We start from the raw sequence: 57671 nt of genomic DNA on the forward strand, positions 1-57671 counted from the left end.
CCGGGGAGCCTCCTCGGCGCACTTGCGCCTGCGGGGTCTCCCCTGCCCCGTACTCCCGCAGGAGTCTTCGCCGCCTTCCGCTCCAATCAACATGCTAAAAATCAAATATAACCTTTACACAGCCAAAATAAAAAAAGGATGTCTACCGACATCCCGTTTAGCAATGAGCTTCAAATGCCCCCAATAGATTTTGCATGACTGCTTCCATCGGCATGCCTTCAATATCATGTCTAGGAATAAAATGTACCACTTGTTTATCTTTTAGTAATGCCATAGATGGTGATGAAGGTTCGATTCCCTCAAAGTACTCACGCATTTTAGCAGTTGCTTCTTTATCCTGTCCTGCAAAAACGGTAACTAAATGTTCTGGTTTTTTCTCGCTATTTAACACAGCTTGGGTTGCTGCAGGCCGAGCTAAGCCAGCGGCACAGCCGCATACAGAATTGACGACAACCAGTGTTGTACCGTTAGTATTTTCTATAAAACCTTCTACCTCTTCCGCTGTTTTTAATTCCTCAAAGCCTGCTCTCGTTAATTCTTCCCGCATAGGTAATACCATTTGTTTCATATATTCTTCATAAGCATTTGACATTTACATTCACTCCATTTCTTCTCCATATAGAATACTATAATCATGGCTAATTTACAAAATTACTGGTCTGACTTTCGTGCCTCCGTCATCTGTCTCCAGACAGAGCCTTTCGCTTCTTCTCCGCCCTCAATTCTTTCAATTGCCATTTTGATTTGCAAGCTGACTTCAAATTCTGGGTCATTTTCGGCTTTTTTTAGGGCGGGAAGAGAATTTTCATCTCCAGCCTCATAGAGAAACATGGCTGCTCTCCAACGCACAAGCTTGCTTTTATCTGTCAATGCGTTTGCCATTTCCTCAGCTGCCTCTGGGAATCCCAAATCGGATAAGCAATCACCTGCTGTTCTGCGCACGGTTACAGTTTTATCTTTTAATGCAGTATAGAGTAACGGCAGGACTTCCCGCTCCTTGATCATACCAAGATATACAGTTGCCAGTCTCCGTATGGAGGGTTTCTCATCTTGTAATGCTTTTTTTAGCATAGGTAAATCATCGAGTTCAGGGTCATCCATTTGTTCTAACAGCTGATAGCGTAACTGCCAGTCGGGATTGTTTAAATCCTCAATCGTTACCTTTCTACGGGTTTGCATTCCTTTCAAGCCAGTTGGTGCTTCGGCACTTTGCGCTTTGGAAACAAGTGCTTCTAATCGACTCTTTGGATAGGCGGCAATCAATTCCTCAACTACCTCTTGACCAATCTGATCAAAATCTCCATAACGGACGCCTTGATTTTGCCATTTACGCAAAAGAATATAATTATCTTCAGGCAGCTGCGCCCGTTCTCTTGCTTGTAAAAAATAATCTGGCATTCCAAATCTTCGTTCCGTCGAACTATCAGTCAATTTGACCTGAAGAGGAATGTCTTTAAACATTTGAATTTCTACCTTAATTTCTCCAAAATGTTCGTCCAGCTTATTTAAATTAACAGTCTCCGCTGTTTTTTCACCAAACGCCTGGCGGACTTGAGGTAATAAATCCTTCCAATCATATTTGGCATTACGCTCCACTGCCAGAAAATCAGCAACATGGTATACCCCTTTAATCCCCTCAATTTGGAGGATAGCTTGAATAATTAGGGGTGCCTCTGCCATTGTTTCTTTTTTATAATTATGGCTTTTGCCCATTGGAAGTTCTTGATCTAATATGATTTTCATTGTATTTGGACTTGGTGTTGGTTCAATCGCCTTAATATTCAATACAATCACCTAATTCCTCTGTTTTCTTTTTTCAAGTTTAACATAATGTCAATATTCTATTCATTTGATTTGCTTTCATAAAAAAGGAGTACGTCACCAAGACGTACCCTTCTACTCTTGTTCGGCTATTTCGGCCAAATACGACCAGCGTTCAATTAAATACTCAAGCTTTTCGTTTAATTCTTTTTCTTGTTTCATTAATTCCTGAGCTTTTGTGAAATCACTGCCTGTCTTAGCCATTTCAGCACCCACTTCTTCGAGTTTTGCCTCTGTATGGGCAATCACATCGTCAATTTCCTCCCATTCTTTTTTCTCCTTAAACGTTAACCGCTTCTTTTTTTCCTTTTCTGGAGCTTTAGAGGTAGGAATTGGCTTGGTTGCTGTTTTCTGTCCTTGAAGTGCATTTTCTTTTTCAAGATATTCGCTGTAATTTCCATAAAACGAGTCAATTTTCCCTTCCCCACGAAGAACGAGCAGCTGTTCTGCCACTTTGTCGAGAAAATAACGATCATGGGAAACTGTAATCACAACCCCTGGGAAATCTTCGAGATAGTCCTCTAGAACCGTTAGAGTTTGTGTATCTAAATCATTAGTAGGCTCGTCCAGCAAAAGGACATTAGGTGCCATCATTAATAGCTTTAACAGGTAAAGACGCCGTTTTTCTCCACCGGATAATTTCCGAATCGGAGTCCCGTGAGTAAAAGGAGGAAAAAGAAACCGTTCAAGCATTTGTGCAGCGGAAATGGTCTTACCATCTGAAGTCTCTACAACCTCAGCTGTCTCTTTAATATATTCTATCATCCGCTTATTTTCATCCATATCCTCGCTTTCCTGGGTATAATAGCTGAGCTTCACCGTTTGCCCGATAATAAAATCTCCCTCATCCAGCGGCAGCTTCTGAGCTAATATATTTAATAAGGTTGATTTACCGGCACCATTTTTACCAATGATACCAATCCGGTCTCCCGGCTTTACCAATAAATCAAAATGATTTAAAATGACTTTTTGCTCATAGCGCTTCGATGCATCCTTTAGCTCAAAAACCTGCTTGCCAAGACGGCTTCCATTTAATGATATATCCAATTTTTCACCAGAAGGCTTTCCGCTTGAAAGCTTATCATCAAGTTCTTCAAAACGCTGAATTCTTGCTTTTTGTTTTGTTGATCTCGCCTGAGCACCTCTTCTAATCCATTCCAACTCTCTGCGAAATAGGTTTTTATTTTTTTCATAGGTTGCTGCTTCGTTTTCCTCACGAATTGCTTTAGCTTCCAAAAAGGCAGCATAGTTACCTTTATAACTGTAGAGATTGCCGCCATCTAATTCAAACATTCGGTTGGCAACCCGGTCTAAAAAGTATCGGTCATGCGTAACAAGCAAGATCGAACCATTATACCTGCTTAAGTAATCTTCCAACCACTTAACAGAATCAAAATCCAAATGGTTAGTGGGTTCATCGAGAATTAATAAATCCGGCTCAGCAATTAATACTTGCGCAAGAGCGACACGTTTTTTTTGTCCTCCGGAAAGTTCGCCAATTTTCCTCGTAAAATCCTCAATTCCTAATTTCATTAAAATGGACTTAGCATTTGTGCTGGCATCCCAGGCATCTAATGCATCCATTTGCCTTTGTAATTGAAATAGCTCTTCTTGTACCTTTGGGTCATTTGGCAAGCTATTTAATTTTAATAGAGTTTGTTCGTATCCGCGCATCAATTTTAGGATCGGTGCATCGCCTCGGAAGACTTGTTCCAGTACTGTACTATCTGAATCTAATTCGGGTTGCTGGTCTAAAAATGAGATGGAATAATCTTTAGGAGAAACTAACTTTCCGTCGTCAGGTGCATCTAATCCTGCAATGATTTTTAATAAGGAGGATTTACCCGTCCCATTAATGCCAATTAATCCGACCCGCTCCTTCTCACTAATTGTAAAAGTAATATGGTCAAAGAGCTGTTTCTCTCCATATGTTTTTGAAACATTTTCTACTGTGAACATCTTCATAAATCTTGTCCATCCCATTCTTGATAAAATTGTTCTAAAAAGTTAAGCATCATTTGCTGACGCTTCTCTGCCATTTTTCTAGCTGTGTCTGTATTTAATAAATCCTTTAATTTCAATAATTTTTCATAAAAATGATGAATACTAGTGGATTTTCCTTTTCGATACTCTTCCAGGGTCATTTCTTCCCTTACTTTAACAGTTGGGTCATAGATGGACTGGCCTTTTTTACCTCCATAAGCGAATGCTCTCGCAATCCCAATCGCCCCGATGGCATCTAAACGGTCAGCATCTTGTACAATTTTTGCTTCCATTGTTTTAAGCTCCGTTTTCTGGCCTCCTTTATATGATATGGAGTTGATGATTTCTTCGATGTGACCTTTAGCTTCATCGGTAATCATTATTTTATTAAAAAAGGAATCCAGTTTAGCTCTGCCCAGTTCACTGGTTTTGTTTAATTTTTCGTCAGGTATATCATGGAGGAGCGCAGCCATTTCAATAATAAACGGGTCTCCTGTTTTTTCATGCTTGCAGATATGTAAGGCATTCCGCCGGACACGATCGACATGATACCAATCATGTCCAGTAGCATCTTCACCCAGTTCCTTTCGGACAAACATTTCCGCTTGTTCAATTAATAAGACCTTCAATATCAAGCACCTGCCTTCACCTTTGTTATTTTAACATGAATGGCAAACAAAAAATAACCCCGATGTTTCGAGGTTATTTTTTGTTTGCCTGACGGCCGCTTTTTTTCTGACTTTGTGATTTATTGTTGCCAATTTGAAACTCACTGCCTAATTCAACATCATTGCTAATATCCTGCTTTTCAATTTGTTCTCTTGTCTGGTTTGCATTTTGTCTTCCTTGCTTACTCAAGTGAACACCCCCTATCATGATGACTGACAATTATAGTATGTCCAATTTAGGGAGTCGTTATTTTAATCCATTAAACCAACTAATCCCAATGGTGTTTTCCCCAGCATGAACGCCAATGACAGCACCTAGTGGACAGCTAATAATCTTAACTTCCGGATAATCCGACTGAAGTTCAAGCTGCCAAGTTTTGGCTTGTTCGTCATGTAAACCATACAATAGGTATACCTCTTTAAACTGGTTTTGCTCATAAGCTAATCGAAAATAATCGAAAATTTTTTCTTTCGCCCTTTTCTCACCTCTCACTTTTTCTTTCACACGGAGTGCACCAGCTTCAATTGAAATAATCGGTTTAACCTGGAGCATGCTTCCTAGAAAAAATTGCAGTCCAGTCATTCTCCCGCCTCGGTGCAGCTGCTCTAAACTTCCTACAAGTACATAAGTCTCGCAGGTGTCTCGCAGGTGTTCAAGTTTTTCTATCATCGAGTCAATACTATGACCAGTCCCTATAAGTTCCATCCCCTTTTTGATTAACACGGACATTGGATAAGTAAGGATGTGCGAATCAAAAATAGTTACCGGAATATCGACAAGGGAGGCAGCCTGCTTACTCGAAGAGACCGTTCCGCTAAGCTTTCCCGAAACGAGAATGGTTACTATTTCATCATATTCATTTGATAATTGTTCATATAAGGATTGAAAAGAACCAATCGATGGTTGTGAGGTTAACGGTGGGCTTTTTAATTCCTTTAATCGGCCAAATAACTCGTTTGAGGTTAAGTCTACTCCATCAGAATATTCTACCCCATCCAATAAAACAGTTAATGGGATCGTATATAAATCTGGATGGTTTTGTAACTCATCATCTAAATAGGCTGTACTATCGGTTACCCATGCGGTCTTAACCAAAGTCATCTCCCCTTATGATTAGTATGAGGTCATAATATCACATTACTTTAACTGTACCTTTTAATCGGAATATTGTAAATATTATAACAGCAAAATAACCAGCTCCCGTATTGCTGGTTATTTTTATAATGAATGATCTAATTGTCAAATCGCATAAGTGTGGTAATCATAAAATTAATCATCTCAACTAAATCTTCCATATGGTCCTCGGTAATCAAACGTCCAAATTCCACTACAAGAATCGTTATTATTTTTTTGTCTCCGTCTAAAGGGTGAGATTGACTAATAAGTGATATGTCTCGAGATTCTCCCCATATATCGAGAAGGATGTTTTTTAGTAAAACATAATCAGGAGCTTGTTCATGTTCAAGTAAAAATTCAAGTCTAACATAGCATCCAGCATGTTCTTCGGTTTGAACGGAAGGTAAAAGCTCGGCTGCTAGATTGATCAATGGGGAGTTCAATTCCACTTTAGCCAAACTTATCCCATCCTGTAATCGAAAAGATAAATTAAAGAGGCGGGACATTTGGGCTAAATTGATTACATCATTTCGGTCAGTGATGATAAGGTCACCCTTTATGTCTAGATCATATAGGGCCCCTTCTATCACTACCTTCATATTATCAAAGGCTGTTGGGTCAAACATTTTGTTCTCGACTCCTTTAGAAAAGCCCTAGAGCATTCCCTTTATCATCCACATCCATATTTAATGCTGCGGGCTTTTTAGGAAGTCCCGGCATAGTCATGACATCACCAGTTAATGCCACGATAAAGCCTGCTCCAATAGAAGGCTTTAGTTCCCTTATTGTTACAATAAAATCAGTTGGCCTGCCGAGCTTGGAAGGATCATCCGAAAGTGAATATTGTGACTTAGCCATGCAAACAGGTAAATGGGCCCAGCCGAATCTTTCAAACTCAACTAATTGTTTTTTCGCTTTTGGTGAAAATTCTACGTCCTTCCCGCCGTAAACAGTTTTGACAATGGTTCTAATTTTTTGTTCGATTGAATCAGAAAGTTCATATAGCGGGTGAAAATGATTTTCTTCTTTTTCCATGACTTTTAAGAGTGTTTGTGCTAAGTCAACACCGCCTTCTCCGCCTTTTTCCCATACTTCAGTTAAGGCACAAGGCACATTATTCCCATCACACCAGTCAAGCAATGCTTGAACCTCTAAACTTGTATCCGTAATAAATTTATTGATGGCAACCACGAGCGGAAGACCAAAACTTTTAATTGTTTCGATGTGTTTCTGTAAATTTCCAAAGCCGCGCGTTAGGGCTGAGATATTTTCGCTTGCTAAATCTTTTTTTTCTACACCACCATGCATTTTCAAAGCACGAATAGTCGCTACTATCACAACCGCTTCAGGTTTAATTCTGGCACTCCTTGTTTTAATATGTAAAAATTTCTCTGCTCCTAAATCCGCCCCAAAGCCTCCTTCGGTGATAACATAATCTGCTAACTTTTGAGCTGCTTTTGTGGCAATAACACTATTGCACCCATGTGCGATATTGGCAAAGGGTCCCCCGTGAATAAGTGCTGGCGTATACTCAATGGTTTGGACAAGATTTGGTTTAACAGCGTCTTTTAACAATAACGCTAATGCCCCTTCAACAGCTAGATCTCCTACTGTAATAGGTTCTTTATTAACATTATAGGCAACAACCATTCGTGATAGCCGTAATTTCAAATCCTTTAAGTCCGCTGCTAAACATAGAACCGCCATAATTTCAGAGGCAACCGTAATATCGAAACCATCTTCGCGGGGAACGCCTTGCAGAGGTCCGCCAAGTCCAATAATCACTTTTCTTAAGGCGCGATCATTTAAGTCTAATGCCCGTTTCCAAACGATTCTGCGCTGATCTATATTTAACTGATTACCTTGCTGCAGATGGTTATCGATTAATGCAGCCAGTGCATTGTTTGCTGTCGTAATGGCGTGAATGTCTCCAGTAAAATGGAGATTAATGTCCTCCATCGGAAGAACTTGAGAATAACCGCCGCCAGTTGCCCCGCCTTTTATTCCCATCGTTGGTCCAAGCGAGGGCTCACGCATTGCAATCATTACCCTTTTACCAAGTCTAGTAAAGGCATCACCAAGACCGACTGTAACAGTAGATTTCCCTTCACCAGCCGGAGTTGGATTAATGGATGTGACAAGTATAATTTTTCCATCTTTATTTGTTTTGATTTTATTTAGTGCCTCATTAGAAATTTTTGCTTTATATTTCCCATAAAGCTCTAAATCATTTTCTATTAGCCCAATTTTCTCTCCAATCTCGACAATCGGTTTCATTTTGGATGCTTGTGCAATTTCAATGTCTGACTTCACTGAAGATTTCATCGTCACGTATATCCCCCGCATTAAGTATGTATTTTTCATTGCACTACCATTGTACCAAATAAGTTTTTTTTATTCCGATGATTATTATATCGAAATTAGTACCTTTCCTGAATTTATAATAATGTTTATAATGTAATTATCGAATTTTTTTAATATTCAAAGACTCTATCGGCGCAGGTTATTAATAAATATACCTTAAATATGTGTGGATTTTAGAAAGGGGACGGTCACTTGCCTATTAACATACCAAAGCAATTGCCTGCAAGAGAGATACTTGAGCAGGAAAATATTTTTATTATGGATGATGAGAGGGCAATCAGCCAAGATATCAGGCCTTTAAATATCTTAATATTAAATCTTATGCCTGAAAAAGAAAAAGCTGAAACGCAATTATTGAGATTATTAGGAAACTCACCTTTACAAGTGAATGTTAATTTTTTAAAAACCAATTCCTATGAATCAACTCATACTAGTAAACAGCATTTGCAGCAGTTTTACACCACTTTTCCAGAAATTAATAATTTAAAGTTTGACGGAATGATTATTACTGGAGCACCGGTAGAGTTATTAGAATTCGAACAAGTAAAATATTGGTCTGAACTAAAGGAGATCATGGATTGGGCCGATCAACATGTCACCTCTACCTTACACATTTGTTGGGGGGCACAGGCAGCACTTTACTATTATTATGGAATTGGTAAATTTGAGTTAGACCGCAAATGTTCCGGTATTTATCCTCATCAAATTTTTGAACAAAATGATATATTATTGAGAGGATTTGACGATCAATTTTATGCACCACATTCACGTTATACCGATGTTGCAATTGATTCGATTATGAAAAATCCGGAATTAAAATTATTGGCTGCATCAGAAGCTGCGGGGGCGTTATTGATTTCTTCGAGAAATCGTAAGCATGTCATGGTAACCGGTCATTTGGAATATGACTCCGATTCATTAGCACAGGAATATGAAAGGGACTTAAAGAAAGGCCTTGAGATTCATATGCCAGAAAATTATTTTCCTAACAATGACCCAACACAACCACCAATCAATCGCTGGCGATCACATGGTCACTTGTTCTTCTCTAATTGGCTGAATTATTATGTATACCAAGAAACTCCTTTTTCTTGGAGTTAAAAACACCGGCCACCCGGTGTTTTTTTTATCATTAATTAGGGTTTATAAATTAAGCCAATGACCAATAATACGTGGGAAAGGAGTGTTCCTATGGAAATTATTACTGCCGTCCATCGAAATCATTCAGGTGTGATTATTAATTTTGTTACTTCCGAAGGCCGTGTCATATCGTATCGAAAAGCCTTAATGGATGTAGAACAAGGTCTAATTCGAGGCATTCAGACATTTAAGGATACAAATGGAAGATTGTCTCTCATGCCGGAATTTGAACTATCCTTTGATCGTTACCCCAATTTATTTTGAAAGCACCTAGCTTGATATCGCTAGGTGCTTTCGATTTGCTTCTTAACATGATAAATCCATTCTATTCATGTTCATTTAGTTTCTGAATTTCCTTTAACGCCTCAATTCTATTCTCGTCATCTTCAAAGAACTGAACAAGATCACCAATACGATCAATAGAGTCCCAGCTTAAATGATGTTCGATCCCTTCAACATCATGATAAATGTTTTCATCCTTTACCCCAATAATTTTGAGGAATTGTTCAAGTAGTTCATGTCTAAAAACTAGGCGTTTACCAATCTTATTACCCTTGGGGGTTAAGCTAAGTCCTCTGTATTTTTCATAAACTAAATATTCATCTTTATCAAGCTTTTGCACCATTTTAGTAACTGAGGAGGGATGGACAGACAGCGCTTCGGCAATATCCGATACCCGAGCGTATCCTTTTTCTTCAATCAAAATATATATTTGTTCAATATAATCTTCCATACTAGGTGTTGGCATCCCTTAACCTCCAAAAAAATACTCTTCTAAAAGTTTACTATATTAAAAAATGAGTGACAAGGTTCTTTATAGCGGCAGTAATTATTTTACGGCAGTTTCCTCGAATAAAAATTTTATCCTTTTTTCCTGTTCATCAAGGAATAGCTTGGCATTAAAGGTTTTTTCTTTATTCGTAAATCCTTCGATTAGATCTGTTTTTTCACCGGACAGCAACAGTTTTACATTTTTCTGAGTAATATTTTTGCCAAGGATTTTTTTAGAAATCGTAAAATTACACTGATTTTTTTTATAATTACTGCAGCCATAAAAGGTGCCTTTATCTACGATATCTCCATCACATTTCTTACAAGGCCCTAATTTAGTTGCAGTTCTTCTTTTTCCTTTTTGTTTTCCCGGAGTGAAGTTTTGCGTGAGTTCATCAGAAAAAGCCCAGTTCGCTGATTGGTTCCTGCTAGATGAAATTAAATGGAGGACCATTTTTTTCGTTTGTTCCATAAAATGCTTTGGTACGGCAGATCCTTCCGATATTTCCTTTAGTTTTTGCTCCCACTTTGCTGTCATTTCTGGTGAAGCGAGAATTTCTTGACCAATCGCTTCGATTAATATTTTAGCTTTGGCAGTTGCATAAACTACATTCTTTTTCACTTCAATATATAAACGGTCCTTTAGCATGGTGATAATCCCGGCTCTTGTCGCTTCCGTCCCTAAGCCTTCCGTTTTCGTAAGGATTTTCTCAAGTTCTTTATCATCTATATGTTTTCCAGCAGTTTTCATCAAGGTAATGAGCTGACCTTCTGTATAACGTTTTGGCGGCTGTGTTTGACTTTCTTTAACATCCACCTTAACAGTTTTCCCCTGCTCCCCTGCAGTCAGCGCAGGCAATTCAGGCTCTTCATCTCGTTCCTTGTGGTTTAAAACTTTTCGCCACCCCTCTTCAAGCTGTACCTTTCCTTTAGAGATAAACGACGCCCTGCCATCGACAAGTGTGGTAACCGTAGTATATTCCGAAATAGACTTATTATAATGAGCAGCAATCAAACTTGTAACAATTAAATCATAAATTTTTCGTTCATCTGAACTAAGTCTATCTAAATATGGAATTTGTTCTGTCGGTATGATTGCATAGTGGTCGGTTACCTTTTTTTCATTTACATATCGTTTGTTATCTGCAATTGATGCAATCGGCAGAGGGAAATAACTTTGATAATCTTTTATATGACTTAATCGATTTAATATATCAGGGAAAGTATTTGCCTCTTCTTTCGTAACATATCGCGAATCGGAGCGTGGATAGGATACATACCCTTTTTGATAAAGTTTCTGCAGAATATCTAACGTGTTTTTTGGTGAGAATTTATACCGTTTATTGGCTTCAGCCTGTAAAGCTGAAAGATTATATAAGAGCGGTGGTAAAAATTCCTTTCTTTCGGAAAGTACTTCCGCGACTTCAGCTAGCTTGTCGCGGCAAAAGGCAGCTACTTTTTCTGCCATCTCCTTATTCTTCACGCGCGACTCCCCATCGTTCTGCCATTTCCCATTGTATTTCTTTCCATTTATAGAAAATTGAGCGATGACCTCCCAAAACGGCTCTGACTTAAAACTTTCAATCTCTATTTCTCGTTTCACAATAAGAGCTAAGGTTGGAGTTTGGACCCTGCCAACAGAAAATACATCTGAGAATCCTTTTTGCTGAAGCAGCAAGCTATAAAGCCTTGAGCCATTCATCCCGACAATCCAATCCGCACATGCACGAGTATAGGCCTCAAAGTATAAGCTTTTTGTCTCCTGTTCATCCAATAATTTATTAAACCCTTCTCTGATAGCATTTGCTGTTAATGAGGAGATCCAAAGTCGTTTCATTGGTTTTTTGCAGTTTGTCATGCGCAGGATATTTCGGATAATTAATTCACCTTCACGCCCGGCATCACCAGCATGAATAATCTCCGTTACATTTGGATCAGATACTAGTTTTTTTATAACCGCAAATTGCTTTGCCTTATCTTTTGTTACCTCATATTGAAATTGATCAGGTATGATCGGCAGCGTGTCCAAAGACCATTTTTTCCAACCAGGTTCATACTTCTCAGGGGCGACGAGTTGACATAGATGTCCAATTGCCCAGGTAACAAATGCACCATTAGGAAATGTTTCATTCGGAAATATTTCAATAAATCCGCTTTGTTTTTTATGTTTAAATATTGAGGCTAAGGTTGAACCTTGATCGGGTTTTTCAGCAATAATTAATTTCATCTTAATTTGCTCCTTTTTAAAGCATCCCTGATTCATTTTCCCACTACAAATCTATTTTTGTAAAGGTAAAAAATAAGGCTGAATTGAATCAGTCCCAAAAAAGCAAATTTTCTTTGTGTATTTATAAAAGTCTGAAAAATCAAAAAGAACCCGCCGAATCATGGCAGGTTTCATACAGTCGCTTCTAGTGTACTATTTAATTGGCTTAAAAGAATCCTGTTCTTGAACATACCAATTTTCTTCTGGAACTATATTAGAGACAGTTAAAATGAATGAGGGAATACGCTCCACATCAAAAACAATAGCTCCAATTTTCTTAGTAAACATGATAAAGGCACTCCCATGGGAAAATCCAGCTAAAGTCTTTCCAATATGCAGCAAAGACATGAGTATAGCTTGCTTTTCATCCGCTTCTATTAAAACTTGTGGTGAAAATCTTAAAATCCATTCTTCTCCATCAATAGAAAATCGGTACATGGGCTCCCCCTACCTCATATGACAAAGTTATTATTAAAACATATGAGGAAGAGCCTATGTTTTATTCATCAAAGAATTATATTCCTATTTATTAATAAATTATTCAGAACTTATACGTTTTTTAGGAAAAACCATTTGTCATTCCTTGACTGTCCATTTTCATTATTGTATATTTAAAGCATCATGTAAGCGAATATATTTCCTGGACATGATAATATTTAACTTGGTACCTAATAGGTACCACGATAGGCTTAGGAGGAAGAAGTACATGCAAAACGGTAAAGTAAAATGGTTTAACAATGAAAAAGGTTTTGGTTTTATCGAAGTTGAAGGCGGAGACGATGTATTCGTACATTTCAGTGCAATCCAAGGCGACGGCTTCAAATCATTAGAAGAAGGTCAAGAAGTTTCTTTCGAAATCGTTGAAGGAAACCGTGGACCACAAGCTGCTAACGTAGTAAAACTATAATCATTTCTACTAACAACCATTCAAAGGCTGACGATACCGTTAGCCTTTTTAATATGCTTAATTTAATTTCTTACCATACTCGCGAAGCTGCTCGCCAACTGTACATTGAGAAATACAAAAACGATGAGCGGCTCGCCGCCCGTCTGCCTTTTTGATAAATTTATGCAAAAAGCAGCCATTGCAATATTGATTCATCAAGCCTTCTACCTGGCTTAATAATTCCTTTCTCATTGAAGGCTTCATGATGGTTAGCCACCCTCCTTATAGTATTAATGTTTTAGCAAAAATCTCTTTACCCTCTAATGCTTGAGTAGCCAATTTATCAGCTTCCTTGTTTTCCTTTCGAGGAATGACCGTGAATTTCGGATGCATTCCTAATGTCTTCATCTTTTCTTCAATTCGGTCAAGCCAGCGGTTTAGGGTTTCTTCGTAACACGGCCAATCTCCTTCAAGCTGCTTTAATACACCTTGAGAATCACCCTTAAACTCACAGGATAAATGATGTACACCTAGGTCTTCTAAGATATTTAACGCAAAATAAAATGCAGCATATTCTGCCTCATTGTTAGATTCCATTTCGTCAAATCGTTGATTTGCACGAATACGATACTTCTTTTTTCCTTGCTTAAAAAAGATAACAGCTCCAAGTCCTCCCTGGTTACTTTCTTTTTGAAAACCGCCGTCAAAAAAGACTGTTATGTCATGAGGATCTTCCTCAATTTCCGTTAGCAGTTTTTTCATTTCCTTCAAAATCCAAGATGTTCCTGCTTCATCATAAAAGTATAACTCTGTTACTTTCCCGCTGGATTCAAGCTCCTCAGCAAATTGAACTGCCAATTCACCCGTTACCCAATCGGAAGAACATTGAACCTTTTCATTGCTTTTTACTTTATATAGCCACTCAAGCTTATATTTCATTTTTTTCAGCCTTTCATGATTGTTTTCTGCGTCTTATCATCTAGCTTATTCTGTCATGGTAAAAATATCGATATTTTTATTCTGCCCACTTCTATCAAGAAAAATATTTACCTGCATGACGATAGGAAAATATGTTAAACTTTTTAATACTAAGCTGTATCATTTAACATCCGAGGAGGAAGCAGTATTGATTGAAGTCTATATTGATGGAGCAAGTGCTGGTAATCCTGGACCAAGCGGAGCCGGGATCTTTATTAAGGGAAACGGTACATCAGAAAAATATGCGATTCCGCTTGGAAACATGTCAAATCATGAAGCAGAATTTCATGCTTTTATTGAAGCACTTAACATATGTATAAAAAAAGGATTTGGCCAATCTATTGTTTCTTTTCGAACAGATTCTGAGCTTGTAAATATGTCTGTGGAAAGAGAATTTACTAAAAATAAATTGTATGCCCCTCTACTTGAAAGGGCATTACAGCTAACCAAAGACTTTGAATTATTCTTTATGAAGTGGATCCCTAGTGCCGAAAACAAAGTGGCAGATCAACTTGCTAGATTGGCAATTCAAAAAAATTACAGTGAGGAGTAAAACTAGACATCATGAAACCATCATTAATTGCCGATTTAAGCCTGCTTTTTGTTACATTAATTTGGGGGACAACTTTTGTACTAGTTCAAAATGCGATTGATTTTCTCCCTCCCTTTGCTTTTAATGGTATTCGTTTTTCATTGGCAGCCCTTCTTTTATTTTTATGCCTGCTTTTTTTTGATTTTAAACAGTTAAAACAGTTAAACTTAAAGTTAGTAGGCTCAGGAGTATTTATCGGTTTATGGCTTTTTCTTGGCTATGTAACCCAGACCCTTGGTCTCTTGTATACCACAACATCGAAGGCAGGGTTTATCACTGGACTTAGTGTTGTTTTGGTCCCACTATTCTCCATGTTTTTATTTAAACAATATCCGAGTAAAAATGCCGTCTTTGGCGTTATTGCTGCTACAATGGGTCTATTTTTATTAACGCTGGCTGATGTGTCAGGCCTAAATATTGGTGATGGTTTTGTTTTTATCTGTGCGATTAGTTTTGGTATGCATATTATTATAACCGGCAAGGTCAGCAATAAATACCCTACTCTGCTTTTAACGATTATTCAAATTTCAACAGTAGCTTTCTTATCTACATTTTCTTCTTTCTTTTTCGAGAATTGGAGGAAGTCCGTAAGAATCGAGGTCTTTGTTTCCAAGGATGTTTTAGCTGCATTAATCGTTACAAGCGTTTTTGCGACAGCAATAGCTTTTTTTATTCAAACTAATTTTCAAAAGTATACATCTACAACTAGGGTTGCGTTAATTTTTGCCATGGAGCCGGTTTTTGCCGCTCTAACAGGTTTTTTCTGGGCTCACGAACGTTTATCCATTAGTGCTCTTTTGGGTTGTATTCTAATCTTTCTGGGAATGATTTTTGCTGAGCTTCCAGCAAGGAAGCTGCCATTGTTAAGAAAAAGTAAAAGTTTGGAAAGTTAACAAGCTCCCATCTATATCAGGGAGCTTTTCTAATTAATTAAATCGCAAATAATTCATTTTCCTTCACATATTTTAATGCAGCTTTTCTCGTATTGATATTATTTGCAGTTAACATCTCGAGCAAGGCTACATAGAAACTGCCGTCAAAACGTTTTTGCGCTTTTAAAGTTATTTCGATTGCGGTATTAATCATCTCATCAGTAGCATTTGTATAATGTTTGCCGAAGAAAATAAAACCAACCGCATCGTCTTGAAAGTGAAAACCCTTCCCTCTCAAGTAGTGCAAATAATCTTCAACTGTTAACAAGGTTTAGACCAATCCTCTCCCACACATATGAACAGTTAAAATCTTAACTTAAATTTAGACAATTTTCTATCTTTTTTTGTTAAAAGGTGTCCAATAACCCCAACTAACACTCCTAAAACTGCTCCACCTACTACTTCCTCTGGTTGATGACCTAACATTTCTTTCAACTTTTTTGGGGCTTCTTGTTTATATTCCAGACTTTCTTCTTTATGAATTTTTTCAATCAAATCATTCATTGAATTTACTTTTAGTGTAAGTTCTCCTGTCTGTCTTCTGACTCCTTGCGCATCATACATAACAATTAAGCCGTAGACAAGCGAAAGTGCAAAGTCAAAGGTTGGCAATCCCCTCTGCAGTGCAATATACGTAGTCAAAGTGGAAACACCAGCAGAATGGGAACTTGGCATTCCGCCTGTTCCAAAAAACAAGTCAGGCCGCCATTCTTTCTTTTTGAAAAAATGGATGGGAATCTTAACACCTTGGGCAAGACCAATGCTAAAAAGGGCTAAATAAACACCTTTGTTCATCATATCACCTCTACCCATTATTGTTTAGAAAGTGGTGTTTTATTATTCCTAGTGGAAATACTAAAAAAGTGGAGGTGAGTGTTTTGACTAAAAAAGGTAACGCTAGTCGTGGAGTAAAAGCTCCTGGCGTAAATCCGCAAGGATATGGGCAGGATGCAGAAATGACTGAGGATCCAAAAAGCCAGTTAGAAAATAGGGCTAAGAAAAGTAATACAAAAATATAATACATCCGTCAATTGTGGGTATGAGAAAAGGGTGTCCAAATAGTTGGAACACCCTTTATAGTTAGGAAATAATTGCCTCATCAAACGGAAGCAGCCGCTGTAAACCCCGGAGTTCCATTTCTTTCAATTTATTTAACGCTTTTTCCATAGGAATTTGCAGCCCAGCCTGATCGAGCTGGCAGGTAACTGGAACATCACATTTTATTTCCGCTAAGATTCGAGACAAATGGAGCATTTCTAAATCTTGCTCTATTTTTGATTTATGTGATTTTGATAAACGGTCAAGATTCGAAATAATTCCTTCTACATGTTCGAACTCTTTTAAAAGCTTTAGGGCTGTTTTTTCACCAATCCCTTTTACCCCTGGATAATTATCGCTTGGATCACCCATAAGTGCCTTTAAATCAATCATCTGTCTTGGCATGATTCCCTTTTCTTCATAAAAGGTTTGTGGTGTGTGAACAAGATAATTGCCATATCCTTTTTTGAGTAAAATAACCGAAATATCCTCATCAAGCAGTTGAAGAATATCCTGGTCACCCGTTAAAATCGACACATGGGCAGTATCCTTCATTTGCTGGGCAATCGTTCCTATACAATCATCTGCCTCATATCCAGTCAAGCCGATATTCGGAATATCAAAGGACTCAACCACCTCTTTGACCAAATCAAATTGTGGGATAAGCTCAATCGGTGCCTCGCCCCGATTACCTTTATAATCAGCAAATATTTCAGTTCGAAAGGTTTTACTTCCCATATCCCAGCAAACGACTAGATGTGTCGGTTTAAATTGAGATACAGCCGTAAATAAATGTTTAACGAAACCATGAATTCCATTAGTCGGAATTCCTTTTGAATTTATCATAAATTGGCCTGTTACTGCAGTAGCATAAAAAGCCCGGAATAACAGTGCCATACCATCTACGAGCATTAGTGAAGGCTTTTGATTTTCCAATTTCTCAGTCCCCCTTTTGGTATACTAAAAAACAGCACGTCTACCATTATACCATATGAAGACTAGGATGATAATTCAATTTTATTTTCATCATACGAAATCCAGTCACTAAAACTTCCAACATACAGCTTCACTTTTTCAAAACCGGCTTCCTTAAGTGCCAGAAAATTGGGGACAGCCGTTACCCCAGAACCACAATATACGATGATCGATTGATTGGGATCAAGCTCGGAAAATCGCTGTAATTGTTCAGAAATCGGCAAATAATGACCACCCCTTACTCCCTCCATCCACGGCTTATTAAGAGCGCCTGGAATATGGCCCGCTTTTTTATCTATGGGTTCTTCTATACCTAAATATCGTCTTTCTTCACGTGAATCAATTAAGACCTGGTTTTGGGTTTCAACAGCTTCCTTGACTTCTTCAAATGTTGCCAATAATTCGGGCCTTAGTTTTAATCGAAAATCAGCCTTTTCAAAAAGGGGAATTTCCACAGTTACAGGGAGATTCGCTTCGTGCCAGTTTTTAAACCCTCCATCAAGTACAAACACTTTGTCATGGCCTATGTATCGCATAAGCCACCAAAAACGAGCTGCAAATGGACCTTCTCCTTGATCATAAGCAATGACAATTTTATCATTATTGATCCCGGCATTTTCGATCTTCCTAATCAAGTCGTCAATATTTGGCAGTGGATGACGACCCCCATGCTCCCGGATGTTTCCTGATAAATCTTGTTCTAAATCAAAATGGACCGCTCCAGGAATATGACCTTGTAAATAGTCTTTTTTCCCTTGTAAATGGTCAGCCAATGAAAACCGGCAATCAATCACACTTACATGTTCATCATGCAAATTTTCCAATAACCATTCTCTGTCTTTTATAAACCGCATTCGGACGTCACCTCCATTATTCAGAAAGCTTTTGTTCAATATCTCTTAATCGTTCGACCGAAACACCACCATCTAATGCCGAAAGCAAACTTAAATAAAAATCATCAGCCTGGCCCTCCATTTGATGTAACAGAAGGGTAAAATTGTCACTTAATTCTTCAACATAATGGTCATTTAGTCTGAGCGCTTGTTCTTTTAGATAATGATCTGCCAACGGATTCAATATTTGGGACAGTTCATCACTCATGAACTTCTTTTCATTTTTCTCAAAAAAGGACTTAGGATTTTTAAAATAGGATAGTGCTTTACTGAAATGCTGTTGGCTTACATCCATAAAGGCAATTGGAAAATCAATTTGATTATTTTCCTTTTTATCAAATACAGAAAATGAGAGGTCACAGTTTATTTCATGAAAACTCCTCATGAGACGTTCTTGATAATCGATCATCAGCTGTTCAATAAATCGATCTAATCTAACGGTTGTTGCTCTAAGCTCTTGCGCGAAATCATATCCAAAACTTTCTAAAAATTCTTCAAGACCAGTTTGTAGTGCTCGTTTTAAATTACGGCCATCATCCCTCAAGGCAGCCGGATTAAAAGCCTCTTTAAAAAATTCACTAAACCGCAGGAAGACTCTTTGTTTAATATAAAAAACTAATTCTTCTGCTTCTTGTATCATTCGATTTTGAATGGTATCAACTTTTTGATTTTCTAATAAATCCTTAATCTTGGCTTTTTGGTTTTCTAATTCGGTTCGTTTTTGCGCTTTCATATTCTGGTCTTGTTGAGAATTGTGGATAAGTCTATTTACTAATTCACGTACCCTCAACAATTCCTTTTCTGCGGAGGCAATGGCCATTTCTGTTAGGTCATCGGAAATAAACTGATAAAAGGCCTGCTCAAATCCGTTCATTCCGGAGGAAGTATCCGAATTTCCCGTTGTTTTCTCTTTTAATCCCAGAAGACTAGATAAGGAATAAAGATGCGGATGTCTGATCCCAAACTTCATTAAGTTTTCTTCTACATATTGGGAAACAAATTCCTTTTCTTCTTCATTTTCCGCAAGATCAATGGCATTGATGATGAAAAACATTTTATCCATTTGAAAGGATTCCTTTACACGTCCTAATTGTATTAGAAACTCGCGATCTGCCTTTGAGAAAGCATGATTATAATACGTGACGAAAAGGATAGCATCAGAATTTTTAATATAATCAAAGGCTACGCCCGTGTGTCTAGCATTAATGGAATCGGCTCCAGGGGTATCTACCAATGTAATTCCTTTCCTTGTTATCCCACAATCATAGTAAAGCTCAATCCACTCCACATAACAGGATTTTTCTTCTTGAGCCACAAACTCCTGGAATTCGGATAAGCCTGTTTCCTTTATCGTACCAAGTAATGGAACAAACAGGTTATATCCTTTTTTAAATGCATGTAAAAAGGCAAAATGAGTTTTTTCAAGAACCGTTTGACCTTGCTCAAATATAATCCGATCAATTAAGGTTACTGCCTCTGAAAATCCGGCTGCATGCAAATCAAAAACCTTTAAGGAACGATTTATATCTTCAAGCATTGTATTTGATTCCTTAAACTTTACTAGAACGGTCCCGTGTGAAAATTGTTCTGTTACAGGTTTGATTTTATTGATTGCTGCCGTGGTTGGATTCGGAGAGACAGGTAATACTTTTTCTCCTATTAAAGCGTTAGCAAATGAAGATTTTCCTGCACTAAAAGCACCAAATAAGGCAACCGTAAAACCCTTATTCTCTAAACGCTCTGCTTTCTCGGTTAATTCCAGCGAAATCTTGTGAAAACCAGGCAGGTCTTTGACAAGCTCCGACGTATATTTCAGCTTTGAAGTTATTTCCTTTAAGTGCTTCCCTTTTGATTCCTTTTCGCTTTTGTTGACTAACTGGTTCCTCTTTTTTTCCATTAAACCAGCAGACTGTGGATGTAATTTCTTGAAGTCCCCTAGGGAATGAACGACCTCGTATTCTTCTGATTCACTTGTGAAGAGATGATAACGATCTTCCTCCATCGCTGTTTGTGAAATCAGCAGTTCATTTATCATTTTTTCTCTATCTAAATAGGCGTGCTCATTCCTTTTAAGCTCTTCAAATGCGTTTACATACTTTTCCATTTTCCTGTATTCCTGTTCATATCTGTCCTGTAAACCAGCACTATGTTCTTTGAATGCCGCAAATAATATCGTTTTAAAGTCTGTTAACTGTATTCTTGCATTTCTTTTGATTTCATTAGCTACGTCCTCCGTGTAATGAAGTATATAATCACCGGTAACGCGCGCTCCAGGTTTAACTGTATTTCTTAATAAATCCACTGGAACAGGAATGGAATAGGATTGTGCTAAGCCATGCAATTCAGGAAAATCAAGCTCGGCTGTTTTCAACGTACGGAGTAAAAATTCCCGTAGATGCCATTCCAGTTGTGTTTTTGTTTTCTCGACAAGATCCTCATAGAAGCTTGTTAATCTTTTATTTTTCTCCTCTTCCGTTTTTTGTTTGGAAAACAAAATACCTACTTTAAATTCTGGCTGACAACTTTCTAAATATTTCTCAGCTAACTCTCTCGTTTGGAACGGCATGAGATAGGCGGTCTTCATGATTTGGGCAATTTCCGAATCAAACTCTCTTTCCTTTTTATCCGTTCCCTCTTTGACACTGTTCAGCTCAAATACTAGTTTTTGGTAGTTTGCTGATAGCTCTTGTTTTTCCTGCTCTGATAATTCATTGAGCACTTCTACTATAGGAGAAAGCGCTTCTTCTTCCTGCTTTTTTAATTGGCTTAAGTGGTCTAGCGCAATTTTCTTTAATGAGTGATAAATAGACGGAACTAATAGCTGATCTTTCCCTGCCAGTTTATCAGCAAGAAATTCCTGAAGCTGCTGAAACTGATTATAAGGATGATGTTTCTCTTTTAAAGAGGTATAAAAAATTCTTGCAGGTTTTACCCCCCATGATGCAAAGGAATCGATAACACTTGTTTGAAAGTCTTGAAATGTTAATTCCTCTTCTTTATGTTTATCAATTTGATTGATGACAAGATAGACCTCTTTTCCTGCCTCCGTTAACTCTTTTGTAAATAAAAAATTTAATTCGGCTTGCACATGGTTGTAGTCCATTACATAAAAAATCAAATCAGCTAAATGGATAGCGGATTCTGTGGCGATCCGGTGGGCATCATCAGCGGAATCAATTCCAGGAGTATCCATGATGGTCGTATTTTCCGGTAACATTGATTGACTGTGACTAATCTCAACTTCCTCTATTGTGTCCCCGTCTTTACAATAATTTTTAACTAGATCATAGTCGTATGGTGCCAAATATAGTCTTGGTTTTTCATTTTTGAAGAACACTTTAGCGTAATCCTCACCCGTTTTTACCTTAACAAGATTTGCACTTGTTGGAATGGGGCTAGCTGGCAGCAAATTCTCCCCAACTACCTGATTGATCATGGTCGATTTACCTGCTGAAAAATGGCCGCAAAAAGCGATTGAGTACTCCCGATTCTCTAATTTTTTGGCTAGCTGTTTCACTTTCTCAGCTTGGACTGGATCATTCTGATTTCTTAAATATTCATAAATCGAAACAATTTTTCCTTTAAGTGTTTGAAAAGTTTCTACCCGTTTGGCTGTTTGCACCATTAACTTATTCCCCTTAGCATCGTAGTAATAATTTTTATTTTATACGATAATTCAAACATTTCCTATTATGTAATTTCCTTTTGTAGTGAAAATTATTTAAATGATACTAAAAAAGCCAAGGATTTCTCCCTGGCTTTTCTTAAGATATTACGATTGAGTTACATTTTTTAAGACGTGCTTCATGACAAATGCATATATAATCACCGTTCCACCTACAAAAGCAAAAGCCATTTTCAACACCTTCCTCGTTTTCATCATCACTTGAGAATGATTTTCATTATTGTAACCATTTTAACATGAGTGATAATCATTTTCAATAACCAATACGAAGTGTCACATTTATTTAACAATCTTTGGTATAAATCGGTGACAGTTTCGGAAAGTTTCATCATACTCTGTTAGTGTATTAAGCGCCTTTTCTTCCAAAGGTATTCGTATTTTAAGCATTAATATATTTAAAACAGTGAAAAGTACAGCAGTAAAAAAAGAGTTGAACATTAATGGAATCGACATTAATTCAAGTGCAACGACCAAATAATTGGGATGTTTTAAATAACGATATGGTCCTTTTCTTATTACATTTGTATCCGCCAAAACGAGTATTTTTGTGTTCCAAAATCTTCCTAAAGATGTAATGACCCATACTCTTACGGCCTGTGCAAAACCAAACAAACATAAAAACACAGGCCATGCAGGAGATATTCCCCGTCGAAACATTAAGGTTTCAGCGGATAAAAAAATTAAAAAAAGCACATGTAAAAGAACCATATACTTATAGTGCCTTTGACCAAATTCAATGGCCCCCTGCTGTTTCATCCATTTCTCATTTCCTTTAGCAATATAAAGCTCGATGATCCGCTGGAGGACGATGAAAGATAGTAATAGAATGAATAAAAGTGATTTCTGCATTATTGCCACCTCAAAAGAAGTAATTCTGAGCTAAATCCAGGACCTAGTGCTGTTGCAAGCCCCCAATCATTTATAGCGATATCCTGGTCCATAAACCGCTTTAACACAAATAAAATGGTGGCTGAAGACATGTTTCCATAATTCTTAAGTACATGATGAGAGAAGTCATTCATCGAGGGTGGAATCTCCAATGATTTTATATAGGCATCTAATACTTTCTTACCTCCAGGATGGGCAATAAAGTGGTTGATTTGGCCGAGCTCTATTTGATGTTCAGATAAAAAACCAATCACATTTGGTTTTAACCATGCTTCAATAATATGTGGAATGTCTCGAGAGAAAATGACAAATAACCCAGTATTACGGATGTTCCAGCCCATCACATCTAATGAATTTGGCATGAGGGTTGATTGGGTAGCAACAATATACGGTATGGCAGTCTTCTTACTATATGCCTCTTTTCTAACTTCATCCCCTATCACCAATGCACAGGCAATGCCATCTGCAAATAGCGATGTACCAATCAAGTTACTTTTTGAAAGATCATTCTTTTGAAATGTTAAACTGCAGAGTTCAACTGAAAGGACAAGAACTTTTGACTTAGGAAAGGCAACACAGTATTCAAAGGCCCTTGATAAACCCGCGGCCCCCCCGGCACAGCCCAATCCCCAGATGGGGACCCGTTTTATATGAGGATTAAAAGATAATTGGTTAATGATTCTTGCATCAATACTCGGGGTCGAAATTCCAGTTGTTGAGATAAAGAAAATAGCGTCAATCTCTTCGTATGAAATAGGCTCACTTAAAAAGCTGTTACTATGTAAGCATTTCACAATTGCCTCTATACCGAATTTAACAGCACATTCAATATAGGCATTGTTCTTCTCCTCAAAGGAATGATCTTCTTTGAACCAATCCAAACTTTTTGCAAAGTATCTTTTTTCAATTTGGCCGTTCTGGAAAGCTTTTAGGAGTCTCTCTATATCCTTGAATGAGCCGGAAAAAAGGTCTCGAGCAAACACAGATGCCTGATCTTGATTGACTTGAAAAGGGGGCGTGATTTCTGAAACGGATAAAATGGAAGGCATGAATTAGTCTCCTTCTTTATAATTAAGGATATTTTTTCCGTTAAAGGTGAATTTATTCCAATGAAGTCAGCAAAAAAAAAGCCTCCCACTGCTGGGAAGCAAACGTTTTGAAGGTTGTTGCTGTGCAATTAAATTATATCGCGGTTTTGAAATTCCTTCATTAGATAAACTTTTCCAATTTCATATTTTTTCTACACTCATTCCCCTTTGCTTATTTTTCGGACTGCTTTTGAACTTCAATCTTAATTTTGTTACTAGCCAATACACCACATACCTTACAATACTCTTTTTTATCATATAAAAGTCGACAGTTCTCGCAATAATATTTCTCCAAAAAAAATCACTCACTTTCTAATAAAAAATGAACTATATGATTAGCTTATTTTTTTATTTCAAGAGTGTTACCTAGTTCAACATATAGGCAGCAAAGTGTTTGTGAAATAATATTCAATTACATTTATCACTTGTGAAACAGGCGTGTTCACAGTTTATTCATATTTAACAAACAGGTTAGTGATATTAATCACTGTTATATCAAGTTTTTATCATTAACATAGTTATTAAGTAAGGAATGAACAATTTGTGAACTTCGCAAATTCATATTTTTCTTTCGTAATTGTTTTGTATTATGAAAGAGAGAAGTGATTTATTTATTGTTTAATTTTCTGAAGGGAGTGCAAGGGGGATGGCGAAAGCGGAATTGAAAACAAAACAAAAAACAGAAGTGGAAGATAGCTCTTCTCTTAAAGGGACATTAGCGTCTGTTTTCTTTTTGGGGGCATTTATTATTGTGTCTTGGGTAAGTGTCTATTACCTATTCGTCGAACGTTTTTAACTGATTGAAAAGGGGGTAAGTTGTTATGCACATGCATAAATTCGAAAAAATTTGGCTGACATTCGGTATTGGATGCCTTGTCGTTTTTCTATCAGTGGTGGGTGTCAGCGCTTTCTACCTAGGCAACAAGCCGGCTAGTTGTTTAACTACTATTAATTCTGCAAAAGTTGATCAGACAAAGCCTTTTGATAAACCCGGTTTACATAAGGTGGAAGGAAAAGAATGGGATTATGAGTTAGTTTTTGTAGCATCCACATTCTCCTATAATCCTGCACAAGTTAAAGTACCGCTCGGTGCAAAGGTGAAGGTTATAGCTACTACAAAAGATGTTATACATGGTTTTGAAATGGCGGGTACCAATATTAATATGATGCTTGAGCCGGGGTATGTCAGTGAATATACGACTACGTTTGACAAGGCTGGCGAATATTTGGTGGTTTGTAATGAATACTGTGGTACAGGACACCACTTAATGAGTGCAAAAATTGAGGTGGTTAAATAATGGCTAAGGAAACTGCAAAAATAAAAGTAGACCCTCGTGATGCAAAGCTATCAATGGCACACTTTTTCGTTGCCTTTTCAGCACTTGCTCTGGGTGGTTTAATGGGACTTCTGCAAACCCTTGTACGTTCTGGGAAATGGGAACTTCCTTGGGGAATTGATTATTATCAAATTTTAACTGTTCATGGTGTTCTAATGGGTCTTGTATTAACAACCTTCTTTATTATGGGATTCCAATATGCAGCAGTAAGCAGAACAACTGGCGGTCATTCGAACGCTGCCAGACGTTTGGGCTGGATTGGTTTTTGGGTAATGTTAATTGGTACCCTAATGGCGGCAACCATGGTATTACTAAAGCAAGCTTCCGTCCTTTATACATTTTATGCACCACTTAAAGCTCATTGGATCTTTTATTTAGGCTTAACCTTTGTTGTGGTTGGAAGTTGGGTTGACGGTGCAGCGCAAATTATGACTTATGCAAGATGGCGGAGAAATAATCCTGGGAAACCAAGTCCATTATTAAGCTTTATGGCTGTCATTAACACCGTACTTTGGATTGTCGCTACTCTTGGGGTAGCTGCTACCGTTTTATTCCAACTACTTCCTTGGTCACTTGGATTAGTTGACACTGTTGATGTTCTTGTCAGCCGTACCTTATTCTGGTATTTTGGACACCCATTAGTTTACTTCTGGCTCCTGCCAGCCTATATGTGCTGGTATGCTATAATTCCAAAAGTAATCGGAGGGAAAATCTTTTCTGATTCACTTGCAAGACTCTCGTTTATTTTATTCCTGCTGTTCTCCATCCCGGTTGGATTTCATCACCAATTAACAGAACCTGGTATTGACCCGGCATGGAAATTTTTACAAGTTATTTTAACATTTATGGTTATTATTCCTTCCTTAATGACTGCTTTTTCGTTATTTGCAACTTTTGAAAGGTTTGGCCGCTCGAAAGGGGCAACTGGTCTTTTTGGCTGGTTTAAAGTATTGCCATGGAATGATGCTCGCTTTACGGTTCCATTTATTGGAATGGCTTCATTCATTCCAGCCGGTGCTGGCGGGATTATTAATGCCTCAAACCAAATGGATGAAGTAGTTCATAATACCATATGGGTAACAGGTCATTTCCATTTAACAGCCGCAACATCTGTTGTATTAACATTCTTTGGTATCTCTTATTGGCTGGTACCACATTTAACTGGACGTAAATTAACGAAAGCGATGAACAAACTGGGCATAATCCAGGCATGGATCTGGTTTATCGGCATGGTATTCATGTCAGGAGCAATGCACATTGAAGGTCTGCTTGGCGGACCAAGACGTTCTGCATTTTCAACCTATGGCGGAGCAAAGCAGGCGGCCGAGTGGATTCCTTATCAAATTGCTCAGGCAGTAGGCGGCTCGATTTTATTCTTAGGGATTATCTTAGTCCTTATTATCTTTGTCAATCTTGCTTTCTTTGCTCCTAAGGGCGAAGAAGAATTTCCTGTGGCTGAAGCTGAGAGTACTGAACAACAGGCCCCAATGGTATTTGAAAATTGGAAACTGTGGCTTGGTATCACTGCAGCACTCATTTTATTTGCTTACACGATTCCGTTTATTGATATTATCCAGAATGCTCCTCCGGGTTCAAAGGGTTTTCAAACTTGGGGTAAATGGTAATGTTTTTTGACCAAAAAAGGCTTCAATCATCGAGATTGAAGCCTTTTTTATCGTCACTTTAGTTTGTATACATCTGTATATTTTTTATATAGATAATCAATTAAGTAATTAGGATTCAACCCTTCGCCCGTGACGCCCTTCAAAATCTCTAGTGGTTTTTTCAACTTACCGTATTGATGAATCTTTTCAGTCAGCCATGATTTTATTGGTAAGAGATCTCCCTTTTCCACCAAACGATCAAACTCGGGAATCTCTTCTAGCAATTTATGCTTAAATTGTGCCGCATACATATAACCTAATGCATAAGATGGAAAATAACCAAAACTGCCGCCTGCCCAGTGAACATCCTGCAGGACTCCAACTGCATCATTTTTCGGGCGGATACCAAAATACTTTTCATATTTACCATTCCAAATTTCTGGCAGATCCCTGACTTCGTATTCACCATCAAATAGCCCTTTTTCAATTTCATAGCGGATAATGATATGAAGCGGGTAGGTTAATTCATCTGCCTCGATTCTAATAAAGGAAGGCTTTGACTCATTGATGGCTCGATAGAAATCATCCAGTTTAACACAATTAAATTGGCCATCTGCGGCATATTGTTTCAAAAGTTCAAAATTGTTTTTCCAAAAAGAATAGCTTCGACCTAAAATATTTTCATAAAAAAGGGATTGGGACTCATGTATCCCCATCGAAGTTCCAGTACAAAGCGGTGTACCAATTAATTCCTTGGAAATGTTTTGTTCGTATAAAGCGTGCCCCCCTTCGTGAATGGTGCCAAAAATGGCGGTTCGAAAATCACTTTCATTGTAATTTGTGGTAACACGAACATCACCAGGGTTAAGTCCGGTAGCAAAAGGATGGACGGTTTCATCTAGTCTACCAGCCTGAAAGTTGTATCCCATTTTTTCTAATATTTTTAAACTAAAATCTCGTTGTTGCTCTTTCGGAAACTTTTCAAATAGAAATTCCGTTTTGGGCTTATAAGGAGATTCCGAAACAGCTTTAACTAAAGGGACTATCTTGTCTCTCAACTCTAGAAATACTTGATCAAGTACACTTACTGTCATTCCAGGTTCGTACATATCTAATAGGACATCATACTTATTTTGTTGGTATCCCCAATAGCTGATAAATCTTTTTGTCATGGTTACTAGCTTTTCTAGGTAAGGACAAAACATTGCAAAATTAGCTGTTTCTTTTGCTTCTTCCCAAACACTCTCCGCCTTGGATTGGAGGATGACGTATTCTCTGTACTCTTCTTCCGGTATTTTTTTATTTCGTTCATACTCCCGTTTGCATTCTTGCAAAATCTTGCTTGTCTTTTCTGACAGTGATTGTTTTGTTAAATTAGCTATGTATGCAGCCATTTCCTCGGAAGTGGACATTTTAAATACTTCAGAGGAAAGCATTCCAATTACTTCCGACCTCTGTTCTATTCCTTGTTTTGGAGCCCCGGTCCGTAAATCCCAATAAATTAGTCCAATTGCCTCATTATAAGCGGAGATTTTTTTTACAAAGTCTAAGAATTCTTTTTCTAATTGTTTAATATTCATACCAAGACCTCCCTGCATAATTAGTTAAATTTTAACATACTATTCTAAATCGCTGACTTAAAGAGTTCAAAAAAAAAACAACAGGAGACCTGTTGTTAGAAAAAAGAGAAGTTCTTAGGAAAAAAAATATTAAAGTTTAAAACGGTTGAGAGAGTTTTTAAACCACTAATCAATTGTTGCCTGATTAGAACCATCTACAGTTTATAACTTTTGCACCTCCTATAGTTTGTTTACTTCCTTTTTATTATAGATGAATAAACATAAATCCCATTGTGCTACTTATCACACCTATGGCATAATTTTATTAATAATTTGTGAAAAAAGGCGGAATAACATGATCGAACTCGTTGGCTGTTGCTGTAAGTGCCGGAAAGAGGTTTATTGCTTAGATGGGTTTTTAAATGGTGTCCACCGCGACAAAAAAGAGATCTTTTGTTTCGATTGCTTTGAGAGATTTGTTAACGAAACGGAAAATCCGCAAAGCTAGCTTTGCGGATTTTTCTCCTCTTATTCTTCATCCAGCGCTAAATCTTTAACAGGAAGCTGTTCTCCCTCTTTATGCGTTGGTTTACGTAAATGAAACAGTGCCTTCATGCAGAAAATCAATAATACTACTACACCAATAAGGAATATGGTGTCAGGCACCGCCCGCCAGGTTAAGAGTGTTTGGACAAGGTCCTTTTGCAGGAATGCTGCCGAACGGGATGCTGCATATCCATGATGGAAAGCTTCTTTTATTTGAATGAACCCAACAGGAAGTAAGGATAAGAAGACCATACCTGCCAAGCCGACATTGAGCATAATACAGCTAAATTTAATCCATTTATCGTTCCAAAACTCGGGTTGGACAATATTACGCAATGAGTACAGAAGTACTGCCACTGCAAACATTCCGTAAACCCCCATCATAGAACCATGACCATGTGCCGGCGTTAGGAATTGCCCATGTTCAAAATAACTTACTGCCGGAAGATTGATCAAAAACCCTAGAACACCTGCACCTACTAAGTTCCAAATGGCAACTGAGATTAAGAACCAAAATGTTCCTTTATAAGGGAAATCAATTCCGCCTTCACGCATCATTTTATATTGTTCATATGCCTCAAGAATTAACAATGTCAATGGGATCACTTCTAAGGCTGAGAATACTGCACCAAGACCCAGCCAAACTTCGGCCGACCCATTGTAATAATAATGGTGACCAATACCAATCACACCGCTGCCTAATAATAGTATTAATTGGAAATATAGCTGTCTGACCGTAGATTTTTTTGTGACAAGCCCTAATTGAACCATCAAGAAACCGATAACCACGACGGCAAATACTTCAAAGATTCCTTCAACCCAGAGATGGATAATCCACCAGCGCCAATAGTCTGCAAATGTGAAACTAGTTCCAGGATTAATAAATAGTGCAAAGATATAAAACGCTGGTACCGCAATGGCTGAATAGAATAACAAATGAATTAGTCCACCCTTATCAGACTCTCTTTTTAAGCCTGCCCGAATTCCACGGTAAACGATAAACAGCCAAATAAGCATACCGACAATAAGAATAAGCTGCCAAATCCGTCCTAACTCAATATATTCCCAGCCATTGTTTCCAAGCAGGAACCAATTATTTCCTAAATATCCTTTCGCCCCCAGCCACTCTCCTGCCATACTGCCGCCTACAAGGACAACCAGAGCCCAGAATAAGATATCGACTAGAAGTCCTTGTTTCTTAGGTTCATATCCACCCACTAGCGGTGCAACATAAATACCCATTCCTAGCCAGGATGTTGCGATCCAGAAAATAGCCAGTTGCAGATGGAACCCTTTGGTAATATTAAATGGCAGTATATCATGAATCCACTTAATACCAAAGAAACTATCAGGTTCAATATAGTAGTGGGCCAGTAAAGCACCAAACATACACTGAACAAAAAATAACACAGAAACAATAACAAAATATTTTCCACTCTTTACTTGTGAACTTGTTACAGGTATTTTTCGTAAATCGATTTTAGGGAATTGCCCCTCTTTGTATGCTTCCTTCATGCCAAACTGATAACGGTAAAACACAAATAGGATAACCCCTACCATTAATACAAATAATGTAATACTGGCACCGCTCCACCATACCGCAGAAAAGGAAAGGTGGTTTCCGGCATCTTCGTAATAAGGCCAGTTATTCGTATATGTGATGGTATCACCTTTTCGGACTGTACTTGATAACCAGGCAGTCCAAAAGAAGAAATCAGATATCTGTGTAATTTGATCACCTTTCGCCACGTATGCCCGGTTCTTTTCCGGCATATCGGTTTCTTTAATCAGATTGGCCTTTAACCCCCAACCGTCTCCTTTTGTAAACACGTCTTGATAATGTTCTCTTACCTTTTCAAGACCAAAAGCTTGGGCGTTTGTTAATTTCATTGAATCTTTAGCAATGTCGTATCGATTTTTACGCATTTCTTTAATCACATTATTTTTAATAATCGTTTTTTCATCACCATTAAGGGAGGTAAAACTTTTATTGTATTTTTCCTTTGCCTTAAATTCTTGCATTCCTTGCGTATAGATTTTAAGGGCTTCAGCCGTATAATCTGGCCCCATATAAGAACCATGTCCTAACACTGTTCCATAATCCATTAAACCATACTTCTGAAAAACAGCTTGCCCTCCCATAATTGACTCCTTTGTAAAAAGAACCTCCCCCTTCTCATTTGTTACCTGCAATGGTCTTGGAGCCTGTTCTTTAAATATCCAATAACCCCCGGCAAGTAAGACAGTAAAACTTAGTAAAATAGTAATTATTAAAACTGACTTTAACAAACCATTTCGGTTTGTATTCATCACTTTTTTCAATGTTTTCCCCCGTTTTAGTTCCATCCAAATTCATCCTTTCTAATTTGTTCACATTTACTATTGTAATGTTGAAGGATAACTTATAGAGTGAAGTCCCTCATCGTATCCCTGTGATTTTTCCCACACCATTGAAAATGAGTTTCAAAAAAGATAACTACTATGACGGGGGTCACTTATTTACAAGGTAAACACTGCTAAAATATAACTTATTGAGGATGAATGACTTACAGGGGTGAAATTTTAATGAAATATGAGGATATTGTTAAAAGGTTATCAGTAGTGCCGATTTTCAAAGAGTTATCAGCTAAAGAACTTGATCCGATTGTCAAAATTGCCCAGGCGCGTTTTTATAAAGATAAAATGTACGTTTTTATGCAGGAGGACCCTCTTGATCGGGTGTTTTTTATTCACTCAGGGAAAATTAAAATCTATAAATCCGATTTAGCGGGGAAAGAACAATTAATCTCTGTGTTAGGACCCGGGGAAATGTTCCCCCATGCTGGTTTTTTTAGGAAGGGGAAATTCCCAGCATACGCGGAGGTTTTGGAGGATGCCGTGCTTATCATCATTCCTATTGATAGGTTTGAAAAGATATTAATATCCTACCCAGAATTATGTATTAAGCTGTTTAAGGTATTAGGTGAAAAGATTGTGGACTTACAAGGAAGGCTGGAAGCACAAGTACTTCATAATACGTACGAACAAATTATTTTACTACTAATTAGGCTATGTAAATCTAATGGGGAAAAAGTTGGCGGACTTTATAAATTAACGACTCAGTTCACTAATCGTGAATTAGCGAATATGATTGGAACCTCAAGAGAATCTGTCAGCAGAACGATTAACCAGGTTAAAAAGAAATCATTGGTTTCCCAAGATGAGAATGGATTTTACTTAATCAACCATGAGGCTCTCGAACAGGAATTATTTTATTAAAGGCTGTTTTACTCTTGAATGTTGATTTCCGCTCCAGATGGCTTCGCTCCAATCAAAAAGCTAAAAAGCAACGATACCTTTAAGACAGTCTTATAAAAAAAAGCGGAAGCAACTTAACTTCCGCTGACACTTTAATTAATTTTCGATTGGCTCTGTCGGCAGGACAGCTTTTATTTCTTGCAGCAAAGTTAAATCCAGTTCATCATCAAGAAGGATATGGACGCTTCCTTCATCCTTTTCAGTCCTAATTAACCTGCCAATTCCTTGGCGAAGCCGGAGAAGCATATAGGGTAAGTCTACTTCTAGGAAGGGATTGGTAAGCCCATTCTTTTTAGCTGTAAAAACCGGATCATTAGGCGGAAACGGAAGGGAAAAAATTATGACATTTTCCAACGACCTTCCTGGGATATCAAGCCCTTCCCACAAATGAATCGAGCAGAGTACAGAATGTTCTTCATTTTGAAATTTTGAAACCAACGTGCTAATCTCCTCATCTCCTTCAAAATAAACAGGGTAAGGAAAGGCACCTGGTAACTGCTTCTTGAGAACTGCTAATTCTTCATTATTATTAAGGAGAATTAATGCTCGCCCTTCAGACTGAGTAATTTGCTTTATTAAATATTGAACCTTCATATCTACCACATCTTTCGGAAAACGAGGAAGATATACTTTCATTTTTTCATCATAATCAAACGGCGATGCCACTGAAAAAGATACGTATTCGTTAACACCAAGACTATTAGCCATATAATCAAAAGATTTATGATTTGAAAGTGTGGCTGAGGAAAAAATAAACGGCTTCTTCTGTGAAAATACTTCCTCACGCATTACTTCCTCGACCATTTTAGGCATGATCACAAGGGTTCTTTCTCCACCCTTTTCTTCGAACCAGGTAATCCCGTTCAGTTCTTGAAGAAATAATGATAGTGAATAAGTAATTTGTTCTAAATATTCCTCGACGATTTTCAAATCATATTCATTAATCACATATAACTCACTTTCAAATACCAATTCTTCTTCAAGTGCCTGCAAGGTTGACAGCAGCCTTCGACAGGTTTTCATCACTAACGGATGCTTGGTAATGACTTGTTTTTCAGATCCTTGGGATTGGGAAGAGAATTGAGAAATAGCATCAAAAAATGCCTCGTTTGCTAAAAGCGCCTCCTCAATCGTATATAACGTCTTTTCACGGACTTCGTTTTCCATTAACCTAGTGAGTAAGGTGTCTAATGTAAAATCCGTAAAACGATAGCTTAATGCTTTCTGTGCAGCATATTCCAACAAATGTCCCTCATCAAACACGATAGAGGAATGCTCGGGTAGTAGTGGAAGCTGCCCTTCCCGTTTTCGTGATTCCTTAGTCCAAATATGCTCCATGTAAAAATCATGAGAACAAATGATTAAATCGGCCGCATGTCGATAATATTCCCGGTGCAGAGTTAAACCGCAGCGATGACGTTTATCACAAGAGAAGCAATCCTGCAGTGCATCCCAATTCACATTACTCCATACCTCATCCGAAAGAGATGGGTAATCCCTCCTGTCGCCATATCTTTCAAAAGTCTGCATGGATCCAACGGAATGGACAAAATCAGGCAGTTCCTGATACACCTCTGAAATCTCATCGGAAAAATTATTGTTTTTTACCTGGTCAAGCTTTTTCAAACAAAGATATTGATCCCTAGACTTTGCCAGACGTACATCTATCTGCAAATCTAAAATCTTTTCAAGTTTTGCAATATCTCCTTCTTTTTTAACCAGTTGTTCAATTAATGTCTCGTCAGCACAGGCAATCACTGCAGGTCTATTCGTATAACGCGCATACATGATAGCATACAGGAGATAACAAATCGTTTTCCCTGTTCCTACTCCTGCCTCGGCAAACATAACTTTTTTTTCTTTAAAGGCTTTTTCTAATTGAAAAGCCATATAAATTTGTTCGTCTCTTAGTTCAAAACCTGCTTCCGGTAATACATCATAAAATAGGTCGCCAATCCATTCCCCTAACTTGTCATAAAAAGACTCCGTTTTTGAAATCTCAAACGGCATTCGGTTGTGCATGAAAACTCCTCCCCCATAAATATTCTTTCCTACTCGTTCCGCGGGGGTCTCTTGCCCCAATATTGATAAAGGTCCGTCCGGATGAATCCATTAAACAGCTTCCGCTTCTTTGTTGCCGGTTTTCCGTATAATTGCTCAAAATCTTCATTCGAAGTCATAATGTAAATCGACCAGGTATCGAGTTTACTAAAAGCCTGTCCCATTTCCCTGTACATTTGCTCCACTGCCTTTTTATCTCCAAGCCGCTCCCCGTATGGAGGGTTACCTACAATAACCCCATAGTCTTTACTTGTCGATATATCCCGAACCTGCATTTGTTTAAATTTAATTAAATCACCAAACCCAGCTTCTACAGCATTACCTTCCGCTATTCTAACCATACGATGGTCTATGTCTGTGCCAGCGATGTCTAATGGCTGGTCGTACTTTGCCAAATCCTCGGCTTCCATCCGGGCTTCCTCCCAGACCTTTTCGGGCATCCACTTCCATGCTTCAGAAACAAACTCCCGATTAAATCCCGGTGCAATATTCTGCCCAATCATTGCTGCTTCAATTGGAATGGTACCTGATCCACAAAAAGGATCAATAAAAGGCCGATCAGCCTGCCAATTTGTTAACATTACAAGTGCAGCTGCCAATGTTTCCTTTAGCGGTGCCTCACCTTGATCAATCCGATATCCTCGTTTATGGAGTCCACTGCCACTGGCATCAATTGTTATTGTCGCAACGTCTTTTAACAAAGCAACTTCAATACGGTATAGAGCACCACTTTCTTCGAACCAGGTATTTCGCTTATAATGTTTTTTCATACGTTCAACCACTGCTTTTTTCACAATGGCTTGACAGTCTGAAACACTGAATAACTTTGATTTAACCGACTTCCCTATAACAGGGAATTCAGCATCTTCAGGCAAAAAATGTTCCCAGGGAAGTGCCTTTGTCTTTTCAAACAGTTCATCAAACGTAAAGGCCTTAAATTCTCCAACTTTAATTTTAATGCGGTCTGCCGTTCGCAGCCATAAATTACTTCGTGCAATAGCTGACTCATCCCCAGAATAGGTAACCCTGCTATTTTCCACTTCACAATTATAACCAAGTGATCGTACTTCTTTAGCAACTAAGGCTTCTAACCCCATCGCTGCAGTTGCAATGATTTGATATTTTCCCATGTTTTCACCCTTAAATAAATTCAAATGTATGTATTTTTTACGCTTATCGTTAAACTTGTCGCTTACATTATTGACAAAATGCAGAAAACGAATGCAGTTGTTTGCAATAAAAAAGCTCCCCATATTAGGAGAGCCCTTAATATCCAGCATTTTTAACATTAATAACGTTCTGTAAGCCATGTTCTGTACCATTGTACTGCAAACGACCTTTTGGGTCTCGTACACAGGTGGTAATCATCTATCTACAGATTCAAGTTGAATCTGTCTTTCTCCTCGTTCAATTCCTCAGAGAAAACGCCCCTACCATAATTTGGGTTTCTCGCTCGTGGGGTTTACCCGTTCCACCCTTTCTGTTTCCAGAAAGACTACGTCACTGTGGCACTTTTATAGGTATTCATACCATATCCACTGGGGACTTAGGTATTTTCCCGGCCGTCAACTGAATGCTAGACTCAGCTGCCCTAGCTTATGAATTCACTAGGCACGAACACTACGAGCATCGCAGCTCGTGCGAGCATGGACTTTCCTCAACGATTCGCTTATAAAAGCTTCTCGCAGCGATTACCCGAACGTCATTAATGATACTTTCTTATTATATGTATTTCTTGTTGAATATACAATGGTTTTTATTAGGAAACTGCGGTACAAAATGTTAATCGTAAAGTTTATTACCAAAAACATGCTTTTCTAGATTAGACAATCTTTTTAAAATATCAAAATTAGTCGTTCCGGCTGGCTGTGCCACCGGCTGCCTTTTTGATGTATCTTCAAGCTGTTTACGAAGCCTAAGGTTCTCTTGCTGGAGATCCTCAATTTCTTGATGAAACGTTTCATAGTCTTTAATAATTAAATCTAAAAATTTATCCACATCTTCTTGTTTATAACCACGAACACCAGTTTTAAACTCTTTTTCTAAAATATCCTTAGCTGTTAATTTGACCTTATCAGCCAACATACAAATCACCTCAAGTTTAGCCAATCATTACCTATTATTTTTCCAAAAATAAGTCCTTTTGTCAATTTTCTTTTACATTCAGGGTTTGTGCCATCATTTCATTTATATGTGGTACCCACTAATCCAATATTTTAAAAGTCAGATTGCTTAAACTGTTCTTCCTCTACAATCATTTGCAAATCATAAAACGTAATTAATTCAATTCGATAATCGTGCTGTTTTTGATAGTCTAATGCTAATTCGTACAAATATTTAGGGCTTCCCTCTTTTTCATGGTCATAGAGCAGCAGCAAACCTTCGCTTTTTTCCAGAAAGAATTGATTTTTCAAACGAAATTGCCACGGTTTTTCATACCCTTTTTTCGTAATAGAATCAACGAAATCCGCTTGCATTAAAATAGTTGAATACCACTCCTTATTAGTTTCATTCCAGTTCGATTCCTGTTCTAAAAATGGAGTAATCACTGCAAGTTTTAACTCGGGATATTCACTTTGTAAGTCAAAGACCACTTCAGCAGTCCAAAGTTCTACACCTAGTTGACCACTAATTAAAATCCATTCTAATTCTTCTTCAATCATTGGCAGTAAAGCCTTTTTCATGGCTGCCTTAATAAATTGTACGGATGGATGGTCCTTATTAAATACCCCTAGCTCAAAAGGTTTATAACCCGAAACGGCTAATACTTTTACCAAACTCTTTCTCCTCTTTTAAAAATTTTTTAAAATTGGGACAAACATTTTATTACTAAGAACATAACATATAATAAATAGAAAATAAAAAACAAGGGCTAAATAGCCCTTGCAAGACAGTCCAATTACTATGGTCTGCGTCCTCTAAAAGATCCTGGTCCCGCCCCATAGCCCGGTCCAAATCCTGGTCCAAATCCCGGTCCGCCTGGTCCAAAGCCCGGACCGCCCATTCCACCAAAGCCTGGTGCATTTGGTACTGCATTTGGCATTGGTGCGATTGGCATTGGTGCTGGTGCACATGTGTTACAGCAGTCAATGTGCTGATTGCAGCACTCTTCTGCACATGATGCAGTGTGCGGACAATAATGTTTATGTTGAAACATGTGGTGGTTCACTGTGGTTGTATGAACCGGATGAATATGTGGCACCACCGTTGTTGAAAACGTATGGTTCACAATTTGTTGCGTCGGATGAATGACTGGAGGTAAAAAATTAGTTCCTAGATACATATGAAAATCTCCCTTCAAATATTCTGTTTACATTAACAGCCTATGTTAAAGGAGCGACTCTTGTACTAATGAAAATACCTATTTTTTTGATTTTAGCAAAGCTGTTTTTATAACATAGTATAAAAGCTGTCTTTTAGACTTGTTAACACAACGGCAGTCAAACAGACGACAATAAAAAATAAGAAAAGAATTGCTTTATACATACTACCAGCTCCATAAGTTTTATAGTCGTTTTTTTCTCAACTCAATTTTCAATTTTACCTTTTTCAACGCTGATAAACAATATGGGAATGCTGGTTTTCTTCATAAAAATTATTAAAATTTTGTGACACAAAATTAAACACTTTTCATATCGAAACAACTCGACAAAAACTGGTAAACATTCAAATATTTAGGGTAATTTATCGTATTTTTTTTCCAAGCGTGTAAGCCTTGTTTGAAGCTGATCTACTAATGGCTTTTTCCCATTTATTGGATCAGCAGATACAGAATGAATGGCTTCCTGGCAATATTTTATAGCCTTTGAAAGATCCTTAAGCCTATGCTCAAAAATTTTGGCCAGCTCGATACAGGCTTCTGCTCTAATTTGCAAATCCTTCGAATCGACAACCTCCAAAAATAAATCTCGTGCACTGCTCCAGTTACGTTCTTTTTTTTGCTGGTAGGCCAGGAGTAACTTTGCCTGTTTGGATGTTATATCCTGTTCCTTTGTTAGGGTGGCTAATACCTTTTTTGCTTGTTCCGTTTCTCCTAAGCTAGCAAACCAACGTCCAACTTCATACGTTTCAGGGCGTGTTTGATTCTGATCCATGCCCGAGAGTTGAAATGTCAGATGAGTATACAACGTAACAAGGGATAAGATATCGATTTCGTTATGTTTTAAAATACCAAGCATTCCATCAGGTTGTTTGCTTTCAATAAAATCAAAATAAATGATAGGTGCAAGATAGCCCGGTATATCATCCATTCGTTCTACTCCCAATACTTCTTTTTCAACAATGGACAGCTTCATTCTATCTAATTTATGTTTCCAGAGTCTTCTAGCCGCATGAAAAAGATCAAAGTGTCCAAAGGCAGGCAGTTTTGGAACATGTTCTCTGACTAGCGTATGTCGTGTTTTTACTTGTGGCCAATCAAACGATTTGCCATTGTAAGTGACAAGAGTACGATAATTCACTTTTTCCAAAAAGCTATGATATAGTGGAACCTCAGCACCTGGATTTGGCAAAATATGTTGTCTTAAAATAAGCTCCTCTCCAAAAACACTAGCATAACCAATGATAAAAATGGTATTTCCAACTCCGCCCCCAAGCCCGGTCGTTTCTGTGTCAAAAAAGAATAATTCTTCTACCCTATGCCCTTTAGCCGAAATTGGATGGTTGATTTCATTTCTATTCCAGCAATTAATGGCCGTTCGTAAATCTTTAAACTGATAGTGCCCATGCTGATAGGACAGAGGGTATCTTACTTCTCGAATTAAACAATAATTTTCATCTAAGAAATAGGGAGAGACATGTTCTTGTTCCCATTTATCACGATAAGGGATTTCAAAAACAGGACCTTCAGGAATGTGTTTTGTTTCCTTTTCAGAATGAGAACCAACCGACAGATGCGGTTTTAAACGATTCAATTTGTTTTTTAGTGACATGTTGCAACTTCCTCACCTAAACGTGGAGTTCGAAGAAACGTCTCAAGAATTTTAACAGTATCATTTTTTGCTGTTTCACTAACAGCATCCATGCCAATACAAGAAGGACATCCTGACTGACATTGACAACGGTGGATCATTTTTAAGGATTCATTAAAAACCTCGGACATTCCTGTATATAATTTTTCACTTAATCCAATACCACCCGGATAACGATCATAAAAGAAAATAGTCGGCTTTTCATTATGATCTGCCTTAACTTGCGGGATAACGTGGATATCCTGAGGATCAGCCATGACAAATAAGGGAGCTATATGATTAAGGGCATGCGCAGCGCCAATCAGCCCCTGCTCGAGACGCTCTTGTCCCATTTCTGCTAACGGTTTACTTAAAGAAATCCATGCAGCATTTGTATGAAGCTCCTCCTCTGGAAGATGAATCGGACCGGACCCAATGTTTTCATGTGTCTCAAACTTAATCTTTTTAAAAATAGTAGCCATCGCCCGGACACTGACATCGCCATACCCTATTTCTGCTTTAGCTAGCGTTTGAAGTTTATCAACCTCTAAAACCTTTAATTGAACTGCCAGGTTAGCATCTGTAAAATAGTCTACATCGACCTCACGAACAAATGCCTTCTTCTCATCCCAATCCAGCTTCTCTACCTGATATTGTGTCCCTTGATGCAGGTAAATGGCCTCATCATGGAGCAGTGTCATGGCTGAGAATCGATCCATTTCACCGATAACCTTCACATGTGCTATATCTGATTGATCGACGATTATTACATTTTCCTGTGAGGCTGATCGCAAACTAATGTTGTGAGCCGGGAATGAATCATTCATCCAGAAAAATTTTTCACCATTGCGATAGAGCACACGTTCCTCTGCTAAGTATTCAAGCAACTCGTCCGTTTCCACATTTCCAAACATATCACCCGTCTTAAACGGCAGTTCATAGGCAGCACATTTCATATGATCAATTAAAATAATAAGATTGTCTGGATTAATTCTTGCTGTCTCAGGACTTTTATTAAAAAAGTAATCAGGGTTTTGAATAATATATTGATCAAGCGGGCTCGAACTGGCCACCATTATAACCAAAGCCTCGCCATGTCTTCTGCCCGCTCTTCCTGCTTGCTGCCAAGCACTCGATATCGTCCCAGGATAGCCTGTCATAATACAAACCTGCAGCTGACCAATGTCCACGCCCAACTCAAGGGCATTCGTGCTGACAACCCCATAGATATCCCCTGAACGCAAGCCTTTTTCAATTTTCCTTCGTTCTGTTGGCAGGTATCCGCCGCGATACCCCATTATTGATTTTGCGCCCAACTCATTTTTAACTAATTCCTGCAAATAAGTCAGAATTATTTCCACTCTTACTCTGCTTCTAGCAAAGACAATAGTTTGAATCTTGTTTTTCAATAGTTCTCCTGCTAGTTTTCGAACCTCAAGCGTTGCACTTCTGCGAATATTTAATGGTTTATTCACTATCGGAGGGTTATAAAAGAGGAAATGCTTAGTTCCACTTGGCGCACCATTATTATTAATTAACGTCATTTTCTCTTCAGTTAACTTCTCCGCGAGTTCTAAAGGATTTGCGATCGTGGCAGAGGTACATATAAACACTGGACTGCTTCCGTAATAATGGCAAATCCGCTTTAATCTTCTAATCACATTGGCAACATGACTGCCAAACACACCACGGTATGTATGGAGCTCATCTATAACAACAAATTTAAGATTCTCGAATAAGGATACCCATTTTGTATGATGCGGCAGAATAGCGGAATGAAGCATATCCGGGTTGGTAATGACTACATGACCAGCTTTTCTTACCCTCTGGCGGATGTTAGCTGGGGTATCTCCGTCATACGTATAACTATTTATGTCAGCGCCGGACGCTTCAATTATTTCATTAATTTCACTTTTTTGATCTTGTGCGAGTGCTTTAGTTGGAAAAATGTAGAGAGCTCGTGCATTAGGATTAGCCAAAACGGTTTGTAACACCGGCAAATTATAGCAAAGTGTCTTTCCAGAGGCAGTCGGTGTAACAGCTACAATACTATGCCCGCTAATAATTTCATCATAGGCTGATTTTTGATGAGTATAGAGCTGGCCAATTCCCCTACTAGAAAGAGATTTCTTTAATACAGGATGAAGGTCCTCTGGCAAGTCGACAGATTGGGCTGGCTTATTAGCAATAGTATGCCATGTGACTATATTTTCTTTAAACTCGTGGTTTATTTTTAAATCTGCAAGGATTTCCTGCAGGTTTTTTTTTAGCTTCATGTTCTCACCTCATAACTCTTATTTTACCGAATAGACGTTCGTTATTAAAGGTATAAAACAAAATTTAATTCATTAACAGGATTGTAACCTTTTACCATTATGATAGAGTAAACGTTAAGACTATATTTTGTTACAATATAAAAAGAAAGAACTCGATTTGAAAGGTGATTATATGAAAATTGAAGATATTAAACGGGTACTAAGTGGTTTTACCCTTTTCCGTGAATTAGACCATTTTGAATTGACAAAAATAGCGAATATTTCGATCGCCAGGGAGTGGAAAAAAAATAGTCATGTCTTTCTCCAAGGCGATCCACTCGAAAACGTCTATTTTATCTTTGATGGAAAAATAAAAATCTATAAGAGTGATATAAGTGGTAAAGAGCAAATTGTGGCGATTGCAAAAAAAGGAGAAATGTTCCCCCATGTTGGATTTTTTAGAAAGGGCGATTATCCTGCCTATGCAGAAGTGCTAGAGCCTTCTACCCTTATTGCAGTTCCTATCTCCCAATTTGAGAAGGTATTAATCGAAAACCCAGAGCTCTGTATTAAAGTGTTTAAAGTGCTTGGAGAGAAAATTGTTGATTTACAAAATCGCTTAGAGGAACAGATTTTAAACAATACATATGAACAAATTATCAAGCTGCTTATTCGTCTAGCACAGAAACATGGAATTGAACAGACGGATGGTACGATTCAACTCAAATCAGAGTTTACGAATAGAGATCTTGCCAATATGATTGGAACCACAAGGGAAACCATTAGTCGGACATTGACTAAAATGAAAAAAGAGGAATTAATAGAACTAGACCATGAAGGAAACATGATTCTGGATATAACTGTGCTGATGCAGGAATTAAATCTACTATAAAAAAACACCGCAGCTTTTAGAGCTGGGGTGTTTCTTATGCTGATTACAGCTGAAGCATTTCTTCCATATCTTCTTTAGCTGTACCGATTAATTTTAGATTGAAAGTATCCTGAAGGACCTGAAGAACTCCTTCTGAAATAAATTCAGGCGGTTTAGGTCCAATTCTAATGTCCTTTATTCCCAAGCTGAATAGACCTAACAAGATCGCTACTGCTTTTTGTTCAAACCAAGATAAGACGATACTTACTGGTAATTCATTGACTTCACAGCCGAACGCGTCCGCTAATGCTAAGGCAATCTTCACGGTTGAACCGGAATTATTACATTGACCTAAATCAATATACCTAGGGATGTTTGTTCCAGGTACTACCCCATAATCCACATCATTAAAACGGAATTTACCGCAAGAAGTCGTTAAGATGACTGTTTCGGGAGGTAGGGATGTAGCAAGCTCGCGATAGTATTCCCCGCCTTTTCCTGGTGCGTCACATCCTGCAATAACAAAAAAGCGTTTAATTTTACCTGCTTTCACAGCATCAATGACCTCTGGCGCTAAACCTAAAACGGTTTCATGATGGAATCCCGTGAGTAATGTTTCTTCCGATTCAATCGCTGCTTCAGGAAGCTCCAATGCTCTGTTAATTAATGAAGTAAAATCATCATTCACAATTTTTTCAACATTTTCAAGTCCTGCAACTTCATAGGAGAACATCCGATCAGCATATGTACCCTTAATTGGCATTACACAGTTGGTAGTAGCAAGAATAGCTCCTGGGAACTTTTCAAATAGACGGCGCTGATCGTACCAAGCTTTACCTATATTACCTTTTAAATGTGCATATTTTTTCAAAGCAGGATAGCCGTGCGCAGGCAACATTTCAGAGTGGGTATAAATATTAATACCTTTTCCTTCAGTCTGCTTTAATAATCCCTCTAAGGCGAATAGGTTATGTCCCGTAACAACAATACACTTGCCTTCAATTTTATTTTGACTAACGCGTATTGGTTCTGGAATTCCCAAACGTTTCGTATGGGCCTCATCGAGCATTTCCATAACGCGGACAGCAGATTGGCCCACCTTCATAGCCATATCAATATGTTCCTGTACGTTAAAGTTTGAATTAGTTAATGTCATGTAAAGTGCTTCATGTGTTGTCGCATCCACAAATGGGTCCGTATACCCTAGTTGATTGGCATGTGTTCTGTAGGCTGCAATTCCTTTTAACCCAAAAATAATCGTATCTTGTAAGCTGGCGATGGTTTCATCTTTACCACAAACACCAATTACTTTACATCCGCCAGTTGGTGTTTGTTCACATTGATAACAGAACATGTAACTTCCCCTTTTCCATTATTTTTCTTTACTAGCGTACAAATTTTTTCACCCCTTAAGTGTGATTCAAATCACAACAATTGAGTTTGTAACAAAATATTCAATAATTTGTGACGAACATATGTCGGCACCTACCTATTTTTCTAAGCATATGATATGGAGATAAATAATGGAAAGAGAGGGAACAATGATGTCATCCATGCTTCCGAGTGATAAAAATAACCGTAAATCCCCGCTGTCAGAACCTTTCCGGGATTTAATCAAATCAATGAATGACTTATTCACTGATAAACCGATGCGGGGATTTTTACAAACTATTGATGAATTCTTTAAAACTCCTTTTCCTACAGCGGCTGGTTTCCATGTTGAAACAGTTGAAACAGGAAAGGAATATATTATTTCAGCCGAGCTGCCTGGAGTGAAAAAGGAGCAAATCCAATTAAATATTACAGGAAACTATTTAACTATCTCTGTTGAAAATAGCGAATTAGAAACAGAGGAAAACGAACTTACCCATGTATATCGACGTAAATACTTCCGTCAGCATGCTGCTAGGACGATCGCCCTGCCCCATGCAATCAATGAGAAATTGGTTCGTGCTTCGTATCGTGATGGATTATTGCAAATCCGCATTCCTCAGGAAAAAGGTAAAATAATCGATATAGAGGAATAACTTAGTACTTTCTGTTTCCTCCGTATAGGAAAAGACGGCTGCCAATAGCCGTCTTTTTTATACTCCGATATAATTTAAACTTTAAAGATACCCCCAAATCCTTTAACGAGTGAGGATACTTGATTTACTGCATTCATCATTTGCCCAGCCGTATTTACCATTTTATTAATATCCACTGATCCATCTTGTGATTTGAAGGAATTGATTAACGATTGCATTCCACCTGGTTGTTTTGGCATAAAACTGTTTTTGGGATAGGGATTCATTATTGGATAACCATTCATGGGCATATATGGCTGCTGAACCATTTCATCCTTGGGCTGCAAAGGGTTTTGAAATAGATACTGGTTATCCTTTTGCTTATATGGAGCTTGATGAGTCATATTTTGCTGTACAAAGCCCTGTTGATAGGTTTGGCCATATGTCTGCATCGGCTGCGGGTAATAAGGATTGGGCGGGTAATAGGGCAACATATTATAGTTCTGAGGTTGAGTCTGATATGGGTTCGGCGGCTGATTTCTGTTCAGATATGCTTGAGGGTTCATTTGTTGATTTGTCATTGGTCCTTGGTGCATCATTTGCCCCGAGTATCCATGATGAACGAAATGATTTGGTTTTGTTTTACCAAACATGGGCAAACATCTCCTCTTTATTATTCTCTATTACACATTATGAAGATTAGAAATGAATGGTGATTATAAGTGTAAGTTTGTCAATGTCAGATTCACAAGAATTTTGTCTAAAGTTTAAATATTTTAAAAACTAGGAATCCTATATTTTCATGATACGATTAACAAAAGGGTGAAGGAGGAGCTATTTATGCACATTCACGAATTAAAAAGCAAATTTATTCAAAGTCGGGATTACAACACAGATGACGTTAATGCCTTATTGGATTTTGCAAAGAAAGTGTATATTCAAAATGAAATTAGTATAAAAGAATATCGCATTCTTGTCCGCGAGCTTGAGAACCAAGGTGCGGTTATACCTGAAACTAATCATGAAGACTCCCTCATCGAACATTCATAAATAATGAGCAGCTATATACTCTAGCTCTATTCCTCTGCTGTTATTAATACCAGCAGATAGGAAAATTTAATTAAATTATCTTAAAAGAGATGCATTTTACCTGCATCTCTTTCTATTTTTCACCTCTTTTATTACTTCCGCTAGAACAAATTCTACCGATCGTTGTGTATTTAAAAACCTAGATTTACTTGTCTCTGGAAAAAAAGATTGAACAGAGATCTGCTCAATATGGGCAGAAGTTGTATCAATTTGTTTTAAATGAAGGTGTAAAGTATTAGCTGTGGGGAGCCATTTCTTCATTGCCCTATTCCACTTATCATTAATCTCCTTTACTTCATCTGCAAATGGTTTAATTTCATTATAAAAATCATGTGTTAGTTCGGTCTCTCTGCCTTCTCGATAAATCTTTAAGAATTGTTCATTATAATGTAAAAGTTTTTCCGTTAATTCAAGAATTTCATCTGACATGTTCTCTTTCTCCCTTTTAATTTACAAAATAAAAAAGTAGCAAGGGTAGTGATGCTACTTTTAACCATATTATTATTTTAGCGCTACTTAAAAACCTAATTCAAGCTTTAAAGGTGTAGGAACTGCACTAAGGTTAGTGTTGAGGATATCTTCATGAGACATAGGATTCATATTTGATGAACAACCCTCGATATCTGAAAGGCGGTGAAGTGTTACCGTTAATTTTTCTTGTTCCTCACTTGTTATCTGGAGGCGTTGGTCGGAGAAAGAGGCTTCTAGAACAGACTCCAATTCTTCTAATTGATCATATATTTCAGTTAGCATCGTAAGCATTTTTTCCTTTTCGGACATTGGTATAGTCATTTACAAATCCCTCCTCACGAGTATCTATTAGGTAATATTCTCCTTCCCCTTCCAGCCTCCTTCAAGCTTGACAAAACTAGAAGCAATTCGGCAAAGAAAGTGTAAAAACATCATAAATGATAATCTTTTTCGACATAATCATAAGTTCGCATGAAATACTGCTGAACCGCGCATGCTAGTAATGGAGGTGTTTTTAATGGCGAAAAAAAATAATCCAACAAGCAAGCAATCAAAAGCTGTCACAGAGCAAAAAACAGGCTATGGGGATAAAAAGCTTGAAGGACCAAATCGTCCTGCTGAGTAAAACCAAAAGCGGAAGCCCCTTGATCAGAGGCAACAGGCATAAGACAAGCCGGCGAGAAGGCTGTTCTTTGCCCTTCTTGACGCCTTGGCTTATGACGCCAAGGCGCTGGAGCCGGACGTCTCTAACTCGATTTAGTGATAAATCTGTAATTTACTACAAAAAAGCAAGGCGGCGTCCTTGCTTTTTTTATTTCCACTTTTTTAGCTTAAGTGTTTTTTGAAGAGAAAGTAATAAATGAAGCTGATTTGATTTATTTAAGTACCAGTCCGTAAGATGGATAGGATGATGATGTCGGACAGGCAAATGCAGCCAGGCCGGAGAAATGAGCCGTTGTTTACTCCAATCCTGATAATTCTGCTGGTGATGTTCAATAACTGGAAAAGTTGTTCTAAGTAAAGGTGTTTTCCTACCTGTCTTTATTTTAAAATATTGTTCATAATCGTATCTTGAACCCGAATGTGGATTCTTTTCGGCAAATTCAAAAAAATAAGGAAACAGCCGCGGATGAAAAAGAATACTAGCCAGCCTCTTCCCTAAATTAATTCGCTTAGATAGGGATTTAAAACCATTTACACTGGCCCCATACACCTCCCCGCCACAAGTAGGAAAAAGAACACAGCTGAAGTGAAGCCAATCTTGAAAAGAAAAAAGGAAGGAACGAAAGACCTTATTCTTATATACAGGATGTTCTATCACAGGTGTTTGAATCACATTTTGTTCATTAATAATTAAAGACGTTGTTAATCTTTCCTTATCGTTTTCCATCCAATAGCGTTCCCACTCTTTTTGAATAAATGCTGAAACATGAAAAAAGGGAAGTAAGTGAAACATAGGCCGATTTAATTTCGACGAATATTGGTACAGCAGAAGCTGGGGAAATACATCATGAAAAATAAGCCAATTGGCCCGCTCATAAGTCAAAAATAACTGTTTCCTCATTTTTGGTGCCAAAATTTCCGGGAAAATGTCACCTTCGAGATCACACATATTCCAACCGCCATTTCTTGAAACCATACTTGCAAGAAAAGACCAAATAATATCCGGATGTTGTTTAAAATAGGAAAAATAAGCATCTGTACGCGTAATATTATCAACGTTTCTTTTTTTTGTTTCACTTACAATTTGACGGATGATTGATTGTTCCTGTATCGTAAGATGATTCATATTCTTCTTCCTTATTTTTGATAGAGTTTTAATTTTGCGTTAAAATCTTTACTAAAATTGAATCATGTCTGAGTTTGGCATTCACAGTACAATTATTATTAGCGTACGTAAGCAAAATTATTTTATACACCCCAATATGTACAAAGATTTGATATGATAAGGATTAGCTTGTGAGGTGTAAAATGATGAATTTTAACTATCCAAATGGAAAAAAGTTTAAGCCAAAAGAACAGCCAAAAGACAATAAGGTGAAAAAAATAAAAAATGGATCTTATAGTAATCGGGGTATGACACTAGAGGAAGATTTAAATGAAACTAATCAGTATTACCGGGAAAGAAAAATTGCAGTGATACATAAAAAGCCTACTCCAGTTCAGATTGTTCAGGTGGATTATCCAAATAGAAGTGCTGCCGTGATAAAAGAGGCATACTTTAAACTAGCCTCAACAACGGATTATAATGGGGTATATAAAGGTAGATATATTGATTTTGAAGCAAAGGAAACGCAAAATCCCACCTCATTTCCTTTAAAGAATTTCCATCAACACCAAATAGAACATATGGAAGAAGTTATGGATCAAGGGGGAATTTGTTTTGTTATACTCCGGTTCACAAAATTTGAACAGGTTTACCTGCTCGAAGCCTTGCATTTACTACACTTTTGGGAGCGAATGATGAACGGAGGAAGAAAATCGATTACGAAAGAAGAGATTGAACAAAAGGGCTACCACATACCGCTTGGATTTCAACCAAGAATTGACTATATTAAGATAATAGAGCAACTATAGAAAACTTCAATTTTTTCATAGAGAGTAGAAAGGAAGGAAATCATTATGTCTGAACAATTCAAATCAAGAGAGGAGCGCAGAAAGCAACTCCAATCCAAAGGCAAGAAAAATAAGCAAAAAAAACCACGCGGACTATTTAAGAAGATTTTTCTAAGTCTTGTTGTCCTCGGAATAATTGGAATACTTGCCGGAGTGGGGACTTTCGCTTATTTCGTTAAGGATGCTCCCAAACTTGATCCAAAATTATTAAAAGATCCTATCCCTTCAAAAATTTTAGATAAAAATGATAAGTTGATTACTGAAGTTGGTGCTGTAAACCGGGAATATGTAAACTATAAAGACATTCCTAAAATACTTGAAGATGCTGTGTTAGCTACAGAAGACTATCGTTTCTATAAGCACCATGGTATTGATCCAATTCGTCTAGGCGGCGCCATTTTAGCCAACTTCCAGCATGGATTTGGTGCAGAAGGCGGAAGCACCATCACGCAACAAGTTGTTAAAAATGCTTTTTTAACGCAAGAAAAGACGTTAAAACGGAAGGTTCAAGAAGCATGGCTTGCCTATCAGCTAGAGCAGCAATATACAAAACACCAGATCTTTGAGATGTATGTAAATAAAGTTTATGTATCCGAAAACAGCCATGGTCTTGCTACTGCGGCCGAAATCTATTATGGCAAGGAATTAAAGGACCTTACTTTGGCTGAGGCGGCGCAAATAGCCGGGATGCCACAAAGTCCTAACAATTATAATCCGTTTAACCACCCGGATTTAGCAGAAAAAAGACGGAACATCGTTTTATCATTGATGTATCAGCATGGATTTATCTCTAAGCAAGAAATGCAAGAAGCTAGTAAGGTTTCTGTAGCTGATGATGTATTAAAGCAAGATCAACGTAAGGTGGATGATAAGCCTTATGAATCGTTTGTGGATGCTGTCATTGATGAGGTAAAGGCTACTACAGATTTTGATATTTTTACAGATGGTTTAACGATTTATACTACACTTGATAAAGATGCGCAATTACATGTTAATGAAATCCTAAATACAAAGGATTCCGATATCATCCCTTATCCTGATGATAAACTTCAAGCTGGTATTGTCCTTCTTGATACAAAGACAGGAGAAATTCGGGCAATCGGGGGCGGAAGAAACCAACAAGTTCAACGCGGTTTTAATTATGCAATTGATACAAGACGGCAGCCTGGCTCTACAATTAAACCAGTGCTAGATTACGGCCCTGCAATTGAATATTTAAACTGGGGCACCTATGAAATGATTAACGATAAGCCGATTACTTATTCATCTGGGAAGAAATTTGGCAACTGGGATCAGAAGTATAAGGGTCCAATGACGATGAGAACGGCCCTGCAGTTATCACGTAACAGTCCCGCTGTTCAAGCACTACAGCAAGTTGGACTTGATAAAGCAAAAGAATTTGCCGTTAATCTTGGTATTCCTTTAAAAGAAATTTACGAATCCTATGCCATCGGCGGCTTTGAAACTGGGGTTTCCCCGCTTCAAATGGCCGGAGCCTATGCTGCTTTTGGAAATAACGGATTCTATACTAAACCACATTCCGTTAAGAAAATTAAGCTGCGAGACGGAACCATGATTGATACAGCCCCTAAACCAAAAGTGGTAATGAAGGATTCGACTGCCTTTATGGTTACCGATATGTTGAAGAGTGTACTGATGTCTCCTGGAACAGGAACAAGGGCTAAAGTTCCAGGTCTTCCAATAGCAGGAAAAACAGGAACTACAAACTATACAGATCAAGAAATGGCTGAATGGAATATAAATAGCAGTTCCGTTCCGGATGCTTGGTTTACCGGCTATACGACCAATTATACTGCTTCCATTTGGACGGGATATGAAAGCCGGAAAACTCCAATTACGGCGGAAGGCAGCAATCAAAGAATTGCTCAGCTGCTATTTAAGAATTTAATGGCATATGTATCTAAGGACATTAACACTCCAGATTTTAAAATGCCGAATAGTGTCCAAAAGGTTAGAATTGAAAAAGGCACCATGCCTCCTGTATTGGCTAGCCAGTATACACCTAGTAGTCAGGTATCAATTGAATACGCGGTTAAAGGGCATGCACCTAAAAGAGTATCTGAAAAATATAACAAGCTTTCAGCACCTGCAAATGTTGCTGCTAAGTATGATAATACGAACGGAAATGTTGTCGTTTCATGGGATTATAACAATGCTGCAAACAAAGATATTCAATTTGATGTCACGATTGACGGTACCAATTCGAATCATACTGTTCAAACTGGCAACAGCTTAACCTTTAAAGCTAACCCTGGAGAAAAATATACTATTTCTATCTTTGCCTTTAGTGGAACGAATAAGAGTGATGCTGTTCATACCTCCATTGATATACCACAGAGTGAAGGACAGACTGACCAAGGAACAGGAACTACCCCCGGGACTGGTACCGAAAACAACAATGGCACCGGAAATGGAACTGGTACTGAAAATGGCAATGGGACCGGAAATGGGACTGGTACTGAAAACGGAAATGGGACCGGAAATGAAAACGGGACTACCAATGGCAATGGGACTGGAAGTGGAAGTAATACTGGAAATACTGGGAATACCGGGAATACCGGGAATACTGGCCAAGGAGGGGCTACTCCCCCGGTTACAACCCCTGTAACTCCTCCTCCGAATCAAAGTACAGGAAATCGTGGAGGAACGAATAGCCAATAAGCTAAAAAAATCGTCTAGGTTAATGACCTAGGCGATTTTTTTATGATATTGCTCTTTACAAATTGTTTCTCCTGCTCAAGCATTAATTCAGAAAGCTGCCGATAGGAATGGTATAAACCGGGTCTGGAATTTATAAAATCGATTCTTTCTTCTAAATTAACCGGCTTGTATAAAAACTGGTCATAGCTAATTTCATTACTAGATAGGAAGGTTTCATGATTTGTAAGATATAAAAATTCCAGGAAAAGGTTGATTCCCTTTTCCATCCATTCTTTCGTGTCTTTTTGATCACGAGCACGAAATTTGGGGACAAGTTGGCTTTGAATGATTCCCCACTCAGCCAGTATTGCTGCTGCTGCTTCTCGTCGATTATTCATTTACTGCAGCCTTACCTTTTAATCTCTTTTTACCTTCCCGACACAGCTCTAATAACGGACAGCTTGGACATTGTGGATTTTGTGCCTTGCAATGATAACGTCCAAAAAAGATTAATCGATGGTGTGTTAGGGACCATTCTTCCTTTGGAACCTTCTTCATTAACGTTTTCTCCACTTCAAGTACGGAATCCTTCCACCGGCAAATCCCAAGGCGTTTACTAACCCTTTCCACATGTGTATCTACTGCAATAGCTGGTATATTAAAAGCTACTGAAACGACGACATTGGCCGTTTTTCTGCCAACCCCCGCCAGTTTAGTCAACTCATCTCTGTCTTTTGGAAGAATACCGTTATATTCTTCTATTAACATTCTGCATAAACTCTGAATATTTTTTGCTTTATTTCGATATAGGCCAATGGAGCGAATATCGTTTTGAAGTTCTTCAAGTGATACATTTAAGTAATCTTCTGGGGTTTTATATTTTTCAAATAACCGCTTAGTTACTTTATTTACAAGGGCATCAGTACATTGTGCTGATAATGAAACAGCAATAACAAGTTCAAATGGATTAGAGTGGTTCAACTCACAATGTGCATCTGGAAACAGATTACCCATTTCATCTAAGCAATAACGAATTTGAGTATTATTCAGCATTGATCTCACCTGCTACTTATAAAATGAAAGAAAACGAGAGTATTACCCCTCGTTCTATTGACTATTATTTTTGCTCTAACCAGTTATAAAAAGGGACAGACGGCTGATGGGCCTCATTCTTAGGTTGTGTTTTATCCGTTTGTTTTTGCCTAAACTTACGCCCATGATTTTTAGCCTGTTCAATGGTTTTAATCCCATTTTTCTTCCACTCAAAAAGAATTCGATCTATATAACGGAAGTTTAATTTTCCTGACATCACTGCCTCACGAAGCGCAGCTTTTATGATAATTGGGTCATGATGGTCATCATCCATCCACATCCCAAGCGATTCACACTCAAATGGAGAAAGCGGGCGGCCAAATTCCTTTTCGAAACAAGTATATACGTCAGTTTCTTCATTTTTCTGTTCAGTTTGTCTTGTTACCTGGTCATTTAACAAAAACTGATCAACTAGTTTTTCCCACAATGGCTTTACAGAATATTTTTCAAAGCGGATGCCTTCATTACTATATTGATCAATTATTTCAATAAAGCCTCTTTGTATCAACCTTCTTAGCATGTCATGACACTCAGCAATGGATACTGTCATTAAACCTGATAGCTCTTCTGGAGTAGGAAATTCATTTCCTTTTTCAATAAAAGTAATAATATTTAATAAAAGAACAAGTTCCGTCTCATTTAAGTTCAGATTTCGATATTCTGAAAACAGCAATGTAGGAATCGTAATGTTCCCTTGCTGCATCCAAGCCACTATATTTGATTTCATGTTTCTACACCTCTAGATTAGTATAACATGAACCAACTATTCGAGTAAGAGTATTAGGAATCCAACTTTGGAAAGGAAAAACAAAAAGTCTGCAAGTTGCAGACTTTTAAAATTACAATAATAGTTTAGCTTTTAACCTTTGCTTTAACAAATTGATCAATTCGTTCCACAGCTTTTTCTAATTGTTCTAGGGAAGTTGCATAGGATAGGCGGATATTATCTGGAGTCCCAAAACCTGAACCTGGAATAACTGCAACTTTAGCTTCGACGAGCAGGGCCTCAACGAAGTCATCAACGTTACTGAATCCTGTTATCTCTGCTGCATTCTTTACATTTGGATAAAGGTAAAAAGCACCCTGTGGCTTCACACAGGTAAATCCAGGGATTGCAACTAATTTATCATAGATAATCTCTAATCTATTCTCAAATGCCTGTCTCATTTCTTCAACAGGTTCCTGTGTACCATTGTAAGCCGCTATTGCCGCATATTGGGCTGTTGTGGTCGGATTGGATGTACTATGGCTGGCAAGATTGGTCATGGCCTCAACGATTTGTTTATTACCTGCAGCATAGCCAATTCTCCAGCCAGTCATTGAATGAGATTTGGATACCCCATTGATGACAATGGTTTGCTCCTTCAATTCAGGTGAGAGCTGAGCAATTGAAACATGTTTCGCACCGAAGTAGACAAGCTTCTCATAAATTTCATCTGAAACAATCAAAATATCTTTTGCCAAACAAATTTTCCCTAATTCTAAAAGTTCTTGTTCCGTGTATAAAACCCCTGTCGGATTGCTTGGTGAATTTATAATCACGGCTTTTGTTTTATCCGAAATCGCTTCCGTTAATTGCTGAGGTGTAATTTTAAAATGATTTTGTTCCAGTCCTTCTACATAGACTGGCACACCACCTGCTAACTTTACTTGCTCAGGATAGCTGACCCAATAAGGTGTTGGAATGATTACCTCATCATCATCGTTGAGTATAACTTGAAATAATGTATATAAGACGTGCTTTGCCCCATTACCTACAATTACTTCATTAGGTTTGTAGACTAATCCTTGGTCAGCCTCAAACTTATTAATAATTGCTTTTTTTAAGGCAGGCAGACCCGCCGAAGGAGTATACTTTGTATGCCCCTCGTTCATTGATTGTACAGCGGCATCTAATATGTGCTGGGGTGTATTAAAGTCAGGTTCCCCTGCCCCTAAACCAATAACATCTTCCCCTTTTTCTTTCAATTCTTTTGCTTTTGCAGTGATAGCTAACGTAGTAGATGGCGTAAGTGCCATTACCCGATTTGCAAGTTTGATTGCCATAATCTCTTTCCTCCGATCTCCACTAGCTATAGATTTTCAACTTTTTTCAGCCATTCACCGGTTTCAAAGTGAACATAGTAATAATTTATTAAATTATTTTCAGAACGGTAGTAAATTTCCCACATTGGAATATTTTTTTCCATACCAAGCCGCACTGAAATAATTTTCTTGGGTTGTTTTTCCTGCAATAACTTTTGAATTGCTTCTTCTTTAGTGATTCCATCTTTGGCCTTTTTAATGATAACCTTTTTACTCTTTTCCGGAATCCAAACGATTACTTTACTGCCGTTTTTATTTTTCCCTTCAATCACATTAACTGTCTCAATGCCATTGTATATATGAAAGTCATCCACTTCACTCAACTGCACCTTATCTCTGGCTAGTGAAACAGCCTTTTTTTCAGCCGCTTTAACCGGTTGTACAGAAGAAAAATAGACTTTTATAAACAATCCGATGATGAGAATTAATGCAAATAAGGGAATGAAAATCCATTTTTTCATCTTTCTTTCTCACTTCTTTATGTACTTTTATAGTTAAACCTCTATATCATGAATCTTTCTAAATTATTATAACAGGATAAATCAAGATGTGTTATCAATCTTCATCAAAATAGACAATTTTTTCAGTTTTTCAAAAAAATTATTCGTCATCCTTTAATGGAATGGTGATAATTTCGTAATTTGATTCTGTAAATTTTATGGTGACAGTCCCATGTTTTTTTGTTAAATACACTTCAGACCAAATGCCTTGCAGGTCACGCAGTAAATCTTGATCCAACTGATCTTCCTCTGCTCCAACAAGGATGGATATTTGCGGATTTAGTGTTTGGATAAGCTGATCAGACAAGGAGTCGTTTGTAAGTCTATAGGGTATTTTAAAGACATGAACATCCTCTAAATGCTTTGCTATAAATTTTTGTTCCGCCTTTTGACTAAAGGAAGTCATTAAAAATAAGTTATGTTTAAAAAAGTGCAGCATCAAATCCAACCCTTCATGTTGTTCATTCCCAAGGAATTGAACATCAGCAAACATGTCAGGAAGGATTTCTTTCTTTGTACCTTCTTTCCAAACGGTAACAGGTATTTGATTGGATATTTCTCTGCTTAAAAATGTAGAAACTTCAGGCGTGGTAATAATTTCTTTAATTTTATATTTGTTAATTAACTTATCAATTTTCTCCTTCGATACCTTTTCGTTATCGTTCGTTAAAATTAATGTAGAGAGATTCTTAACATTATAAAGTGAAAGCCATCCTTCTAACTCAGAAACTTCCCCCTGCCCCCCGATATTTATTAAAATATTTTCGTCATTAGGACCTTGCACAAGCGTTGCTTCACCTGTAGCCAAGCCTAAAAAGGTGACTGCTGCTTGATGTTCCGTTAATTTCACATCAATTTTTTCAACCTCGGCAGGCAGTGTTGTTTCTGCTCTCACTGTCATACTGCTTGGAATCAATAAAGCCAAAATCATAAGCAATATTTTCATACACATTCCTCCCAGATAATAATAGGATGTGTTATTTTCCAAATTTTATCATAACCATTTTTGGATAAACGACGCTAATTCTGTCATTTTCCCCTTTTTGACAGGGACTGGAGGGATTGATTTCAAAAAGGCCTTTCCGTACTGTGTTGTAACGATTCTTCTATCAAATACAATGATTACTCCGCGATCCGTTTCGGTCCTAATGAGCCGGCCAAAGCCTTGTTTAAAACGAAGGATAGCCTCTGGTAGTGAGTAATCGGAAAAAGCATTCCTTCCCTGTTGGACAATCAATTGACACTTAGCTTCTGTCAAAGGTTCATCTGGAGGACTAAATGGCAGCCTGACAATTACAAGGCAGGATAAGTCTTCACCTGGGATATCTACTCCTTCCCAAAAGCTGCTTGTACCTAACAAGATGGCCTTTTCATAGCGCTGAAAATTTCTTGTCAATCGAGAACGGCTTCCACTTGAAATACCTTGAGCGATTAACACATATTCATGAAGAAAACCACTTTCTTTTATTAGTTCATACGTTTTTTTGAGCATATCAAAAGCAGTAAAAAGAATGAGCAGCCTGCCTTTTGTAGCCTCAGCAATGGTGATGATATGTTCGGTAATCCCAATAACATACTCCTCTAGTGAGACGGAGTTAATTTCCGGTAAATCCTCAGGGATGAGCAGTTGAACCTGGTCTTTATACACAAATGGTGAGGGAATACTCACTTGAACAGTAGCGTTTGCCTCAAGACCGAGTTCTCTCATGATATATTCAAAAGAATGATTAACGGATAGGGTTGCTGAAGTTAGGATTACCGCCTTCTTGTTTTGAAAGAACTTCTCTTTCAAGTGTACAGCAACAGTAGCTGGCTGAGCTAAAAAGGTTGTTATATTTTGTGGTGAACGGGTATCCATTTCAATCCATTTTACTTCCTTTGAATCTTTAATAAAACAGCTAATCAATATGGTTCGAAATTCATCAAGCTCAGCTATAAATCCAAACGCATCCTCCACTTGATGTAGTTCAGGAATGGATAATGTATTTTTCTCAGCTTTTAGCCAATTAAGTCGACTGTCTATTTCATTGATTAGGTCCTTAAGTAAAAAAGACAACCTCTCGGCACTATGGACGAGCGCTTTTCTTTCTCTGCCGCCATCATTGGAGTTATATCGAACTTTGATACGATATGTCCCTTTTTTATTTGCTGCCTTTGTTTTTGCATAAAGTGCCATTAATTTAAAAAACTCATCCAGCTCGTAATGTACATCCAATACCAATTGATTCAATTCAAAGGTAGTAACAAATTGGGTTTTAGCAGCAGGAAGTCGTGATGTCAGTTGTTCCATATCATAAAAGAGTTGTTTTTGCTCATAGGTACCAAATTGACTAAAGAGCAAACGGGTAGATAAATAATCTAATGTATAGCCAAAGTACCTGCTTGCTACTTTCTCCAAATGATGAGCTTCATCAATCACCACATAATCGGAAGCAGGTAAAATCGAACCTCCGCCTTTTATATCATTTAATAACAAGGAATGATTTGTGATGATAATATCTGCCGATTGGGCATTCCTTTTAGCCTTTTGATAAAAATCTCTGTCCTGCCAGCCCTTATCCTCATATAGGCTCGTCTGTTCTTCCCT

The 57671-nt window shown here is 37.9% G+C and carries 56 protein-coding genes and 1 other RNA gene (1 of these 57 running past the window's edge); 15 read left to right on the forward strand and 42 right to left on the reverse strand.

Annotated features, from left to right (window positions below):
- Window positions 1-157: 157 nt before the first annotated feature.
- From V7077_RS01210 to V7077_RS01245, 8 genes are all read right to left on the reverse strand, one after another.
- Window positions 158-592, reverse strand: coding sequence for a BrxA/BrxB family bacilliredoxin (locus V7077_RS01210; protein ID WP_335498017.1), 435 nt, complete (start codon window positions 590-592; stop codon window positions 158-160).
- A 59-nt stretch (window positions 593-651) separates the two neighbouring features.
- Window positions 652-1785: a conserved virulence factor C family protein gene (locus V7077_RS01215; RefSeq protein ID WP_335498097.1), complete on the reverse strand. Its 1134-nt coding sequence runs from the start codon at window positions 1783-1785 to the stop codon at window positions 652-654.
- Between the two features lie 111 nt (window positions 1786-1896).
- On the reverse strand, window positions 1897-3786 hold the full coding sequence (locus V7077_RS01220) for an ABC-F family ATP-binding cassette domain-containing protein (RefSeq protein ID WP_335498019.1): 1890 nt from the start codon (window positions 3784-3786) through the stop codon (window positions 1897-1899).
- Entirely contained in the window at window positions 3783-4403 is a 621-nt protein-coding gene (locus tag V7077_RS01225) for an HD domain-containing protein (RefSeq protein WP_335498098.1), read from the reverse strand. Before V7077_RS01225 ends, V7077_RS01220 begins: the two co-directional genes overlap by 4 nt.
- A gap of 103 nt (window positions 4404-4506) precedes the next feature.
- Entirely contained in the window at window positions 4507-4662 is a 156-nt protein-coding gene (locus tag V7077_RS01230) for a hypothetical protein (RefSeq protein ID WP_180960284.1), read from the reverse strand.
- A 57-nt stretch (window positions 4663-4719) separates the two neighbouring features.
- Window positions 4720-5568, reverse strand: a complete 849-nt coding sequence (locus V7077_RS01235) for a DegV family protein (RefSeq protein WP_335498020.1) — start codon at window positions 5566-5568, stop codon at window positions 4720-4722.
- Between the two features lie 137 nt (window positions 5569-5705).
- On the reverse strand, window positions 5706-6215 hold the full coding sequence (locus V7077_RS01240) for a hypothetical protein (RefSeq protein ID WP_335498021.1): 510 nt from the start codon (window positions 6213-6215) through the stop codon (window positions 5706-5708).
- 16 nt (window positions 6216-6231) lie between these two features.
- Window positions 6232-7914, reverse strand: a complete 1683-nt coding sequence (locus V7077_RS01245) for a formate--tetrahydrofolate ligase (protein WP_420489598.1) — start codon at window positions 7912-7914, stop codon at window positions 6232-6234.
- 231 nt (window positions 7915-8145) lie between these two features.
- On the opposite strand from V7077_RS01245, the gene metA reads away from it, so the two are divergent.
- A complete protein-coding gene (gene metA, locus V7077_RS01250) occupies window positions 8146-9054 on the forward strand; it encodes a homoserine O-acetyltransferase MetA (RefSeq protein WP_335498024.1) in 909 nt (302 codons plus the stop codon).
- Window positions 9055-9144: 90 nt separating this feature from the next.
- Window positions 9145-9357, forward strand: coding sequence for a DUF3892 domain-containing protein (locus tag V7077_RS01255; protein ID WP_335498025.1), 213 nt, complete (start codon window positions 9145-9147; stop codon window positions 9355-9357).
- Between the two features lie 61 nt (window positions 9358-9418).
- On the opposite strand, the gene mntR is transcribed toward V7077_RS01255, so the two are convergent.
- The 3 genes from mntR to V7077_RS01270 all read right to left on the reverse strand — a co-directional run bounded on the left by mntR (window position 9419) and on the right by V7077_RS01270 (window position 12568).
- Window positions 9419-9841 (reverse strand): transcriptional regulator MntR, encoded by a 423-nt coding sequence (gene mntR / locus V7077_RS01260; protein ID WP_335498026.1) that lies wholly within the window; start codon window positions 9839-9841, stop codon window positions 9419-9421.
- 81 nt (window positions 9842-9922) lie between these two features.
- The gene (locus V7077_RS01265; RefSeq protein WP_335498027.1) at window positions 9923-12091 is read right to left on the reverse strand and encodes a DNA topoisomerase III; all 2169 of its coding nucleotides are present in this window, start codon (window positions 12089-12091) and stop codon (window positions 9923-9925) included.
- A gap of 192 nt (window positions 12092-12283) precedes the next feature.
- Window positions 12284-12568 carry a hypothetical protein gene (locus tag V7077_RS01270; protein WP_335498028.1) on the reverse strand — a complete coding sequence of 95 codons (285 nt, stop codon included), beginning with the start codon at window positions 12566-12568 and terminating at the stop codon, window positions 12284-12286.
- Window positions 12569-12836: 268 nt separating this feature from the next.
- Here V7077_RS01270 and cspD point away from each other — a divergent pair, with 268 nt between their 5' ends.
- Window positions 12837-13037: a cold-shock protein CspD gene (gene cspD, locus V7077_RS01275; RefSeq protein WP_071459908.1), complete on the forward strand. Its 201-nt coding sequence runs from the start codon at window positions 12837-12839 to the stop codon at window positions 13035-13037.
- 57 nt (window positions 13038-13094) lie between these two features.
- Here the strand turns inward: cspD and V7077_RS01280 are convergent, their stop codons facing one another.
- Complete coding sequence (locus tag V7077_RS01280) at window positions 13095-13280, reverse strand: zinc-finger domain-containing protein (protein WP_335498029.1); 186 nt, start codon at window positions 13278-13280, stop codon at window positions 13095-13097.
- An 18-nt stretch (window positions 13281-13298) separates the two neighbouring features.
- Window positions 13299-13955, reverse strand: a complete 657-nt coding sequence (locus V7077_RS01285) for a reverse transcriptase-like protein (RefSeq protein ID WP_335498030.1) — start codon at window positions 13953-13955, stop codon at window positions 13299-13301.
- Window positions 13956-14142: 187 nt separating this feature from the next.
- Between V7077_RS01285 and V7077_RS01290 the strand changes: the two genes are divergently transcribed.
- Window positions 14143-14547 (forward strand): reverse transcriptase-like protein, encoded by a 405-nt coding sequence (locus V7077_RS01290; protein WP_335498031.1) that lies wholly within the window; start codon window positions 14143-14145, stop codon window positions 14545-14547.
- A gap of 11 nt (window positions 14548-14558) precedes the next feature.
- Window positions 14559-15479 carry a DMT family transporter gene (locus tag V7077_RS01295; protein ID WP_335498032.1) on the forward strand — a complete coding sequence of 307 codons (921 nt, stop codon included), beginning with the start codon at window positions 14559-14561 and terminating at the stop codon, window positions 15477-15479.
- 37 nt (window positions 15480-15516) lie between these two features.
- Here the strand turns inward: V7077_RS01295 and V7077_RS01300 are convergent, their stop codons facing one another.
- Complete coding sequence (locus V7077_RS01300; protein WP_335498033.1) at window positions 15517-15786, reverse strand: DUF6123 family protein; 270 nt, start codon at window positions 15784-15786, stop codon at window positions 15517-15519.
- A 35-nt stretch (window positions 15787-15821) separates the two neighbouring features.
- Window positions 15822-16313 carry a divergent PAP2 family protein gene (locus V7077_RS01305; protein WP_335498099.1) on the reverse strand — a complete coding sequence of 164 codons (492 nt, stop codon included), beginning with the start codon at window positions 16311-16313 and terminating at the stop codon, window positions 15822-15824.
- Between the two features lie 83 nt (window positions 16314-16396).
- On the opposite strand from V7077_RS01305, the gene sspL reads away from it, so the two are divergent.
- The gene (gene sspL / locus V7077_RS01310; RefSeq protein ID WP_215043024.1) at window positions 16397-16537 is read left to right on the forward strand and encodes a small, acid-soluble spore protein L; all 141 of its coding nucleotides are present in this window, start codon (window positions 16397-16399) and stop codon (window positions 16535-16537) included.
- Window positions 16538-16598: 61 nt separating this feature from the next.
- On the opposite strand, the gene V7077_RS01315 is transcribed toward sspL, so the two are convergent.
- The 5 genes from V7077_RS01315 to V7077_RS01335 form a co-directional block, all read right to left on the reverse strand.
- Window positions 16599-17492: a 5'-3' exonuclease gene (locus V7077_RS01315; RefSeq protein WP_335498034.1), complete on the reverse strand. Its 894-nt coding sequence runs from the start codon at window positions 17490-17492 to the stop codon at window positions 16599-16601.
- A gap of 62 nt (window positions 17493-17554) precedes the next feature.
- On the reverse strand, window positions 17555-18385 hold the full coding sequence (locus tag V7077_RS01320; protein ID WP_335498035.1) for a sulfurtransferase: 831 nt from the start codon (window positions 18383-18385) through the stop codon (window positions 17555-17557).
- Window positions 18386-18401: 16 nt separating this feature from the next.
- A complete protein-coding gene (locus V7077_RS01325) occupies window positions 18402-22049 on the reverse strand; it encodes a dynamin family protein (RefSeq protein ID WP_335498036.1) in 3648 nt (1215 codons plus the stop codon).
- 339 nt (window positions 22050-22388) lie between these two features.
- Complete coding sequence (locus V7077_RS01330) at window positions 22389-22958, reverse strand: isoprenylcysteine carboxyl methyltransferase family protein (protein ID WP_335498038.1); 570 nt, start codon at window positions 22956-22958, stop codon at window positions 22389-22391.
- On the reverse strand, window positions 22958-24046 hold the full coding sequence (locus tag V7077_RS01335) for a type III polyketide synthase (RefSeq protein WP_335498039.1): 1089 nt from the start codon (window positions 24044-24046) through the stop codon (window positions 22958-22960). The genes V7077_RS01330 and V7077_RS01335 overlap by 1 nt, the downstream gene beginning before the upstream one ends.
- Window positions 24047-24731: 685 nt before the next feature.
- Between V7077_RS01335 and V7077_RS01340 the strand changes: the two genes are divergently transcribed.
- The 3 genes from V7077_RS01340 to V7077_RS01350 are packed head-to-tail and all read left to right on the forward strand — an operon-like array spanning window position 24732 to window position 27047.
- On the forward strand, window positions 24732-24881 hold the full coding sequence (locus tag V7077_RS01340) for a cytochrome c oxidase subunit 2A (protein ID WP_215043034.1): 150 nt from the start codon (window positions 24732-24734) through the stop codon (window positions 24879-24881).
- Between the two features lie 25 nt (window positions 24882-24906).
- Window positions 24907-25383 (forward strand): cytochrome c oxidase subunit II, encoded by a 477-nt coding sequence (locus V7077_RS01345; RefSeq protein WP_335498040.1) that lies wholly within the window; start codon window positions 24907-24909, stop codon window positions 25381-25383.
- Window positions 25383-27047 (forward strand): b(o/a)3-type cytochrome-c oxidase subunit 1, encoded by a 1665-nt coding sequence (locus V7077_RS01350; protein ID WP_335498041.1) that lies wholly within the window; start codon window positions 25383-25385, stop codon window positions 27045-27047. The genes V7077_RS01345 and V7077_RS01350 overlap by 1 nt, the downstream gene beginning before the upstream one ends.
- 53 nt (window positions 27048-27100) lie before the next feature.
- Here V7077_RS01350 and V7077_RS01355 read toward each other — a convergent pair whose 3' ends face one another.
- Together V7077_RS01355 and V7077_RS01360 are read right to left on the reverse strand one after the other, a co-directional pair.
- Entirely contained in the window at window positions 27101-28606 is a 1506-nt protein-coding gene (locus V7077_RS01355; protein WP_335498042.1) for a carboxypeptidase M32, read from the reverse strand.
- Between the two features lie 507 nt (window positions 28607-29113).
- Complete coding sequence (locus V7077_RS01360) at window positions 29114-31477, reverse strand: nitric-oxide reductase large subunit (RefSeq protein WP_335498043.1); 2364 nt, start codon at window positions 31475-31477, stop codon at window positions 29114-29116.
- A 219-nt stretch (window positions 31478-31696) separates the two neighbouring features.
- Here V7077_RS01360 and V7077_RS01365 point away from each other — a divergent pair, with 219 nt between their 5' ends.
- Complete coding sequence (locus V7077_RS01365; RefSeq protein WP_335498044.1) at window positions 31697-32389, forward strand: Crp/Fnr family transcriptional regulator; 693 nt, start codon at window positions 31697-31699, stop codon at window positions 32387-32389.
- A gap of 135 nt (window positions 32390-32524) precedes the next feature.
- Here the strand turns inward: V7077_RS01365 and V7077_RS01370 are convergent, their stop codons facing one another.
- The 8 genes from V7077_RS01370 to V7077_RS01405 form a co-directional block, all read right to left on the reverse strand.
- Window positions 32525-34450, reverse strand: coding sequence for an ATP-dependent DNA helicase (locus tag V7077_RS01370; protein ID WP_335498045.1), 1926 nt, complete (start codon window positions 34448-34450; stop codon window positions 32525-32527).
- A gap of 29 nt (window positions 34451-34479) precedes the next feature.
- Entirely contained in the window at window positions 34480-35619 is a 1140-nt protein-coding gene (locus tag V7077_RS01375; RefSeq protein ID WP_335498046.1) for a THUMP domain-containing class I SAM-dependent RNA methyltransferase, read from the reverse strand.
- A 167-nt stretch (window positions 35620-35786) separates the two neighbouring features.
- An RNA gene (gene rnpB, locus V7077_RS01380) (RNase P RNA component class B) lies at window positions 35787-36192 on the reverse strand.
- A 79-nt stretch (window positions 36193-36271) separates the two neighbouring features.
- Window positions 36272-36574 (reverse strand): cell division regulator GpsB, encoded by a 303-nt coding sequence (gene gpsB, locus V7077_RS01385; protein WP_335498047.1) that lies wholly within the window; start codon window positions 36572-36574, stop codon window positions 36272-36274.
- 131 nt (window positions 36575-36705) lie between these two features.
- Window positions 36706-37266 (reverse strand): DUF1273 domain-containing protein, encoded by a 561-nt coding sequence (locus V7077_RS01390; RefSeq protein WP_335498049.1) that lies wholly within the window; start codon window positions 37264-37266, stop codon window positions 36706-36708.
- 125 nt (window positions 37267-37391) lie between these two features.
- Window positions 37392-37772, reverse strand: a complete 381-nt coding sequence (locus tag V7077_RS01395; RefSeq protein ID WP_335498050.1) for a CotD family spore coat protein — start codon at window positions 37770-37772, stop codon at window positions 37392-37394.
- Window positions 37773-38163: 391 nt separating this feature from the next.
- The gene (locus tag V7077_RS01400) at window positions 38164-39420 is read right to left on the reverse strand and encodes a ribonuclease H-like domain-containing protein (RefSeq protein WP_335498051.1); all 1257 of its coding nucleotides are present in this window, start codon (window positions 39418-39420) and stop codon (window positions 38164-38166) included.
- Window positions 39411-41714, reverse strand: a complete 2304-nt coding sequence (locus V7077_RS01405; protein WP_335498053.1) for a DEAD/DEAH box helicase — start codon at window positions 41712-41714, stop codon at window positions 39411-39413. The genes V7077_RS01400 and V7077_RS01405 overlap by 10 nt, the downstream gene beginning before the upstream one ends.
- Window positions 41715-41886: 172 nt before the next feature.
- Between V7077_RS01405 and V7077_RS01410 the strand changes: the two genes are divergently transcribed.
- Entirely contained in the window at window positions 41887-42585 is a 699-nt protein-coding gene (locus tag V7077_RS01410; RefSeq protein WP_335498054.1) for a Crp/Fnr family transcriptional regulator, read from the forward strand.
- A gap of 43 nt (window positions 42586-42628) precedes the next feature.
- On the opposite strand, the gene hcp is transcribed toward V7077_RS01410, so the two are convergent.
- Window positions 42629-43918 carry a hydroxylamine reductase gene (gene hcp, locus V7077_RS01415; protein WP_335498055.1) on the reverse strand — a complete coding sequence of 430 codons (1290 nt, stop codon included), beginning with the start codon at window positions 43916-43918 and terminating at the stop codon, window positions 42629-42631.
- Between the two features lie 169 nt (window positions 43919-44087).
- On the opposite strand from hcp, the gene V7077_RS01420 reads away from it, so the two are divergent.
- Window positions 44088-44591, forward strand: a complete 504-nt coding sequence (locus V7077_RS01420; RefSeq protein WP_335498056.1) for an Hsp20/alpha crystallin family protein — start codon at window positions 44088-44090, stop codon at window positions 44589-44591.
- Between the two features lie 74 nt (window positions 44592-44665).
- On the opposite strand, the gene V7077_RS01425 is transcribed toward V7077_RS01420, so the two are convergent.
- The gene (locus V7077_RS01425; RefSeq protein WP_335498057.1) at window positions 44666-45223 is read right to left on the reverse strand and encodes a YppG family protein; all 558 of its coding nucleotides are present in this window, start codon (window positions 45221-45223) and stop codon (window positions 44666-44668) included.
- A gap of 187 nt (window positions 45224-45410) precedes the next feature.
- On the opposite strand from V7077_RS01425, the gene V7077_RS01430 reads away from it, so the two are divergent.
- On the forward strand, window positions 45411-45620 hold the full coding sequence (locus V7077_RS01430) for a YppF family protein (RefSeq protein ID WP_335498059.1): 210 nt from the start codon (window positions 45411-45413) through the stop codon (window positions 45618-45620).
- A 96-nt stretch (window positions 45621-45716) separates the two neighbouring features.
- Here V7077_RS01430 and V7077_RS01435 read toward each other — a convergent pair whose 3' ends face one another.
- From V7077_RS01435 to V7077_RS01445, 3 genes are all read right to left on the reverse strand, one after another.
- A complete protein-coding gene (locus V7077_RS01435; protein ID WP_335498060.1) occupies window positions 45717-46088 on the reverse strand; it encodes a YppE family protein in 372 nt (123 codons plus the stop codon).
- A gap of 87 nt (window positions 46089-46175) precedes the next feature.
- Window positions 46176-46451: a hypothetical protein gene (locus tag V7077_RS01440; RefSeq protein ID WP_335498061.1), complete on the reverse strand. Its 276-nt coding sequence runs from the start codon at window positions 46449-46451 to the stop codon at window positions 46176-46178.
- Between the two features lie 490 nt (window positions 46452-46941).
- On the reverse strand, window positions 46942-47919 hold the full coding sequence (locus V7077_RS01445) for a DUF2515 domain-containing protein (protein ID WP_335498062.1): 978 nt from the start codon (window positions 47917-47919) through the stop codon (window positions 46942-46944).
- 185 nt (window positions 47920-48104) lie between these two features.
- Here V7077_RS01445 and recU point away from each other — a divergent pair, with 185 nt between their 5' ends.
- Window positions 48105-48707 carry a Holliday junction resolvase RecU gene (recU, locus tag V7077_RS01450; protein WP_335498100.1) on the forward strand — a complete coding sequence of 201 codons (603 nt, stop codon included), beginning with the start codon at window positions 48105-48107 and terminating at the stop codon, window positions 48705-48707.
- Between the two features lie 45 nt (window positions 48708-48752).
- A complete protein-coding gene (locus V7077_RS01455; RefSeq protein ID WP_335498063.1) occupies window positions 48753-51428 on the forward strand; it encodes a PBP1A family penicillin-binding protein in 2676 nt (891 codons plus the stop codon).
- Between the two features lie 14 nt (window positions 51429-51442).
- Here the strand turns inward: V7077_RS01455 and V7077_RS01460 are convergent, their stop codons facing one another.
- The 7 genes from V7077_RS01460 to dinG all read right to left on the reverse strand — a co-directional run.
- Complete coding sequence (locus V7077_RS01460) at window positions 51443-51805, reverse strand: YpoC family protein (protein WP_335498064.1); 363 nt, start codon at window positions 51803-51805, stop codon at window positions 51443-51445.
- On the reverse strand, window positions 51798-52460 hold the full coding sequence (nth, locus tag V7077_RS01465; RefSeq protein ID WP_335498065.1) for an endonuclease III: 663 nt from the start codon (window positions 52458-52460) through the stop codon (window positions 51798-51800). The genes V7077_RS01460 and nth overlap by 8 nt, the downstream gene beginning before the upstream one ends.
- A 64-nt stretch (window positions 52461-52524) precedes the next feature.
- Complete coding sequence (locus V7077_RS01470) at window positions 52525-53226, reverse strand: DnaD domain-containing protein (RefSeq protein ID WP_335498066.1); 702 nt, start codon at window positions 53224-53226, stop codon at window positions 52525-52527.
- A gap of 125 nt (window positions 53227-53351) precedes the next feature.
- The gene (locus V7077_RS01475) at window positions 53352-54539 is read right to left on the reverse strand and encodes a pyridoxal phosphate-dependent aminotransferase (RefSeq protein ID WP_335498101.1); all 1188 of its coding nucleotides are present in this window, start codon (window positions 54537-54539) and stop codon (window positions 53352-53354) included.
- Window positions 54540-54571: 32 nt separating this feature from the next.
- Window positions 54572-55045 carry a cell wall elongation regulator TseB-like domain-containing protein gene (locus tag V7077_RS01480; protein WP_335498067.1) on the reverse strand — a complete coding sequence of 158 codons (474 nt, stop codon included), beginning with the start codon at window positions 55043-55045 and terminating at the stop codon, window positions 54572-54574.
- 139 nt (window positions 55046-55184) lie between these two features.
- Window positions 55185-56030 carry a hypothetical protein gene (locus V7077_RS01485; protein ID WP_335498068.1) on the reverse strand — a complete coding sequence of 282 codons (846 nt, stop codon included), beginning with the start codon at window positions 56028-56030 and terminating at the stop codon, window positions 55185-55187.
- A gap of 48 nt (window positions 56031-56078) precedes the next feature.
- Window positions 56079-57671, reverse strand: the 3' portion of a protein-coding gene (gene dinG, locus V7077_RS01490; protein ID WP_335498069.1) for an ATP-dependent DNA helicase DinG. Its footprint extends 1206 nt past the window's final position; the window shows 1593 of its 2799 coding nt (coding positions 1207-2799); the start codon falls outside the window, past its right edge — the gene reads right to left on this strand; the stop codon is at window positions 56079-56081.

It is taken from the genome of Neobacillus vireti (assembly GCF_036962465.1).
In the GTDB taxonomy this organism is placed as follows: Bacteria; Bacillota; Bacilli; order Bacillales; family Cytobacillaceae; genus Neobacillus; species Neobacillus vireti_B.

Coding starts and splice junctions, on each gene's coding strand:
- V7077_RS01470 (WP_335498066.1), bottom strand. CDS start 53,226: ATGAAATCAAATATAGTGGCTTGGATGCAGCAAGGGAACATTACGATT.
- V7077_RS01460 (WP_335498064.1), bottom strand. CDS start 51,805: ATGAATAATCGACGAGAAGCAGCAGCAGCAATACTGGCTGAGTGGGGA.
- V7077_RS01340 (WP_215043034.1), top strand. CDS start 24,732: ATGGCGAAAGCGGAATTGAAAACAAAACAAAAAACAGAAGTGGAAGAT.
- V7077_RS01440 (WP_335498061.1), bottom strand. CDS start 46,451: ATGACTATACCAATGTCCGAAAAGGAAAAAATGCTTACGATGCTAACT.
- V7077_RS01335 (WP_335498039.1), bottom strand. CDS start 24,046: ATGCCTTCCATTTTATCCGTTTCAGAAATCACGCCCCCTTTTCAAGTC.
- V7077_RS01240 (WP_335498021.1), bottom strand. CDS start 6,215: ATGTTTGACCCAACAGCCTTTGATAATATGAAGGTAGTGATAGAAGGG.
- V7077_RS01355 (WP_335498042.1), bottom strand. CDS start 28,606: ATGAATATTAAACAATTAGAAAAAGAATTCTTAGACTTTGTAAAAAAA.
- V7077_RS01430 (WP_335498059.1), top strand. CDS start 45,411: ATGCACATTCACGAATTAAAAAGCAAATTTATTCAAAGTCGGGATTAC.
- V7077_RS01400 (WP_335498051.1), bottom strand. CDS start 39,420: ATGTCACTAAAAAACAAATTGAATCGTTTAAAACCGCATCTGTCGGTT.
- V7077_RS01405 (WP_335498053.1), bottom strand. CDS start 41,714: ATGAAGCTAAAAAAAAACCTGCAGGAAATCCTTGCAGATTTAAAAATA.
- V7077_RS01295 (WP_335498032.1), top strand. CDS start 14,559: ATGAAACCATCATTAATTGCCGATTTAAGCCTGCTTTTTGTTACATTA.
- V7077_RS01480 (WP_335498067.1), bottom strand. CDS start 55,045: ATGAAAAAATGGATTTTCATTCCCTTATTTGCATTAATTCTCATCATC.
- nth (WP_335498065.1), bottom strand. CDS start 52,460: ATGCTGAATAATACTCAAATTCGTTATTGCTTAGATGAAATGGGTAAT.
- V7077_RS01360 (WP_335498043.1), bottom strand. CDS start 31,477: ATGGAACTAAAACGGGGGAAAACATTGAAAAAAGTGATGAATACAAAC.
- V7077_RS01350 (WP_335498041.1), top strand. CDS start 25,383: ATGGCTAAGGAAACTGCAAAAATAAAAGTAGACCCTCGTGATGCAAAG.
- V7077_RS01435 (WP_335498060.1), bottom strand. CDS start 46,088: ATGTCAGATGAAATTCTTGAATTAACGGAAAAACTTTTACATTATAAT.
- V7077_RS01375 (WP_335498046.1), bottom strand. CDS start 35,619: ATGGGAAAATATCAAATCATTGCAACTGCAGCGATGGGGTTAGAAGCC.
- mntR (WP_335498026.1), bottom strand. CDS start 9,841: ATGCCAACACCTAGTATGGAAGATTATATTGAACAAATATATATTTTG.
- V7077_RS01365 (WP_335498044.1), top strand. CDS start 31,697: ATGAAATATGAGGATATTGTTAAAAGGTTATCAGTAGTGCCGATTTTC.
- V7077_RS01420 (WP_335498056.1), top strand. CDS start 44,088: ATGGAAAGAGAGGGAACAATGATGTCATCCATGCTTCCGAGTGATAAA.
- V7077_RS01280 (WP_335498029.1), bottom strand. CDS start 13,280: ATGAAGCCTTCAATGAGAAAGGAATTATTAAGCCAGGTAGAAGGCTTG.
- V7077_RS01210 (WP_335498017.1), bottom strand. CDS start 592: ATGTCAAATGCTTATGAAGAATATATGAAACAAATGGTATTACCTATG.
- V7077_RS01245 (WP_420489598.1), bottom strand. CDS start 7,914: ATGAAATCTTCAGTGAAGTCAGACATTGAAATTGCACAAGCATCCAAA.
- V7077_RS01265 (WP_335498027.1), bottom strand. CDS start 12,091: ATGAAATTAATTATTGCTGAAAAACCCGATCAAGGTTCAACCTTAGCC.
- V7077_RS01225 (WP_335498098.1), bottom strand. CDS start 4,403: ATGTTTGTCCGAAAGGAACTGGGTGAAGATGCTACTGGACATGATTGG.
- V7077_RS01330 (WP_335498038.1), bottom strand. CDS start 22,958: ATGCAGAAATCACTTTTATTCATTCTATTACTATCTTTCATCGTCCTC.
- V7077_RS01325 (WP_335498036.1), bottom strand. CDS start 22,049: ATGGTGCAAACAGCCAAACGGGTAGAAACTTTTCAAACACTTAAAGGA.
- hcp (WP_335498055.1), bottom strand. CDS start 43,918: ATGTTCTGTTATCAATGTGAACAAACACCAACTGGCGGATGTAAAGTA.
- V7077_RS01285 (WP_335498030.1), bottom strand. CDS start 13,955: ATGAAATATAAGCTTGAGTGGCTATATAAAGTAAAAAGCAATGAAAAG.
- V7077_RS01320 (WP_335498035.1), bottom strand. CDS start 18,385: ATGCGGTTTATAAAAGACAGAGAATGGTTATTGGAAAATTTGCATGAT.
- V7077_RS01425 (WP_335498057.1), bottom strand. CDS start 45,223: ATGTTTGGTAAAACAAAACCAAATCATTTCGTTCATCATGGATACTCG.
- V7077_RS01220 (WP_335498019.1), bottom strand. CDS start 3,786: ATGAAGATGTTCACAGTAGAAAATGTTTCAAAAACATATGGAGAGAAA.
- cspD (WP_071459908.1), top strand. CDS start 12,837: ATGCAAAACGGTAAAGTAAAATGGTTTAACAATGAAAAAGGTTTTGGT.
- V7077_RS01270 (WP_335498028.1), bottom strand. CDS start 12,568: ATGTACCGATTTTCTATTGATGGAGAAGAATGGATTTTAAGATTTTCA.
- V7077_RS01485 (WP_335498068.1), bottom strand. CDS start 56,030: ATGAAAATATTGCTTATGATTTTGGCTTTATTGATTCCAAGCAGTATG.
- V7077_RS01410 (WP_335498054.1), top strand. CDS start 41,887: ATGAAAATTGAAGATATTAAACGGGTACTAAGTGGTTTTACCCTTTTC.
- V7077_RS01395 (WP_335498050.1), bottom strand. CDS start 37,772: ATGTATCTAGGAACTAATTTTTTACCTCCAGTCATTCATCCGACGCAA.
- recU (WP_335498100.1), top strand. CDS start 48,105: ATGAATTTTAACTATCCAAATGGAAAAAAGTTTAAGCCAAAAGAACAG.
- V7077_RS01255 (WP_335498025.1), top strand. CDS start 9,145: ATGGAAATTATTACTGCCGTCCATCGAAATCATTCAGGTGTGATTATT.
- V7077_RS01455 (WP_335498063.1), top strand. CDS start 48,753: ATGTCTGAACAATTCAAATCAAGAGAGGAGCGCAGAAAGCAACTCCAA.
- V7077_RS01445 (WP_335498062.1), bottom strand. CDS start 47,919: ATGAATCATCTTACGATACAGGAACAATCAATCATCCGTCAAATTGTA.
- V7077_RS01305 (WP_335498099.1), bottom strand. CDS start 16,313: ATGAACAAAGGTGTTTATTTAGCCCTTTTTAGCATTGGTCTTGCCCAA.
- V7077_RS01345 (WP_335498040.1), top strand. CDS start 24,907: ATGCACATGCATAAATTCGAAAAAATTTGGCTGACATTCGGTATTGGA.
- gpsB (WP_335498047.1), bottom strand. CDS start 36,574: ATGTTGGCTGATAAGGTCAAATTAACAGCTAAGGATATTTTAGAAAAA.
- V7077_RS01370 (WP_335498045.1), bottom strand. CDS start 34,450: ATGCACAACCGAATGCCGTTTGAGATTTCAAAAACGGAGTCTTTTTAT.